Below are 55,115 nucleotides of genomic sequence, written 5' to 3' on the forward strand. Positions count from 1 at the left end.
GCATCGCCGCCCGCAACGGCACCCCGATCAGTTTCTGGCAGTTCACCAAGTACGGTCTGGTCGTCACCGTGGTGACCATCACGCTGACCGCGCCGTACCTGTGGCTGCGCTACCTCACCTGACGCCGGCGTACGGCCGTCCTCGGACCGTCCGTACCAGCGGGTTCATGACGAGGCCGCGATCCGGGACACGGCTGCGGCGACTCCGTCCTCCGCGCCGACGTGTCCGGCCAGCACGCGGGCGGCCGGCGCCAGGTGCGCCGCCTGCTCGATGGCGGCGGCCAGCCGGGCGGCGGTGAGACGGCCCCGCAACGGGGGCGGGGCGACGCCGAGGCGGTGCAGGCGGGAGGCCCAGAACGGCTGATCGCCGACGAACGGGCGTACCACCTGAGGCACCCCCGCACGCAGGGCCGCCGCGGCCGTGCCGACGCCGCCGTGGTGCACGGCGACGGCGACCCGCGGCAGCAACCAGTCGTGCGGGACCTCCTCCATCACCAGGACGTCGTCCGCGACCGCACCTGGCCGCAGCGCTCCCCACCCGGTGGCCAGCACGGCCCGGCGACCGGCCAGCCGGACGCCTTCCAGCACGGCGGCGGTCAACCCGTCGGGGTCACCGGTGGTCGAGCTGCCGAAGCCCACGTAGACGGGCGGCTCGCCCTCGTCGAGGAAACGAGCCAGCCGCTCGGGCGGGGTCCAGGTGTCGTCCGCCGGCATCGTCCAGAACCCGAGGGGACGGGCGGAGGCGGGCCAGTCGGCGGGCGCGGGCAGCAGGTGCGGGCTCCAGGCGTGCAGCACGTTGCCCGTCCTGATCAGCTCCGCCATCGGCACGAAGCCGTTCGGCAGGCCGAGCGCCTCCGCCCGCCACGTGCGGATCATGCTCCGGTACGGGGCCTCGACCGCGGCGGCGACCCGCCAGCTCGCCCGGTTGAGCGGGCCCGGCGGACGCACCGGGAAGAGGGGCGAAGGAAAGGCGGACGTCGGCACGTACAGAGGGATCAGCAGACCGGCGAACGCCGGAACGCCGAGCTTCTCCGCGACGTAGGGGCCGCCGAGCGACTTGGGGTGGTACACGACGACATCCGCCGGTCGCGCCGCGAGCGCCGCCTGATCGTCCAGGAGGCGGCGCATGATCGGCCGGGCCGACCGCGCGGCGGTGATGGCCGCGCGCACGCCCTGCCCCTTGACGGAGCCCTGCAGGGCCAGCATCTCGTCGTTGAGCGGTACGAACTCCACGCCGTGCCCGGCCGCGAGCGGCTGGAACCGGCGGGGCGCGGCCAGGACCGGCCGGTGCCCGGCGGCCAGCAGCCCGCATGCCAGCGCCAGGAACTGCTGGACGTCCCCGCGACTCCCGACGGTGATCAGCAACGGTCTCATCGTCGCTCCCGCAGTTCGTCCCACTCGTCCAGCAGCGCGGGGAAACGGTCCATCAGGAACGCGTACATGTCCCGCATCAGTTCCAGCCGCCGCCGGCGCGCGGGATCGTCGCCCACCGCCCTCAGCCCCTGCTCGGCCAGCACTCGGAAGCTCTCGAACTCGGCCATCTTGGCGCGGAAGGCGCGGGCGTAGACGTCCTCGGCCAGCCGGTAGCGGTCACGCCGCGCGCCCCGCATCCGGAAGCGCTCGACCAACCCGGCCTGCTCCAGTTGCCGCAGCGCGATGCTCATGCTGCTCTTGGCCACGGCCAGCCCTTCGGCCAGCTCGGGCGCGTCCGCACTGCCCGACTCCGCGGTCAGGAGCCGGCCCATGACCCGCCCGGCCGTCCGGCTCAGGCCCAGCCGCGCGTAGAAGAGCCCGGCGTCCTCCACGAACTGATCGACACTCATGAGAGGAGTGTATCGGATTGTTCGGATAGGTGCGAACAATCCGACCATCAAGGCGCCCCTCGGGCCGGTTCAGCTGCGGCCTAGGAGTTCCTCGTTGGGGATGGTGCCTTTGTGTCCTTTCTGCGGGTCGGTGGTGGTCAGCGTGCGTGCGGGTCGGACGCGTTGAGCGTGGCGACCACCTCGTCGTAGTCGCCGCGCTCCGCGCCGAAGCGGAGGAACTTCACGCGTTCCACCAGGATCTCGGTGGAGTCGGGCCGGGCCTCGAGAAGGGTCATGACCTCGTCGGCGAACTCGTCGAGCGGCATCGCGAGGTCCGAGGTCTCCTGGCCCGGCAGGAGCGCGGTCCGCACCGACGGGGGCACGAGCTCGATCACCTGCACGCCCGCGGGCGCGAGCTGGAGGCGCAACGTCTCGCTCAGCATGTGGATCGCGGCCTTGGTCGCGTTGTAGCTGGGAGTGATGCGCAACGGCGCGTGGGCCAGGCCGGACGAGACCGTGATGATCGCCGCTCCGGGCTGCTTCCGCAGGTGCTCGGTGAGGGCGGCGATCAGCCGGATCGGGCCGAGCAGGTTCGTGGTGACGACCGCCTCGGCGTCGGCGAGGAAGCCCGGCGTGGTCCAGTCCTCGGACCGCATGATGCCCGCCATCGCCACGAGGACGTTGAGGCCGGGGTGACGGGCGACGACGTGCGCCGTCGCTTCCTCGATCGACACGGGGTCCGCGACGTCGATGCGGACCGTGCCGAGGCCGTGCTCGGCGGCCAGCCGCTCCAGCACGTCGGTACGCCGCCCGCCGACGACGACGGTGTTCCCCTTCGCCTGCAGCCGCAGGGCGAGGGCGAGGCCGATCCCCGACGTCGCGCCGGGGATGAAGACGGTGTTGCCGGTGATGTTCATGCCTCCACCTTGCGGGCCGTCCGCCGGACCAGGGAGAGCACCGTGGATCGGGGGATCGGCGATCCCTGGATGAGCCCGCTCGCCCCGCCGCACAATGGTGGGTATGAACCGTCCCGCCCTCGCCGACTTCCTGCGCCGCCGCCGCGAGGCGTTGCGCCCGTCCGACGTCGGCCTGGTGCCCGGCCCCCGCCGGCGCGCACCGGGGCTCCGGCGCGAGGAGGTCGCGGCGCTGACCGGCATGTCCTGCGACTACTACGTACGGCTCGAACAGCAACGCAGCCCGCAGCCGTCGGAGCAGCTGCTCGCCGCGCTGGCCCGCGCGCTGCGCCTGACCGCCGACGAACGCGACCACCTCTACCGCCTCGCCGGCCACAACGTCCCGCGCCGCACACCCGCCGACACGCACGTCGCGCCCGCCCTGCTGCGCGTCCTGGACCGGCTGGAGGACTGCCCCGCGCTCATCCTGTCCTCGCTCGCTGAGGTGCTCGTGGCGAACCGGCTGGCGACGGCTATCTTCGGCGAACCGTCCGCGCGCACCGGCTGGGCGCGCAGCGACGTGTACCGCTGGTTCACCGACCCGGCCTCCCGCCGGGTCTACCCTCCCGAGGATCACGAGCACCAGGCCAGGAGCCTGGTCGCCTCCCTGCGCGTCGCCCATGGCGCTGAGGGCCCGCGCTCACGGGCCGGCGAGCTGGTCGAGCTGCTGCTCGCCGAGTCCGAGGAGTTCCGTGCCCTCTGGGAGCGGCACGAGGTCGCCCGCCGCTTCGCCGATCACAAGACCGTCGTGCACCCCCAGCTCGGCCGGATCGAGGTCGACTGCCAGGCGCTGTTCACCGAGGACCAGGCGCAGGCGCTGCTCGTCCTCACACCCCGGCCGGGCAGCGAGGCCGAGAGCAAGGTCCGGCTCCTCGCGGTGATGGGCCACGAGGACTTCGCGGCGAACGCAGCCCCGCAGGCGCATCCTTCCTGAGCGGGCCCGTCAGGACAGTGGCCGCCTCGTCGACGACGGGCTGTTGCGTCCGGACGGTTTCTTCCGCGCGGTCGACCGGCGGGCCACAACAGTGGCGGCACTGCCCACTCGGTGAGCTTCCGCATCTCCAGCAAGAAGTACGGCTTCTCCAAGGTTTTCGTCTGCTGAAGGTCACCAAGCTGGGGCGACGCTCCGCTTTCTCGGCTGACGGCACGCCGGCCGAACGACATGGGAGCGGGCGCTACGCGAGCGCCGATTCGGCCGCGGTGCCGGATGCCCGGCGCATGACGTCGGCGAGTTTGGTGTCCTTGCCTGCGAGGACGGAGTTCAGGTAGCCGGTGACGAAGGGCAGCCGGGTCAGGCTGAGCATGAGGCGCCGGATGCGCAGGTCGGTCGGTGAGGAGGGCAGGAACCAGCGGGCCATCGACCCGTCCGTCACGCAGCGCGTAGAAGCCCATCTGCCGGTCGACGGAGTCGGTGAGGCAGAACGCGTCCCCGGTGGCGGCGTGCACATCCGGCGCGTCGAAGGTGAACGCCGCCGTGTGCAGGCCCAGGTAGCGCAGGCAGCGGTCCTCCGGCCCGAACGCCAGCCGGCGGACGGTCGAATGGATCCCGTCGGCGCCCACGAGCAGATCGGCATCCAGGACGGTGCCGTCCTCCAGCGTCACCGTCACGCCGCCGGGGCGGTCGGCGAGGTCGATCAGCGCGGTGTCATAGCGCAACTCGACCTCGGGCGGAAGGTTCTCGGCCAGCACGGCCTCCATGTCGGGACGCAGCAGGTCCAGCAGAAGCATTCATACGGTAAGCGACAGGGTTATTACGGTATGCGCATGGGAAGTCGCGCGCAATACGCCGTTGCGCCGCCGTTCTGCATCTTCTGTGCGCTACAGGGAGAAGATCTTTTTGGGAACCCCTCGGGCTGAGCGCCGCACTGCGTGCCTCCGGCCCGCTGGACCCTCCGTAGCCCAGCTGACGGCGCGCCGCAGTCGCTCTCTTCCCCGCTCCGCCCTCAGCCAGGCGCGCTCGAACAACGAGGGCCGGCCTTCAGAGGACCGGCCTCCGTCGAAGGCCCTTCGACGGCGGGAGCATGCGTCATCGGTGGGTTCTGCGTGTCGTGCCTGGCCCGGCCCCGGATGTGCCGGTCTCGGCACCTGGCGGCAGCGCGGGTTTGCCATGCCATTGGCGGAAGATCAGATTGGTGTGCACCAACGCCACCTCCAGCCGTGACGTCAGCTCGTTGAGGACGAACCGCTGCAGGTCGGCCGCGTCGACAGCGGCCACGTGGATGATGTAGTCGTCGGGTCCCGTGAGGTGGTAGAGCGTACGGGTCTCCGGCTGGGCGAGCACGTGCTCGACGAAGGCGTCCACGTACGGCTGGCGGTGCGGCTGCAGCCGGACCGCGAGCAGGGCTTCCAGGGGCCTGCCGAGAGCCGCCGAGTTCACACGCAGGGTGTAACGCTCGATCACTCCGGCGGAGCGTAACCGGCTGACGCGCCCGAGACACGTGGATGGGGCGATGCCGACCGCTTCCGCCAGTTGCCTGTTGGTGATCCGTGCGTCGTTCTGCAGGATTCGCAGAATCTCAAGATCAATCGAATCCAGAATAGGGTTCTCTCCCATGCGGAGAATATAGTTCAGGATCTCTTGCCGATGGCCGGCGAAGGTTCAATCATGCACTCATGACTCGCCAGACCCTCGACACCCGCGCGGTGCACAGCGGGCGAGAAGATCTCGCAGCCCGCGGCCTGCATGCGGCGCCGCTGGACTTCTCGACCGTCTATCCCGCGTACGACACCGGCTCGGAGGCAGCACGCCTGGACGCTTTCGCCGCCGGCGAGCTGCCGGAGGGGCGTCCTGTCTACGGCCGGGTCGGCAACCCGACGGTGGCCCGCTTCGAGCGGGCTGTCGCCGACCTGGAAGGATGCGCCGCCGCGGTGGCCTTCAGCAGCGGAATGGCCGCCCTGACGGCGTGCCTGCTCGCGAGCGTGGCCCAGGGGCGCCGGCACATCGTGGCGATCCGGCCCCTCTACGGCACGAGCGATCACCTGCTCACCTCGGGACTGCTGGGCACGACCGTTACCTGGACCACTCCCGAGGCCCTGCCGGACGCCATCCGGCCCGACACCGGACTGGTGATCGCCGAGACCCCGGCCAACCCCACGCTGGCCGAACATGACATCGCCCGGCTCGCCGAAGCCGCTACGGGCGTGCCGCTGCTGGTGGACAACACGTTCGCCACCCCCGTCCTCCAGCGCCCGGTCGAGCACGGCGCCGCCGTCGTCCTCCACAGCGCCACCAAGTTCCTCGGCGGTCACGGCGACGTGATGGGCGGGGTCGTCGCCTGCGGTGAGGAATTCGCCCGGGCGCTCCGGCAGATCCGGATCGTCACCGGCGCGATCCTGCATCCTTTCGCGGGATACATGCTGCTGCGAGGGCTGGCGACGCTGCCCGTACGAGTGCGCAGGGCCGCGGAGAGCGCCGCGGACCTGGCACAGCGGCTCGCGGCCCATCCGGCCGTGACCCGGGTGTGCTACCCCTCCCTCAACCCCGATCGCCCTTCCGGGCAGATGGAGGGCGGTGGCTGCCTGGTGTCTTTCGAGGTCGCCGCGGACCCGCATGTCGTCGTCGGTAGTGTCGAACTGATCACACCTGCGGTCAGCCTCGGCGGGGTCGACACGCTCATCCAGCATCCCGCTTCGCTCACCCACCGCATCGTCGCCGACGAGGACCGTTGGAGCGGCGGAATCGGCGACCGGCTGCTGCGCCTGTCGGTCGGGCTAGAGGACGTCGACGATCTCTGGCGCGCTCTCGACCGCAGCCTTTCCCAAGCCTATGAGGAGGTACACCCTTGACGTACGACGCGGACCTCTCCGCCGAGCGGGGACTCATCGAAGCTCTGCATGTGCCAGGACCAGCCGGTGCTCATGCCGACAAGCTCATGCTTTTCGGCCAGTTCGTAGGATCCTGGGACATCGAATGGTCGGGCCCAGCGCTCGACGGGAGCCCCGCCCGAGCCAAGGGCGAGCTCCACTTCGGCTGGGTCCTCGGCGGCCGGGCCGTACAAGACACCTGGATCATGCCTGGCCGCAACGAGGCGGCGGCACCGAACCTCAGGGCCTTCCAGGGCACCACGGTGCGTTTCTACGATCCGGATCTGGACGCGTGGCGCTCCACCTGGATCGAGCCGATCAACGCCCGCGTTCGCCGCTTCATCGGGCGGCCGGTCGACGGAGACATCGTCCTGCTCAGCGACGAGGACGATCCGTGGCTGCGTTGGCGCTTCACCGAGATCTCCCCCTCGTCGGCCCGATGGCTGGGGGAGACGTCCCACGACAAGGGGGCGACCTGGGTCCTCGACGAGGAGATGATCCTCACCCGCCGCCCGAGCTGATCACCGCGTCTCGGGCATCGGCCGGCGTCACCAGGCCACTCCGGCCGGGACTTCGACACGGACACGGTCGAAGTCCCGGCCTTCGCCGTCGAGGGCGAACAGGTGATCGTGACGCGGGATACGGTTGCTGCCACGTTGAATTCGAGGAGGGCGATGATGAGCTTGACCCCGTTCCAGGAACGCTACGACCGAGTCCTCGAGCAACTGGTGGCAAGCCCGCTCGTCTCCGTCGAACATCAGGAGTCGCGCGAGGACGTGCACGGCGGCGCCGGGGCCGACGTCGTGTTCGCGAAGCTGGCCGACAACCACGGCCTTCACCTGGACGACGCCTTCCGAGGCCTGTACTTCACCTCCGGGCAGCTGCACGTCGTGTGGCGGCTCACTGCCGACAGCACGCGGGGCGGCGAGCTCTGCCTCCAGAACCTCACCGAATGGGCGGTGAAGGGATGGTTCCCCGACGACTGGACGCTGCCACCCGAGGAGTACGCCGCACTGGCGGATCTCTACACCATCGACTACGAGCCGCACGCCGGGTCGGGGTCGGTCGCCGCGATCTCCGTGCCCGAGGCGCGCCCGCTGTCCGTCGGGATGGACTCGGCGATCTGGTACTACGACGCCGGTGACCACTGGCTCGGACAGATGGACGTCGACTATGCCGGCTACCTGGAAGCGGCACTGCTCACCGTGGGCGCCCACGGGTGGCAGTACCTTTTCACCGACGTCAACCTGCGGGGCGAGGTGCCGTACAGCGGGGTCGCGGGTTTGGAGCACTGCCTCACCGTGCTTCCGGAGATCTTCCCCGGACACGACTACGAGCCGCTTCGCCGGCGCTTCGACGCCCGCTTGTGAGTGCGCGGTTAGGTGGTGCGGGCCCTACCACGGACTCGGGGGCGGCCAGCAATGATCTTGGACGCGGCGCGCACGAAACTGGTGTGCATGACCACGCTTACTTCTTCACCTGCGCCTGTTGTGCGCTTCGCGGCCATCGCCTGGCTGACGGCCGTCGCCGCGGGCGTTTTCGAGACCGTGCTGGCGGTCAGCGGCATGCTGGCCGACGGCACGGCGACCGCGGGAGCGCTGATCTCCGGCGTCGGACTCCGACTGGCGGTCTTCGCTTTCGCGATCTTCCTGACGCTGCGGTTGCGTGCCGGTGAGAACTGGGCCCGGCTGACCATCGCTGTCATGCTGGGCGTGTTCGGGCTGCTGTCCATGGTGATCGAGCCCATCCAGGACTTCCTGGCAGGCACACCTCTGGGGCCGCTCGACGGCCTGGATCTGCTGTTCGGCGGCAGCCGGGTGGTGCACGTCCTCGCCGTGCTCACCGCGATGGCGCTGATGTTCCTGCCGCAGGCCAACGCCTACTTCCACAAGGCTCCGCGCCGTCACGCGATCTCCTGACCTCAGGATCACGGCGAAGCGGACGTTCAATGCGCCGTCCCCGTCGGCGCCCGGCCGAACCGGGCGCTCCGCGGGCCGGCATACCAATGTGAATGCCTGCGATTGCCGGCGAGGTCACCCGCATGGCTCCCCGCCGCGAACAATCCTGCCCGACTTGAACGAGAGCGGTCGAGCCCTTACCAGCCGGCCATGAAGTCGCCGCCCTGCGCGCGTGCGTAGGCACGGACGAGGCGGCGGCCGACCATCGTCTCGTGGATCTCGCTGGTGCCGTCGAAGATCTGGGTCGCCTTGGCGTCACGGTGGAGGCGCTCGACGCGGCTGCCGATCACCATCCCGGAGGCGCCGAAGATCTGCATGGCCTGGTCGGTATGGTCGCGGGCGAGGTCGCCGGCCGTCATCTTGGCCACCGAGATCAGATCCTGGTCGCCGCCCGGCCTGGCCATGTAGCTCTCGCCCGCTCGGAGCGTGAGCTCGCGTGCGGCCTGGTAGGCGGCCCGCATCCGGCCCAGCTTGGTCTGGATGCTGGGGAGGTCGCCGATCTTGCCGCCGAACGCCTCGCGGTGCGCGGCCCGCGCGACGCTCTCCTGGAGGGCGGCGCGGAGCAGGCCGCAGGCGTAACCGGCCGCGTCGATCCGCGCCATGTTGAGGCCGTCCATCATCCCGGCGAAGCCCTCGACGTCGAGGGCGTGGCCGACCGGCACACGTACGCCGTCGAACGTGAGGATCCCGTTCGGCAGACCGCGGTAGCCCGACAACCGCGGGCCCCACTCCCCGGAGGCGCCCTCGGAAGCCATGTCCACGACCAGGGCCAGGGTCTCGGCGAGCCGGGCGCCGCTCTCGGCCTTGCACAGCACGATCGCGTAGTCCGCCACCGGAGCGAAGCCGACCCAGCACTTGCCCCCGTCGAGGACGTAGTGGTCGCCGTCGCGGCGGGCCACGGTCGTCATGCCGCGCAGGTCGGTGCCGGCCTCGGGCTCGGAGAGGGCGAAGGACCCGTACGCCCTGCCGGCCACGGTCGACGGCAGCCAGCGGTCGCGGACCGGAGCCGGTGCGAAGCGCGCCAGCAGGTAGGAGACCAGACGCAGCACGCCGACCTCCATCGCCAGCGGCGCGCACACCGCCGTGAGCCGCTCGTTCACCTCGTGGGCCAGCGGCATGCGGGAGAGGTCGAGACGGAGGTCGTCGTCGAAGATCAGCCGGACCAGTCCGAGGCCGGCCGCCTGGTCGAGCAGGTCCTTGTCGAACTCTCCCGTCGCGTCCATCCGGGCGCCACGCTCGCGGACCGTGGTCTCGACGAACTCCTCGACCGCCTCGAACGTCGCCGGGGCCGGCACGATGGTCTGGTCGGTCATGTCTTTCCCCCTGGGGTCTCATGAGTCAGGTGGCTGCCGGGCTTCGTCCGGTCGCGGCGGCGGAACCGGCGGTCCCAGAGCGGGGCGAGCTCCGGCGCCATCCGGTTCGCGAGCGAGGACCGCTGGATCTTGCCGACCGACGTCGTCGGCAGCTCCTCGCCGAAGATCACGACCTTCGGGCTGGCGTCGAAACCGACCCGCTCGACGCACCAGGCCCGGAGCTCGTCCTCGGTCACCGGCGCGTGGGCGATCACGAACGCCGCCACCTCCTCGCCGTACCAGCGGTTGGCGAAGCCGAACGTGGCCGCCCTGGTGACGGAGGGATGAGCGGCGAGCACGTCGTCGACGACCTGGGGGAGCACGGTCGAGCCGCCGCGGGAGATCGAGTCGCCGAGCCGCCCTTCGAGGAAGAACCAGGGTCGCCCGCCGGGCCCGGTGACGCGGTAACCGCGGTCACCGGTGTGGAACCAGCCTTGGGCGTACGCCGCGGCGGTGGCCTTCGGATTGCCGGCGTAGCCGAGCATGAGCATGGCGCCGCGCGCCACGATCTCGCCGCGCTCCTCGTCCGCGCACTCCCGGCCCTCGGGGTCGACGACGCGGACCTCGGCGTGCGGCACGGGTGTGCCGATCGAGCCGCGCATCCGGCCGGTCAGCGCACCGACGGGCTGCGGGGTCGTCATCGTCAGCACCGATGTGGTCTCGGACAGGCCGTAGAGCTGCCGTACGGGAATGCCGAAGCGCTGCTCGAACTGCTGTGCCGACTCCGGTCGCAGAGGGCCGCTGCCCGAGATCACGTGGCTCAGCCCGTGACCGGGCTCGGGCGTCGACGGATCGGCGAGCAGGTACTCCAGCACGGTCGGTACGAGGCTGCAGGCGTTGGCTCCCGATCTCGCGACGGCCGGCCAGAAGCGGTCGCTGCGGAAGCGGTCCATCAGCACCGTCGAGCCTCCCGCGAACCAGGGCAAAAAAGAGCAGATGACCAGCCCGTTGGCGTGGCTGATCGGCAGGACGTTGATCAGCCTGGTGCCCGGTGTCCAGCCGAGCGCGGTGCGCATCGCGTCGCAGTTGACGAACAGCCCGCGCATCGAGAGCAGGATCGGCTTCGGCGTACCGCTGGTGCCGCTGGTGTGAAGGCGGAGCGCCGGTGTGTCCAGTCCGGGCTCCGGACTCCCGTCATCGGGAACCTCGGCCGGCCGCAGCACCTCGGCGGCCGACAGCGGACGGCCCGGCGCGTCGGGTCCGTCGGCGTCGTCGGCGACCAGCCATGGATCCTCGCAGGCGGCGAGCAAGGCCGCGTGACGTTCCCGGCCGTCGCGCGGGTCGAGCGGGACGAAGCAGGCGCCGAGCCACCATGCGGCGAACGCGACCAGCAGCGTCTCGGGGCGGTTGGTCGCGACCATCGCGAGGTCGTCGCCGGGGCGCACCCCGGAGGCACGCAGACGGGCGGCGACGGACCGCACGTCCGCGGCCCAGGCGGCGCCGGTCCACGTACGCGACCCGGCACGCGAGGGGTCCTCGACCAGGTAGGTGGTGTGGTCGGCGCGGCGTTCGAGAAGGAGCCCGCGATACGACGTCCAGGGCACGACGTGGTCGTCGACCGGCGCACGAGCGGTCTCCACCTCGTTCTCCCCGGTCGGCCGGGCTGCCATGGCGGTCAACGCCCCTCCGGCGGCACGACCCGTCCGCCGGCGCGCCGCGGCGCGCCGGCGGCGTCGGCGCGCAGTTCGGCGGGCTCGTCGTAGGTTGCGGCGACGGGGGTGGTGCTCATGCGACCTCCTCGGGTCGGTCAGCGCCCGACGTGGACGTGCCCGCGGGAGCGGGCCAGGTGGTAGAGGACGACGCTGGCGAGCGCAACGATCGCTCCGTACGCCGCGAACTGCCAGAAGTTGCCGTTGGAGCGCAGCCAGACCAGCAAGTACGACGAGGTGCCGCCGAAGAGCGAGACTCCGAGCGCGTAACCGAGCGCCACGCCGGTGGTGCGGATCTCGCGCGGCATCAGCGTGACGGCGACGTAGTTGTACAGGCACATGTTGAAGCCCACCACCACACCGCCGATCACCATGACCAGGGCGAACATCGCGAGGTTCTGCTCGCGGTAGAGCAGCATGAAGAAGAACGCCGGGACCAGCGCCAGCCGCATCACGGTGAACACGCGGGCGGTGCCGGCCCGGTCGGCCAGGCCACCGATGATCGGCCCGGACACGATCCAGACGATCCCCATGATCGTGGTCAGCGCGAAGACCCACGTGCTGTTCTCGGCATAGGTGGAGTTGGCCAGGTTGGGGAGTCCGGTGATCCAGGCGTAGTTGGCGATCTGCACGGACCCGATGACGACCACGACCGCCGCCAGCGCGAGCCGGGCCTGCCACAGCGTCTTCCACAGCGAGGCCGCGCCCCGCCGCTCGGCCTTGTCGCTGCGGCTGACCGCACGGGTGACCAGCGTCTCGGGCAGCACCCTGCGCAGGTAGAGCACGGCGATGCCGGCCACCCCGCCGATCGCGAACGGCACCCGCCAGGCCCAGTCCGCCATCGCGTCGGGCGTGACGATCGCGCTCACGACGAACGCCATCGCGCTTGAGCTGACGATTCCGAGCTGGATGAACGTCCCGCTGATCAGTCCGAGATAGCGGCCCTCCTCACCGCGAGGGGAGAGCTCCGCGCCGATGGCGTTGGCCACGCCGGCCTCGGCACCGGTGACCAGGCCCTGGGCCAGGCGCAGCACCAGGAGCGCCACACCGGCACCGGCGCCCAGCGTTTCGTAGGTGGGCAGCACGGCCACGATCAGCGAGGCGGCCGACATCGCCGCGACCGAGATCAGCATCACCCGCTTGTGGCTGATCAGATCGGCGACCGGTCCGAGCAGCGCCGCGCCGATCGGCCGGGCGAAGAAGCCGGCTCCGAAGACGGCCAGCGAGGCCAGTACGGCGGTGGTCGGGTCCTCCGACGGGAAGAAATGGGGTGCGAGGAAGGCGGCCATCAGGCCGTAGATGTTCCAGTCGTACCACTCCAGCGCGACGCCGCCGCCGAGGCCCGCCGTCATCCGCCGGCTGGGCCGCGCCATGTTCGCGGAAGGCTCGACGGGCACCTGCTGCTCCGGGTGCATCGGTTCTCCGTTCGTCCGAGCCGTCCCGATCCATCTGGCATATTAGACGGCCTCCGATATTTGGAGCACGTTGACATACGACCTCGGGTTCGGTCAACCCCCCGACCTGGCGCGTTTCCCTGCCTTGACACCTCCTGTCCGGGTGGGATAGCTGTTTAGCCAGCCAGACATTGTCTGAGATTTCAAACAGGAGGGTTCATGGCCGACGGGACGGTCGCCGGCTCGCCCGCGGTCCGGACACTCATGGAGAACGGCCTTCTCGGCGCCCTGCCGCCCGAGCCGCCCGCGTCGTCTCTCGCGTTTCCCGGCGGCGGTTCGTGGCGGGTCGAGCTGCCCAGCGTGGAAGGGCCGGCCGCGACGGAGGTCGCCCTGAAGGAGGCGGAGTCGCTCGGCGTACCCGTCCATCGGATCTCGCAGGGCTCAGGCGTGACGATGCTCAGCGATCGCGAGATCGTCGACATGGTGCAGCTGTGCCGGGAACGCTCGGTGGAGCTGTGCCTGTTCGCCCGGCCCGGGGCGAACTGGGACGTCGGAGCATCGCGCCTCAGCCCGGCCGGCTCTCCCGGGACGCGCGCCCGCGGGACCAGCCAGCTCCGAGCCGCCGTCGAGGAGATCATGCGGGCCAGCGCCCTCGGCGTCGCCTCGTTCCTCGTCGCGGACGAGGGAGTGTTGTGGGCGGCCCACCGGCTGCGCGCGACCGGCAGGCTGCCGGCCAGGACGCAGCTCAAGGTGTCGGTGATGGCCGCGCCCGCCAACCCGGTCTCCTTCACCGTGCAGGCCGGCCTCGGAGCCGACACGATCAACGTTTCCTCGGATCTCTCGCTGGCCCAGCTGGCCGAGATGCGCGGGGCGAGCGACGCCACGATCGACTTCTACGTCGAAACGCCGGACAACCTCGGCGGCTTCGTCCGGTACGGCGAGATCGGCGACATCGTGCGGGTCGCGGCCCCGGTCTACCTGAAGTTCGGGCTGCGCAACGCGCCGGACATCTACCCGGCCGGAGCCCAGCTCGACCAGGTCACCCTCGCGTCCACCCGCGAACGAGTACGCCGGGCACGGCTCGGGCTCGACCAGCTCGCGCGCAGGCGCGGCATTCCCCCGATGGCGCCGCTCGGTGAACGCGACCAACCGGCACTGCCACGTTTCGCGGCACCGGACACCTCCACGGCCCAGACGACCGACCGCGCAGGGAGCGACCGATGAGAGCAGCCGTACTCCGCGAGGCGGGCTCACCGCTGACGGTCGAGGACGTCGACCTGGCCGTGCCGCAGCGCGGAGAGGTGCAGGTCCGTGTCGAGGCGGCGGGCGTGTGCCACAGTGACCTGCACTACATGACCGGTGATCTCCAGGGAAGGCTGCCCGCCGTCCTCGGCCACGAGGGTGTCGGCGTCGTCGAGGGCGTCGGTCCTGGAGTCACCCGCGTCGCCCCGGGTGACCGGGTGGTGATGACCTGGCGACCGCGCTGCGGCGACTGCGAGTTCTGCACCGGCGGCCGCCCCGCCCTGTGCGTGCTCGGCCGCGTCCAGGGCGCCACCGGAGGGCTGCCCGACGGCACCACCCGGCTGAGCGCCGGCGGCGAAACCGTCCACCACCTCATGGGCGTCTCGTGCTTCGCCGAGCGCTGCGTGGTCTCCGACCGGTCCGTCGTCGTCATCCCCAAGGACGTCTCCGCCGAGGTCGCGGCGATCGTCGGGTGCGCGGTCGTGACCGGCGTCGGCGCCGTACTCAACGTGATGCCCACGGCCACGGCCGACCCGGTCGTGGTGATCGGCGCCGGCGGGGTCGGGCTGAGCACGGTCATGGGGCTGACCCTGGTCGGCGCCGGTCCGATCGTCGTGGTCGACACCGTGGACGCCCGGCTTCGGCTCGCCCGCGAGCTCGGCGCGACACACACGGTCGACGCGACCACCGACGACCTCGCCGCCGTCCTCGACGAGGTCGCTCCGGGCGGTGCGCGCTGGGCCGTCGACGCCGTCGGTGCGCCCGCCACGATGGAGCAGGCCTTCGCCTGCCTCAGCACGGCGGGCACCCTGGTGGCCCTCGGCTTGGGCCGCGTCGGGGCGGGGTTCACGGTGCCGGTGAACGCGCTGGTGCAACAGGAGCGGCGCGTGGTGGGCAGCCTCTACGGCTCGTCGAACCCCGTCGTGCAGATCCCCCAGATCCTGGACCTCCACCAGCGCGGCTTGCTGCCGCTGGACAGGCTCGTCGGACGCCGGTTCGCCCTCGACGAGGTCAACGAGGCCTACGCGGCACTGACGGCAGGCGCGACCGGACGCTCCGTCATCGTGCCCGGCGCATGAGGACAGACGTGCTCCGTCATCGGGCCGGGCGCGTGCGTTCAGACGTGCTTGCCGCTCGCACCCAGCTCGCGCGAGAGTGCCCTGGCGCCCTCGCGGACCAGATCGAGGTTCCGCTCGCGCGTGGCTTCGTTCCAGCGGATGGTCGGCACGGTGATGCTCATGGCCGCGACACAGTTGCCGTGCGCGTCGAAGACCGGAGCCGCGACGCACGCCGCGTCGTCGTTGGACTCGCAGAACTCCTCGGACCAGCCGCGCCGGCGGACCTCGCCCAGCCCGGCGAGCAGCCGGGCCTTGGAGTCGATGCTCCGCTGCGTCATCGGCTCCACCGCGTCGTCGTCCGGGTAGAGGGCGTCGAGTTCGTCGTCGTCGAGCGCGGAGAGCAACATCTTGCCGCCCGCGGTGCAGTGCGCGGCCAGCCGGCTGCCCACGGACGAGACCAGGCGGACGGCATGCCGGCTGTCGACGCGGACGACGTACACCGCGAGGCGGCCGTCGCGCACGGCCACCTGGACGGTCTCCCCGCTCTCCGCGGCGACCGACCTGGCGACCTTACGGCCGAGCGCGGCCATGTCGAGGGCCTGCTCGTAGGCGCCGCCGAGCTGGAGCACCTTCACCCCGAGGCTGTAGGTGCTCGGCTGGTCGCTGTTGGCCTTCAGGTAGCCGCGGTCGACCAGTGCGCCGACCAGCTCGTGGACGCTCGCCCGCGGCAGCCCGAGACGGGCCGTGATCTCGGGCACCCGCAGACCTTCGGAGGAGTCGAGGAAAAGTTCGAGGATGTCGAGCCCTCGACGCAGCGCCGGCGCCGTCATCCGTCCGCCGTTCGCGGAGGCCGGTCGCGCCTTTGTCGGCTGGTCGTTTACCATGACAGACATCGTCTGATATTTCGGAGAAATTCGCAACTAGCGCAGGCGTCGGCTCCCTGCCACCCCCGCCCGGGAGGACTCTTCCATGAGCACATCACTAGCACTCGCGCGCGAACGGATGGTGGAGCGCGCCGTCCGGAGCCGTTCGGTGCTGTCGCGTGGCCTGCCCCACTGGGCTTCGGGCGAGACCGGCGACTGGACGGTCACCCCCGACGGCGACTGGACCGGCGGCGCCTACGTGGGTGAGCTCTGGCTCGCCCACGCGCTCGACCCCGACCGGGTCAGCGCCGCGCACGCCCGGGCGGCGCTGGATCTGATGGTGCCCCGGCTGGAACACCGCACCGCCTTCAAGGGCTTCGGGTTCTACTTCGGCGCCGCGGCCGCCACCCGGCTGGTCGACGACGCCGGCACCGAGACGCTCGCGCTGAGCGCCGCGAGGGTGCTCAGGGACATGTACGACGAGCGGCTCGGGCTGATCCCGCTCGGCGAGGACGCGGAAGAGGCGAGCTCCGTCGGCGCCGCCGAGAGCAGCATCGACTCCCTCCAGGCCACCGCCCTGCTCTTCTGGGCGGCCGACCACACCGGCGACGAGACGTTCGACCGGATCGCCACGCAGCACTTGGAACGGGTCCTGGAGATCCACGTACGGGAGGACGGCTCGGTCGTCCAGTCCTCCACCCTCGACCCGGAGGACGGCCGGGTGCTGCGCACCCATACCCACAAGGGCTACGACGACCGGAGCACGTGGGGGCGCGCGCAGGGCTGGGCGATGGTGTACGCCGCGCACGCGGCCGTCGTACGTCCCAAGGACCCTCGGTGGCGAGACGCCGCCCGCCGCACCATCGACTGGTGGATCGCGCACGTCCCGGAGGACCTGATCGCCTTCTGGGACTTCGACGACCCCGCGATCCCCGACACCGACCGGGACACCGCGGCGACCACGATGGCCGTCGCGGCCGCGCTGCGGCTCGCCCACGCGCTCGGCGACGACGGCGCGCCCTACCGCGACTTCGCCGAGCGCACGGCTCAGGCCGTGGTCGACCGCTACCTGACGCCGGTCGGCGACACGGACGGACGACCGGCCGGCATGCTCACCGGCGGATGCTTCACCCGTCGCGGCACCGTGCGCCGGCAGGACGCGGCGACGAACGTCGAGCTGATCTTCGGCAGCTACTTCCTGCTCGAATCGCTGATGGTCCTGACGGGCGTGGTCCCGGCCGGCCGGATCTGAGCGGGCCCGCACCCACCACCACAGGAGGAGTACCCCGTGAACGACTCACGATCCCTGCCCCTGGCCGGCGTCCGCGTCGTGGACCTCAGCCAGGTGCAGTTCGGTCCGCAGGCGACCCAGATCCTCGCCGACTTCGGCGCCGACGTGATCAAGATCGAGCGACCGCGCGCCGGCGACATCAGCCGGTCGATCGACACCGAGTCCGACGGCATAGAGGACAGCGCGTCGTTCATCGCGCTCAATCGCAACAAGCGCTCGATCGTGCTCGACCTGAAGCAGCCCGAGGCACTCGACGTGGTGATGCGGCTGCTGGCCGACGCCGACGTGCTGGTCTCCAACTACCGCGCCGGCGTGGCCGAGCGGATGGGACTCGGGTGGGAGGCCCTGCGCGAACGTTTCCCGCGCCTGATCTACGCCTACGGCACCGGATTCGGCGACACCGGCCCGCTGCGCGACCTCGGCGGCCAGGACATGGCGCTGCAGTCGTTCGGCGGAGCCGCCTGGCACAACCGCGGTGACGACGGCCGTCCGAGCATCTACCCTGTCCCGTTCGTCGACTTCGGCGCCGGCATGGCACTCGTACAGGGCATCCTGATGGCGCTGATCGAGCGGTCGACCTCGGGCCGGGGGCAGCGGGTCGACGTGTCGCTGATCGACACCGTGGTGTTCCAGCAGATGCAGGAGATGACCGCATGGATGATGCGCCGCCACGAGATCCACTGGGAACGCGACAACTTCGTCGGAGCCTTCAAGACCGCCGACGGCTGGGTGACGATCGTGGGCCTGTTCCGGCCCGAACCCCTGCGCGACGTGTGCACGGCGCTCGCGATCGAGGACCTGACCCGGCGCGGTGAGTTCGCGACGGCCGAGCTGCAGCAGCAGAACCGGGCGGCGCTGTGGAAGATCATGGACGCCGAACTCGAGCGGTTCGGCACCGACGACGTACTCGAGCGTCTGGGCGCGGCGGGCATCCTCTGCGGCCCCGTCCTCGACTACGACCAGGTGCTCGCGCATCCGCAGGTCGTGCACAACGACGTCGTACGCACGCTCGACCAGCCGCGGCTCGGACAGGTGAACGTGGTCGACAACCCGATCCGGATGTCCGCCGCGACCGGCCGCCGCTACGACCCGGCACCGCTGCTCGGCCAGCACACCGACGAGGTGCTGCGCGAGGCCGGCTTCACCGAGGACGAGGTCGAGGGCCTCGTCGCCCGTGGGATCGCCGGCCGGACGGAGGACGCGTCATGACCGCCCCCGACCCGGCCGCGGTGCGGATCCGCCGTGACGGCGCCGTACTCGTCGTGAGCTTCGACCGGCCGCGCAAGCGCAACGCCATCAACCTGCCCACCGTTCGCGGCGTCCGGGCGGCCCTGCGGGCGGCCCTGCGGCCGCAGTCGCGGGAGGCGGAGGTGCGGGCGGTCGTTCTGACTGGTTCGCCGGTGTTCAGCGCGGGGGCCGACATCGGCACGTACGCCGAGGGAGACCTCGCCGCGATCGCCACGTTGATGGACGAGGCGAACGCGATGTGCGACGAGATCGCCGATTCCCCCGTGCCGGTGATCGCGGCGGTCGAGGGTGTCGCGCTGGGCGGCGGCTTCGAGTGCGTGCTCGCCTGCGACCTGGTCGTCGCTGCCGAGGACGCTCGCTTCGGACTGCCGGAGGTCGGCCTCGGTCTGCTGCCGGGGTGGGGTGGTACCCAACGGCTCACCGCCCAGGTCGGTCCCCGCCGGGCGAAGGCGATCGTCCTGCTCGGTGAGCAACTGGACGCTGCTACTGCGGCGGACCTCGGCCTCGTCACCACCGTCTGCGCGCCCGGCCGCGCCCTGGAGGTCGCCACCACCCTCGCCGAACGGCTCGCCACGCGCCCGGTGCGCGCGGTCGCCGAGGCGCGCCGGGTCATCGACCTGGCGCCGCACGGGCGCCGGGAGGAGCGTGCGGCGCTGGACCGGCTCTTCGTCACCACGGAGGCGGCCGACGCGATCCGCGCGTTCGTGGACAAGCGCGGCAGCCGCTGACGCGCGGTGCTCAGGGTTTGACCGCGAGGCCACCGTAGGCCCAGGCGTGGCCGCTGGGGATCTCTTCCTGATATTCGGCCGGGTCCGGCCGCCACGTCACCACCTCGACGAGGCCCGGGTCCACCAGGTCCCAGCCCTCGAAGAAGCGCAGCGTCTCCTCATGGGTGCGCGGCACCATGGGAGCGGAGCTGTTGTCGTACGGCTTGGAGAACTCCTCCTGGCTCAGGTGGCCGGCGAAGTCGCGCGTGATGTGCGACAACAGCAGGTGGCTGCCGCTCGGCACCGCGGCCTTGAGCTGCTCGGCCACCCCGTACGGGTTCTCCTCGTCGGTGATGAAGTGCATCACCCCGGCCAGGACGACGGCGACGGGACGGGTGAAGTCGAGCACGCCCTGGACCGCGGGATCGGACAGGATCTTCTCCGGCTGCCGCAGGTCCGCCTCGATCATTTCGGTCGAACCCGCCGGGTCACCGGTCAGCAGGGCACGGCCGTGCACCGAAACGATCGGGTCGTTGTCCACGTAGGCCACACGGGCCTCGGGTACGGACCGTTGGGCGATCGTGTGGGTGGGGTCCTGGGTCGGGATCCCGGTGCCGATGTCCAGGAACTGGGTGATGCCCGCCTCGGCCGCCAGATACCGTACGGCCCGGCTCACGAAGGCACGATGGGCACGCACGCCCTCGCGCGTGCCCGGCGAGATCTCGATGAGCGTCTCGGCAACTTTTCGGTCGGAGGCGAAATTGTCCTTTCCGCCCAGTAAATAGTCATATATCCGGGCGGGATGAGGAATGTGGGGGTTAATCCTTTTAGCCGTTGCGTCGGCGTACGTCGGGTCCAGCGGGTCGGTCTCTTTGTCGTTATGCACCGTCTTCACTTCCTGAGGCTCGCCTGGTCAGAAATGTCTTTCTACGGCCAAACCCGTGTCATGTCCACACATTCGGGACTCTCGCGTCATGGCCGGCGCGTCGACCCGCGTGAGTCGAGGCTGGGGCAGGGCGTCAGAACTGCCAGGCGTCGTCGCGCAGGAGCAGCACCTTCCCGCCGGGGCCCAGGCCGGTGACCGTGACGTCCGGGCCGCTGACCATGAAGTCGACGTGCACGCGCGAGGTGTTCACGCCCGCCGCGTCCAGCCGCGCGGGATCGTCCGTACGCAGGTGGGCGGGCACGCCAGGAGGCAGCCCGGCGCCCCAGGCCAGGTGGCAGGTGGCGTTCTCGTCCAGAAGGGTCTCCAGGTAGGTGATGCCGCTTTCGCCCACCCGCGAGGAACGGTCGACCAGAGCGAGCTCGCCCAGCCGGGCCGCTCCCGCGTCGGTGGCCTGGTGCGCGCGGACGACCTCGGCTCCGGCGCTCGCCCTGACCTCGGTCACGACGCCATCGGCGAAGGTCAGCTCCAGGTCGCGGATGACGGTGCCGTCGAGGGACAGCGGCCGGGTGGCGCGGACCGTGCCGTCGACGCGCCGGTGGTCGGGGGTGGTGAACACCTCCTCGGTCGGCAGGTTGGCCTGGAACGGGCGGCCCTTGACGTCCTCCAGGCGGGCGGCGGTCCAGTGAGCCTCCGGGAGCAGGCCGACGGTCAGGTCGGTGCCGGGGCCCTCGAACCGTACGGCGTCCAGGCGCAGCTCGGTGAGCCGTCGAGCGCGATCGAGCAGTTCGGCGATGCGCCGCCGCCACGCCGCGCGCGGATCGGGCTCGTCGAGACGGAGGATGCGGCGCAGGTGCCGCCAGAGCCTGGCCTGGTCGGGTTCTCCGAAGACGGCACGGGCCCACTCGGGGGTGGCGTAGGGGACGATCGTCCAGCGGACCAGGTTGCCGAGCTGGAGCCGCTGCCGGGAGGTCAGCGACGGCATGCGGTCCAGCCCGACGCGTACCGGATCCAGCCCGGCCAGGAGGTCGGGGGCGGCGGCGCCGCGGATGTTGACAATGATGCCGCCCTGCCGTCCCAGCTCGTCGTTGCGGGCGTCGAGCCACGAGGGCACCTCGGCCAGGCTCGCGGCGTCGGCGTGCCGGACGCGGGATCGTTTGGCGTACGGGTCGAAGTACCAGATGTCGACATAGCGGGCGCCTCTGGCGTAGGCGGCCTCGGCCAGGGCGCGGGCGAGCGGGGCGTGCTCGATCTCGGCGTTGATCAGTACGCGGTCGTCCGCCGGCAGGGGCACGGCCACGTCGAACACGACGTCGGCGTAGCGGGACAGGTCAGTGGCGGGAACGGTCAAGGGGGGCTCCTTCGTGGTGGTCGTGGCGCAGGGGCAGGAACAGCAGCGCTCCGGCGGCGGACACGGCGCCCGCGAGGGCGAAGCCGCCGGCCAGGCCGAACCGTTCGGCGAGGACGCCGAGGGTCAGGGCTGCGCTGAGGAACCCGACGTCGAAGAAGGCCGTCGTGGTGGCGACGGCGGATCCGCGCTCGCCGGCGGGCAGGCCGTGCACCGCCATCCTGAGGAAGGCGGGCAGTCCGAGGCCCTGCCCGGCGCCGATCAGCGCGATCGCGCACCATGTCCCGGCCGGCGAGGGCCAGGCGGCGAGCAGGATCGATCCCGTCCCGGTCAGCAGGAGGGAGGCGGTGGCCAGGCGCGCCGGGGCGGCCGTGGCGAGCCGGCGATGTCCGGCCAGCCGGACGGCGACGAGGACGCCGCCGTAGACCAGGAAGTGGAGGCCGCCCGAGCCGCCGCCGAGCGCGGCGAGGTGCAGCGGCAGGAAGGCGCTGATGGCGGTGTAGCCCCACACGGAGGCCAGGTAGCCGAAGCCGGGGCGTAGAGCGGACGTGTGGAACAGCCGGGCCCGCCCGGTTCCCGGATCCGGGCCGGCGCTCCCCGCGTCCGGGCCCGCGCTCTTCGGCAGGGTGAGGCCGAGCGCCGCCGACCCCAGGGCCACGGCGGCGGCCGTGATCCAGACGGCGGCGAACCCGGACGCGGCGTACAGCGTCTCTGCGATGACCGGCCCCGTGAGCAGGCCGGCGTTGACGACGACGGAGAAGTGGTTGATCGCCGCGCCGGGCCGCCGGTGGTCGCTGGCCAGAGTGGCGAGGCCGACGTAGGCCAGCGCCTCACCGACTCCGGCGACGCCGCGCAGGACGAGGAAGAGCGGTAACTGCCCGACGGCGAGCAGCGCGAGGGACGTACCGGACAACAGCAGCGCGCCCGCACACAGGGCCGTGCGGCGTCCGGCCCTGTCGGCCACCCGTCCGGCCAGCGGCCGGGCGAGCACCCCGGCCGCCGCGGTGACGGCCAGTGAGACGCCCACCATGCCCGCCTGCTCGCCCAGCGGGCCGGTGAGGTATCGCGGAACCGCCGGGATGAGCAGTCCGATCGTCAGGAACGCACCGGCCGCGCAGACGAGCAGGCGGCCGATCATCGTTTGTCACGCAGTTCCGGCAGACGGCCGATCACGGTTCGTCACGCAGTTCGAGCAGGAGCGCGGTCATGCTGACCTTGACGCCGTCGTGCGGCGGTCCGGCCTTGTCGTGCAGGAGCGCCACGGCCTGGTCGATCAGGCCGACGATCTCCTCCCAGACGGGCCTGGCCAGCCATACCTCGGCGTCCATGGACGTGCGCCGGCGATCGGTCTCGGCCAGACGCCTGGCCAGGTCGGTGCTCATCGCCTGGTGGAGGAGTTGCCGTCCCTCGGACCGGTCGAGTCGTTCGCCGCTGGACGGGTCGTAGCGGTAGCGCAGTTGCGGGCGGCCCTTGCCCGCCCGCGGCCGCTCGCCCGTCTGCTGGAGGAAACCCGCTCTGGCCAGCTGGCGCAGGTGGTAGCTGGCCGAGGCGTGCGCGATGCCGAGTTCGTCGGCGACCTCGGTGGCCGACATCGCCGCGCCGGTGAGCAGCGACACGATGCGGATGCGCAGCGGGTTGGCCAGGGCGCGAAGGGGAACAAGGTCGTCCCTGTTTTCCGAAGACACCTTGGGATTATATTTACCCAACAGCTATTGGGAAAGACCTGACGAGGAGGCCGGATGCTGCTGACGATCCTTGGCGGATGCGGTGCGTGGCCGGCGGCGGGGGAGGCCTGCAGTGGTCACCTCGTGGAGCACGACGGGTTCAGGCTGCTCGTCGACCTTGGCCACGCGACGGTGCCGCGGCTGCTGGAACGGGTCGGCGCCGATCAGATCGATGCGGTGTTCGTCAGCCACGGACATCCCGACCACTGCGCCGACCTGAACGCGCTGTTGCGGGCGCGCACCATGCGTGATGACCCGCCCCCGCCCCTGCCGGTGTACTCGCTGCCCGGCGCCCTCGACGCGGTGCTCGCGCTGGACCGCCCGGGGGTGCTGACCGACGCGTACGTCCTGCACGAGTTCACCGCCGGCCACGGCTTCGACCTCGGCCCGTTTCACGCACAGACCCGTGCGCTGCCGCACTCGGTCCCCAACGCCGGCCTACGCCTGACAGCGGGCGGACGGGTGCTCGCGTACACAAGCGACAGCGGCCCGAGCCCCGACAGGGTGGAACTGGCGCGTGGCGCCGACCTGCTCCTGGCCGAGGCCACCTACGTGAACCGGGTCCCGGAGGGTACCCGGCCCTACCTGACGAGCGCCCGTCAGGCGGGCCGGCAAGCCCGGGAGGCCGAGGCCCGGCGCCTGGTGCTGACGCACCTGCAGCCAGGCACGGACACCGCAGCCGCGCGGGCCGCCGCCGGGGCCGGATACGACGGTGAGATCGGCGTCGCCGCATCCGGTCTCGTCCTCGACCTTTCGTGAGGATTCAGGGGACGACCTCGGCACCAGCTTCAGAGCATGGTGAGGATGATCTTTCCGTGGACTTCCCGCCGTTCGAGCAGCCGATGGCGTCGGCGGCGCGGGCGAGCGGAAGGCACACGCCGATCCGCGGCCGGATGAGCTGCGTGAGCGCCAGCTCGAACAGGCCGGTCAGCAGCGCCTGGTGACGCGGCGGATCCGTGGCGATCTCCCGGGGCGGCGAACAGATGGCGGTACGTCTGCCCGGCACGAGGTTCAGCACGCGGTTGTGCAGCGCACCCCGGACGGTGTCGGCCAGCACGTGTCCGGGCCGGCCCATGAAGGCGTAGCTGACCAGTACGCCGCCAGGGGCCAGAAGGCGGTGGCTGGCGCGCAGGGCGGCGCCGCCGAGGTGGTCGTAGACGATCCGGACGCCTTCGGGATGCCGGGCGCGTACGACCTCGGCGGCGTCCTGGTGGCGGTAGTCGATGGGGACGATGTCGTAGTCGCGCAGCAGGTGCAGGCTGCGTTCGGAGGCATCACGGTGGTTCAGGCCGAGGCGACCCTCATCCTCGCCGACGACGAGCCCCTCACCCTCGGAGAGCTCGGCGCCCGCCTCATCGCCGAGACCGGAAACCCCAGCCGGCTCGTGGACCGCCTCCACAGTGCCGGACTCGTCCACCGCCATCCGTCCGCGCACGACCGCCGCCACGTCGAGCTCACCCTGACCTCCCACGGGCGCGAGATGGCCACCCGCATCCAGGAGGCGCGGCGGCCCTTGCTCGAGTGGGGCGGCACGCTCCTCGACGACACCGCATTCGCCGCCGCGACCACCGCACTGCGCCGCGTCCTCCATCAGCCGTGACCGCCAGGTGCGGCGGCGATCAGCGCGGTGCCGGTGAAGCCGAGCGTGCTGGACAGCGCGCCGAACGCGAACGGCGCGACGGTGGCGCCGCTGTAGATCCCCACCTGGACGGTGTGACCGGCGTTCTCGGTCCGATCGGGCACCAGGCGCAGGGTGGTCGCCAGCAGCAGGCCGGTCCAGCCCCAGCCCGCCGAGAAGCTCAGTACGGCACCGGCCACGAACAGCACCAGGGAGCCGGTCGAGATCAGGACCAGGCCGAGGGTGCCCGCCATCATGGCCGTGATGACCGTGGGATTGTGGCGGGGGGCCAGGTCGGTGAGTGCTCCGGCCGCCAGCCGTACCGCGATGGCCAGGGCCGTGCTCAGTGACAGCAGGTTGCCGGTGAGGGCGGCGGGCAGTCCGGCGTGCTCGCCGAGCTGGACGAAGTAGGTGGCCACGGCGTTGTTGCCGGTCGCCGAGAGCGCGGCGGTCAGCGCCCACAACACCAGGACGCGGCGGATCGTCGCAGGGGACGACGATCGGTCGTCGCGCGCGACCGTGCGTGAGTCGGGCGTACGGGCATCGGGCGTACGTGATCCGGGTATCAGGTCAGCGCGGGGCGTGGTGGGCTGCTTCCTGGCGGAAGTCCTTGGGTGACAGTCCGTACGCTCGCCGGAAGGCGTGGCTGAAGGCGGACGACGCGGAGAAGCACCATTTGGCGGCGATGCTGTGGATGGGCACCGCTCGCAGTGCGGGGTCGGCCAGGTCACGGCGTGCTCGTTCGAGCCGCAACGACCTGATGTACGAGCTGACCGTGGCGTTCTGCTCCTGAAAGATCCGGTGCAGGTAACTGGTCGAGATGTGATGTTCGATCGCCAGCATGCGCGGGCTCAAGTGGGGGTCGCGCAGATGTTCCTGGATGAAGGCCTTGATGCGTAGAACGAGCGCGTCTCGGTTGGAGGGCACGATGACCGGGTCGGTCTCGGCGGTGTGGAGGAGCGTCGCGGCGATGAGATCCGTCAACACCATGCCCAGCCGCGGCCCATCGGACGGGTGGTAGGAGTCGTGACCTGAGGCCAGGTCGAGGACGAATTTCGAGAGCAGGGCGGCGATTCCCTGATCGGCCGGAATGGTGGTGCCCAGTACGGAGTCGAGGTGCTCAACGGGTAGGGAGATCAGGGGGCGCGGGAACGCGACCATGACCGTGTCGACCACGTCACTGCCTTCTGGCGGATGAAAGCACGCGGCCACGACCCGGGCCATGTTGTGCAGCAGCACGTCACCGACCCTCGGTATCGCACGATTGTCAGCCGAAATGAGCTGCGCCGAACCCACCAGCGGCACAATGAGCTGGTAGTGGTCGGCGTAGTCGTCCGCGTCAGGATGCTGCGCAGGTCGCAACAGGCGCAGCGGCGCGAAACTCTTGCGCTTCACCGTCACGGCACCGAATGTCAGGTCGCTCTGGCAGGTGTACACCATGGCCTCTTTCGCCGTTCAGTCCCCGCTCGGCAGAGTCTGACATATCGCCAAAGCCGCCTTTCTATACCGTACGGGCGACGGCGAGGCCGTGGTCTCTGTGTCAAGCAATCGTGGAGTCTGTTGCATCGACTTTCGCCGTACGGATGCCTGAGGATCGCTTGTCAGGTTCACAACCCACGACCGCTGACCACATCGGGGGCCCCATGGACTACCTGAACCTCGGCCGCTCCGGCCTGCGCATCTCCCGCGCCTGTCTGGGCACCATGAACTTCGGCACCGAGCACGGCCTGGCCGCCACCGACGAGGCCGAGGCCGCACGGGTCATCGACGCGTTTCTCGAAGCGGGCGGCAACGTCATCGACACGGCCGACCTGTACCACCAGGGCGAGACCGAAGAGATCGTCGGCCGGGCCGTGCGGGGCAGGCGCGAGCAGGTCGTCGTGGCTACCAAGGGAGCCATGCCGGTGGGCGCCGAAGGGCGGGGCCTGTCACGGCGCCACCTCACCAGGGCCCTCGACGCCAGCCTGCGCCGGCTCGGCACCGACTACATCGACCTCTACCAGTGCCACCAGTGGGATCCCGCGACGCCGATCGAGGAAACCATGGTCACGCTCGACGGATTCGTCCGGGCCGGAAAGGTCCGTTACCTCGGCTGTTCCAACTTCACCGCCGCCCAGATCGTCGAGGCTCAGTGGGCTGCCGCCCGTGTCGGCGGAACCCCGTTCGTGAGTCTGCAGCCACCGTACTCACTGATCCAGCGCATGATCGAAGCGGAGACCCTGCCGGTCTGCGAGCGGCACGGGATGGGCACGATCGCGTACGGGACGCTCGGCGGCGGCGTACTGACCGGCCGCTACCGGCACGGCGAGACGCCCGACCCGGACAGCCGGATGGGCAGGCTGCTCGGCCACTCGATGCCCGGCGCCGGCCGCTGGGCCCAGTCACTGCTCAACGACCGCAACCTGGACATCGCCGAAGAACTCGTCAAGGTGGCGGCCGAACTCGGCGTCGCGCCCTCGAAGGTGGCGCTGGCGTGGGTGGCGCGGCAGCCGGGGGTGACCTCGATCCTGCTCGGGCCTCGTACGGTGGAACAGCTCCGGGAGAACCTGGCGGCGTTCGAGCTCGACCTCCCGGAGGAGGCGATGGCCAGGCTGGACGAGGTTTCCCGCGCCGTGGACGGCCCCACTCGCCGTCCTCAACGATCCGGGGACGCTTGAACTTGACGCGGGCCCGGCTGGGGGTTCCCGCGACGGCAGCTGTGCCGCCGCGGTGTGGTGTTCATGAGGGTGAGTCATACGGCGGCGACGTCGAGTTGCTTGTTCTTCATGTCGGTGCCGTTCAGGATCTTGCCTATCGTCGGGCCGATGACGGGAGTGTGCGTCAGGCGCAGCATCGCCGCGCGGAGGATCTGTTCCTTGCGATCGTGGGGCGTGAAGAGCCTGCGCATGGTCAGCGCACTGTCCTGCTCTTCTTGGATGAACGGCCGCATCCTGGCCTCCCACGCCCGCAGCGCGCCGGCCAGGTCGTCGGGGTGCCGCCGCAGCATGGTGCCCAGCAGTTCGCCCCCGGCCATGGCGCTGGAGGCGCCCATGCCCGCGTACAAGGTCACACACCAGGCGGCGTCGCCGACCAGGGCGACGCGGCCGCGGTGCCAGCGGGGCATCCTGACCTGGTGTACGGAGTCGAACAGGAAGTCCGGAGCCTGCTCGAACCGGGTGAACAAGGTCTCCAGGAGACGTCCGGTGGCCTCGGGACCGAAGGCGGCGCGGAGCGACTCGATCGGCGGGCGGGCGAACTCGGCGTCGATGTCGCGGGTGCGGTAGGAGAACAGCAGGCTCGGCGGGTGGTCGTCGTAGGGGAAGGTCCATGCCGAGCGTCCGGGCTCAGCCAGGATCAGGCCCTCGTGCATCGTGAAGCCCTCGATCGGCCTGTCGAGCAGGGTGACGGCGATCATGTAGTTGAGCGGGTGCAGGTACTCCTGCGGGCCGAAGGCCAGGCTCCGTACGGTGGAGCGCAGGCCGTCGGCGCCGACCACCAGGTCGAAGCGCTCGGTGACGACGGCGCCTGAGGCGGTGTCGTGCAACGTGACCTCGGCGGCCGTGTCGTCCTGGGTGATGCGGGTGGGCACGGTGGAATAACGGATCTCCACGTCGCCCGGCAACGCGGAGAACAGCCCCTGCTCGACGTCGCCGCGCAGCAGTTGCAGGGGTCTGCCCGGCAGCGTCGACGGGTTCATGCCCGGCGTTCGGCGTCCCGCCCGATTCACCTCGTACGCCTTGAGCAAAGGGCTGCTGCGGTCCCCGATGGCCTCCAGCACACCCAGACGGCGGGCGGAGGCCACGCCGGTGCCGAACAACATGACGAAGTACCCTTCCGAGCGGCGCGCAGGCGCCCGCTCGATCAGCACCGGCTCCCAGCCGACCTGCCGTAGCCGGAGCGCGGTCGCGATTCCCGCGATCCCGAGCCCGACCACCAGGGCGCGGCGGCCACCCTCTCGCATGACGACTCCCTTCCACAGAAGTGCTTGTCCAGGTCCCGGCGCGCAGCCGCGGACCGCTCGGCGTTCATCAGGGCGTGGGCCTCCGCCAGCCCGCCCGCTGACAGATCAGGCGGACGGGGCCGCGTGGGCCTGCGCCGAGAGGTCGAGCCAGTCGGCCCAGTTCTTGAGCCGGTCGGCGTAGACCTGCTGGATCATCGGGAGGTTCTGCTTGCCGAAGAACACCCGCAGGGGCGGGTCGGGGTGGTCGGCGACCTTGAGCATGGCCTGGCCGGCGGCGGCCGGGTCGCCGAAGTCGAGCGCCTTGCCGTACGCGGCCTGGGCCTGGCGGGCAGCCTGATAGTGCGGGTTGGGTGAGGACTTGACCGCGATGGTGGGCGCGCCGGTGGCGTAACTGCCGGGCTCCACGATGGTCACCTTGATGTCGAAGCCGGCGACTTCCTGGGCGAGGCTCTCGCTCAGGCCTTCCAGAGCCCACTTGGACGCGCAGTATCCGCCGCCGAGGGGGAAGGCGGCCACGCCGGCGGTGGAGGAGATCTGAATGATGTGCCCGGAGCCCTGCTCGCGCAGGTGAGGCAGCACGGCCTGGACGACCCGCAGTGGGCCGAACAGGTTGGTCTCCAGCAGGCCGCGCACGTCTTGCTCGGTCAGCTCCTCGACCGCGCCGAACAGGGCGTAGCCGGCGTTGTTGACGATCACATCCAGGCGGCCGAAATGCTCCTTGGCCCGCGTCACGCTCTCGCGGACGGCTGCCGTGTCCTTCACGTCCATCTCCAGCGTGAGCACCAGGTCGCCGTAGGCGGTGACCAGGTCATCGAGGCTTCGAAGGTTGCGGGCGGTGGCTGCCACCCGGTCGCCGCGGCTCAGGGCGGCCTCGACGAAGCTGCGGCCGAAACCGCGCGACGATCCGGTGACGAACCAAACCTTGCTCATGATCTTCTTCTTTCTGCCATGGGATGCGACTCCCGCCAGGCGCGCACCGGGCTCTCCCCGGCCTGCGCGAGGTCTTCGACGTGCGTGTCGCCGCAGAAGCCGCAGCCCGCGCTCCAAGGGCCGGGCACGCCTTTCCCGGGACGAGACAGCGGGCCGTTCTGTGACATGGCGAGAATCAGGAGTGGCTCCTTGGCTTTCGCCCGGCATGTGACAGGACGGGCTGTGGCGCCGTCGGACGGGGGATGTCACAGAACGGGCGAGCTGTCTCGTCTCCAGGCGGAGAACAGGTTTCGGAGCTGGGAAGGGAGGGGTCGTTGTGCGGGTGTTCGTGGCCGGTGGAGCCGGGGTGCTGGGGCGGCGGCTGGTGCCGCAGCTGGTGGCCAGGGGGCATGAGGTGACGGCGACGACGACGAGGACCGCCAGGCTGGGCCTGCTGGAGCGGCTGGGCGCCGAGGCGGTCGTGATGGACGGGCTGGATGCGGCCTCGATCGGCCAGGTGGTGGCCCTGGCGCGGCCAGAGGTCGTCGTGCACCAGATGACCGCGATTGCCGGCAAGCCGGATATCAAGCATTTCGACCGCTGGTTCGCCACGACCAACCGGCTGCGTACCGAAGGGACCGATCATCTGCTCGCCGCCGCTGAGGCGAGCGGTGGGTGCCACGTCGTCGCGCAGAGCTACGCCGCCTGGAACGGCATCCGTCAGGGTGGGTGGGTCAAGACCGAAGAGGACCCACTTGACCCGACCAGTACCGGTGAGGGCGCGCAGGCGATCCGTCATCTGGAAGAAGCGGTGATCAAGGCCGGTGGCGCGGTGTTGCGGTACGGCGCGCTCTACGGGCCTGGCGCCACCGATGACCAGGTCGAGCTGGTGCGCAAGCGGCAGTACCCGGTCGTCGGCGACGGCGCGGGCCACAGCTCGTGGGTGCATCTCGACGACGCGGCCGCCGCCACCGTCCTGGCCGTGGAGCAGCGGGCGAAGGGCGTGTTCAACATCGTCGACGACGAACCGGCCCCGGCTCGTGAGTGGCTGGCCCACCTGGCCGCGTGCGCCGGTGCCAAGCCTCCGATGCGGATCCCCGTGTGGCTGGCCCGGCCGCTGGCAGGGAAGACGGCGGTGACGATGATGACCCAGGGACGCGGCTTCTCCAACGCCAAAGCCAAACGCGAACTCGGCTGGCGACTGCGCTATCCCTCCTGGCGGCAGGGCTTCAAGGAGGAGCTGGGATGACCCGGACCGAGGAGTTCGAACAGCTGCGGCCGCTGCTGTTCTCCATCGCCTACCGGATCCTGGGCAGCGTGAGCGAGGCCGAGGACGCGGTCCAGGAGACCTGGCTACGCTACGAAGCCTGCCCGACCCGGCCCGTGTCGGCCAAGTCGTTCCTGTCGGCCATGGTGTCTCGCATCGCGATCGACGTGCTGCGCTCGGCACGCATGCGGCGGGAGGAATATGCCGGGCAGTGGTTCCCCGAGCCGCTGCTGGCCGACCCGTACGAGGATCCGGAACGGTCGGCGGAGCTCGCCGACACGGTCTCGATGGCCGCCCTGCTGCTGCTGGAGCGGCTCAGCCCGCTCGAACGGGCGGTCTTCGTGCTGCGGGAGGTGTTCGGGTTCCGCTTCGGTGAGGTCGCCGCTGCGGTCGGGCGCTCTGAGGCGGCCTGCCGCCAGCTCGCCGTACGAGCGCGACGCCACATGGACGCCGGGCATGCCCGCTTCGAGGCTGATCGGCGGGAGCGGGAGGAACTCGCCGGTCGCTTCTTCGACGCCTTCCGCGAAGGTGACGTCGACGGGCTGCGCGAGCTGCTGGCCGCCGACGTGCAGATGGTGGGCGACAGCGGCGGCAAGGCCCCGCTGTGGGGCGACGGAATCTTCGGCGCCGACCACGTGGCCCGCATGCTGGCCGGGTTCGTCGCACCGTTCCACCGGATCGGCGGCGTCGTGGAGCCCCATGAGATGAACGGCCAGCCAGGCGCGATCTTCCGCGACCGGGACCGTAAGATCGTCAACACCCTGACGCTCGACATCCTGGACGGGCAGATCCAGACCATTCGCGCCGTGATCAACCCCGACAAGCTGGGGCATCTGGGGCCGGTGGCCGACGCCTGGGCGATCGTCCGCGAGACGAACCGGATCCGCCGGCTCAAAGACTGACGCCCACGGAAGGGACCCTGGTCATGCGTATCGCGGTCTTCGGCGCCAACGGCCCCACCGGCCGTCTCCTCACCGGGCAGGCACTCGCCGCCGGACACCATGTCACCGCGATCACCCGGCAGCCGGACTCGTTTCCCCTGCACCACGAACGGCTCGACGTCATCGGCGCCGACGTGCACATTCCCATGGCCGTCGACGCCGCCGTAGCGGAGCAGGATGCGGTGCTGTCGGCGCTCGGGGTGCCCGCGACGAAGGGACCGATCACTACCTATTCGCGCGGTATGGCCAATATTGTCGCCGCGATGCAACGGCATGAGGTGCGCCGGCTCGCCGTGGTGAGCTCAAGTGGGGTCGACCCGCGGCCGTACTCGGAGGGCGGGTTCCTGCTCAACCGAATCGTGCTGCCCTACTTGACGCGGGTGATGGCCAAGACGCTGTACGACGACATGCGCCGGATGGAGGCGCTCGTCCGCGCCAGCGATCTCGACTGGACGATACTGCGTCCGAGCGGGCTCTACCAGCTGCCGTCGGTGACCGACTACACCCTCATCGAGGGCCACGCCGACGCCAGGTTCACCTCCCGGACGGATCTGGCCGCGAGCATGCTGGCCCTGCTGGACGACGACCGCTACGTCCGCACCACGCTCAGTGTCGTCACCACGGTCGACAACCCCACGTTCCTCCAGTACGTCCGCCGCGAGGTACTCGCCAGAAGCTGACCCGCCGCCCGCCCCCACCTGGCCTCCGGTTTCGGGACCTGTTCCATGGCTCGGTACTCTGCATGTCGATGTCCACCGACACGCCGGATCTCGGTCCCGTGCCCCAGCGCCTCACCATCACCGTGGAGCAGGTGCGCCGTCTCGTCGAACAACAATTCCCTCAATGGTCCCGTCTCCCGGTCGCACCTGTCGCCAACGGCGGCTGGGACAACCGAACCTTCCACCTCGGCGCCGGGATGCTGGTGCGCCTGCCCAGCGCGGCCGAGTACGCGCTGGCGGTCGACAAGGAACACCGGTGGCTCCCGGCATTCGCCTCCCGGCTCCCGCTGCCGATCCCCGTGCCCCTGGCCAAGGGCGAACCCGGAGCGGGCTACCCATACGCGTGGTCGATCTACCGATGGCTCGGCGGCGAGCCGGCCGGCGCGGACCGTATCGCCGATCCCGTGCGCTTCGCGGTCGACCTGGCCGGGTTCCTGACGGCCTTGCAGAGCATCGACCCCGCTGACGGTCCCCGTCCAGGCAAGCACAACTGGTTTCGCGGCGGCACGCTGCGCACGTTCGACGGGATGGTCCAGAACGCGCTCGCGGAGCTGCACGGCCACGTCGATGCCGGCCTGGCGCGCGAGATCTGGAAGAGCGCCCTCGACGCACGCTGGGACGGTGTGGAGAGCTGGTTCCATGGTGACGTCGCCGAAGGAAATCTGCTGCTCGACGACGGGCAACTGGCGGCGGTCATCGACTTCGGCACCTGCGGCGTCGGCGATCCTGCCTGTGACCTGGCCATCGCATGGACCTTGCTGACCGCAGAGGGCCGGCAGGCGTTCCGGGAGCGGCTGCGGGTCGGTGAGGCGACATGGGCGCGCGGGCGTGGCTGGGCCCTGTGGAAGACGCTCGCCACCCTGGCCTACGCGGTGGGCGACGACGACGAGGAGGAGGCCGCGGGCGCGCGACGCGTACTCGGTGAGATCTTCTCCGAGTACGCGGCCGGCAGTGGGTCCGCCGCCCCGAGGGGCACGGGCTAGCCTCGGGTCCCGTGGCCCCCTTCTAGACGAAGAAGCTGTCGAGGAACGGACGAAGAACTCCGCCCGTTCCTCGTCGCTGAGGCCGGCGAGCTCGGTGACGCCCTCGAAGCAGTCCTCGCGAGGGGCGCCGGGCGCGAACAGCAGAAGTGCGCGCTCGGGCCGCCGTGACTCTCCGATCAGGCGGGGTCGTGGATGAAGTCGGCGGTCAGCTTGATCAGGCCGCTGGGGTCGGCGAACCAGTCCATGTGGCCCTGCCCCTCGACCTCCACCAGCCGGCTGTCCGTGATCGCGGCGCTCAGCTGCCTGGAGCCGTCGATCGGGACCATGGCGTCTTCGGCGAACCCGACGACCAGGGTGGGCGCGGTGATCAGGGGCAGCAGCGGCCGGATGTCCACGCGGCCGCCGAGGTCGAGCTGCCGGCCGATGCCGGGCGGGGGCCAGGCGTCGGCCAGGGAGTAGGCGAGCCCGTCGTGGCCGAAGCGGTCGAGCGCGGCGGCGCTGAAGCCGGTCAGCGCGGAGAAACGCTTGAACAGCTCGCGGTCGGCCGCGAGGAGCTTGGCCGCGGTCCGGAAGTAGTACTGGTCGCGCGGGCCGGTGGAGTGTGCCCAGCCGCCGACCAGGACGAGGCGGCGCACCAGATCCGGCCGGGTCGCGGCGACCGCGGCGGCGGCGACGGCGCCGAGTGAGAAGCCGAGCAGGTCGACGGGGCCGTCCACGGCGGCCTGGGCGGCCGTGCTGACCTGGTCGGCGATCAGGTCGACAGTCAGTTCGGCGTCGTCGTCGGAGGTCTGGCCGCTGCCGCTGAAGTTGGGCCGCACCACCGTCCTTGACGAGGTGAAGCGACCGAACACGTTGCCGAAGACCTTCTCGGCATCGCCGCCGACGCCGTGGACCAGCACCAGGCCGGGGCCTTGGCCGTCGACCTCGTAGTGGACGCGGGTGTCGCGGGCAGAGGTGAAAGGCATATGAGCCACCGTTCATTGAGTCATCTCTGATAAGATGAGCGCTAACATAATCAGCGGTTATGTGAGTGTCAACCTAATGAGCGCTCATCTAATTCCGGGAGGAACCCATGGCAGACTCCGTGTCCGCGGTGCTGGAGCAGTGGCGGCGCGAGCGGCCCGACATCGACCCCTGGCCGATCGGCGTGGTCGGGCGGATCATGCGGATCTCCCGCATGTGGGACAAGGAGATCAAGGACTTCCTGGCCGGGGAGGGCCTGGATCCGGGCGAGTTCGACGTGTTGTCCACGCTGCGCAGGTCCGGCGCGCCCTACGAGCTGACCGCGGGCACGTTTCTCAAGACCTCGCTGGTCACCACCGGCGCCATCACCCTGCGCGTGGACAAGATGCACGACAAGGGCCTGGTCGTCCGCACCCGCGACGAGAACGACCGCCGCTCGGTCCGCATCCGTCTCACCGACCACGGCCTGGAGGTCATCGACCGCGTACTGCCCCTGCACATCGCCAACGAGGCCCGGCTGCTCCAGGCCCTGGACCCCGACGAACGCGAGCAGGTCGGCGCGGCGTTGAGCACCCTGCTGGAGTCCTACGGCGACGTCCCGGCCGGCCAGGCGCGATGAAGATCAGCCGTTCGGCCAGGGAGGAATCAGCGGCCGCCGGGGGACGCTTGCCGGAGCCGGTATCGGTAGCGCAGGGGCGCCTCGCCCACCTCTCGTTTGAAGGCGGTGCTGAAGGCGCTCTCGGAGGTGTAACCCAGCTGCGCGGCTAGTTCCCCGATCCGGACGTCGTCGTCGCGCAGCGCCCGCCGGGCCAGCAACATCCGCCAGGAGTTGAGGTAGGTCAGAGGGGGGACACCGGCGACAGAGCGGAACCGCACGGCGAACGACGTCCGCGACATCGCCGCCGCACGGGCCAGTTCCACCAACCCCCAGGGCCGGCCCGGTTCGCGGTGCATGAGGGTCAGCGCGGGACGCAGCCGGTCGTCGGTCAGCGCCCGCAGCCACCCCGGCGGCAGTTCGGCCTGGCCCAGGTACGCCCGAAGCACCTCCAGGATCAGCAGCTGGGCGTGCTGGCGTACGGCAAAGGCGGCGCCCATCCGCTCGGCCGTCACCTCCTCGACCAGGCGGTCGACGCACGCCCGCAGGGCGGGCGCGGCGGCGTCGCGGGAGCGAACGAGCGCGACGGGTGGCAGCGTCTGCGCCAGCAGCGCCGCGCCGGCCTGGTTCAGCTCGACGTGGCCGCCGAGGATGACGTCGTCGACGGCGAAGTCCGCGCCGCCGACGCGCAGGGCATAGTCACCCGGCTCCGGCGCGAACTCCTCGGGCGGGCCGTCGCCGGTCCCGCCCTCGGCACGCAGCCACGAGCGGCCGGTCAGGACCGCGACGTCACCGGCCTCCATCTCGATCGGGGCGTCCAGCCCGTCGGCCGACAGCCGGCACCGGCCACGCACCATCACGGTCAGCTTCAGCGGGCTCGCGATCACCGACCGCGTGACCCAGCGTCCCCGTACCGCGAACGCGCCGGAGACCTGGCCGCGTACCTCAAGGAGATCGAACACCTCCGACAACTGATCGACCCTCACGTCCTGAACTATCGCGAAGGAAATCCGCACCGTCAAGCATTCAGAGTTCGTCCGATCTGGGTCACGCTGGAGGCATGACCCACTCCGCGAAAGACCCGTCGACATACGCTGCCGGATTCCCGGTGACGGATCCTGAGCCCGTGCACTCGTACCACCCCGTCCTGATCGATGTTCCAGGGCGCCCGGTTCCGCTGGCGGTCCGCGTGACGGCTCCGGCCGCCGGCAGTGATCTGCCGGTCATCGTTCTCTCGCACGGGCACGGCCCGTCGACCTTCGTCTCCTCGTTCTACGGGTACGGTCCGCTGGTCACCTTCTGGGCCGCGCACGGCTTCTGCGTGATCCAGCCCACGCACCTCGACGCCACGTTCATGGGCCTGCGAGAGGCCGGCGACCCGGACGCGCCGCTGTACCTCAAGTCACGCGCCGACGACCTCCGCCAGGTCGTGGACCACCTCGGCGAGATCGAGCGCGCCGTTCCGGGACTCGCGGGGCGCCTGGACGCCGGCCGCATCGCCGCTGTCGGCCACTCGGCCGGCGGACACACCGTCGGCCTGATCTCGGGCCAGACCATCACCGACGCCGGCGACGGGTCAACGGCCGGAGCCGTCGACGACCGCTTCAGCGCCCGCGTCATGATCGCCGCCCCAGGCCGCGGCGAAGACCTGAACGGCCCGGCAGCGCAGCCCTACGTCGCACTCACGAGCACCGACTTCGGCGGCATGACGCCCAAGGTGCTCATCGTCGTCGGAGAGAAGGACTGGCACCCCTTCTTCTCGGACCGGAAGGACTGGCGCAGCGACCCCTACACCGCGGCGCCCGGGCCGAAGACCCGGCTGGAGATCTTCGACGCCGAGCACGGGCTCGGCGGCATCTCCGCCTTCGACGCGGCCGAGACCACCGACGAGAACCCCGACCGGGTCGCCGCCGTACGTGCGCTCATCTGGGCGTACCTGCGCAGCGAGCTCTACCCCGAGGACCCGGCCTGGACGCAGGCCACCGCGGCGCTCGCCGGCAGCACCACACCCATCGGACGCGTCGAGTCGAAGTAGGCGGCGCTGTCGGCGTCCGTCGGGTAGTACGACTCGATCGCGACCTCGTCCAGGGTGATGTCCATCGGCGTGCCGAACGTGGTCGTCGTCGAGAACAGCCGCACTTCGCGCCCGTCGAAGCGGAAGATCATCGGGACGGCGACCTCGGACTCGACCGGCTGACCCGCGTCCGCCGCATGAGGGGCCAGGAATTCCTCGTAGAGCGCGGTCAGCTCGGGGGCGGGAGCTGTGGCGAGCTGCCGTGCGATCCGGACACGCAGCAGCGCACGCACCTGTGCCAGGTTGACGATGTACGGAGCGAGCCCGCGCGGGTCCAGCCCCAGCCGTACCATGTTGATCGGCGGTACCAGCAGGTCGGGGGCGACGCCGGCGAGGAACGGGCCGATGGCGCGATTGCGCATCACGATGTCCCATCGGCGATCGATGGCCAGCGCTGGATACGGCTCATGCGCACGCAGCACGCGTTCGATCGCGTCCCAGGCCGCCGGCAGCGCCTCCTGATCGAGCGGCCGCTCGGTATAGCGGGGGGCGAAGCCGGCGGCCAGCAGCAGCCGGTTGCGCTCTCGTAACGGCACGTCGAGCTGCTCGGCCAGCCGCAGGATCATCTTGGCGCTCGGGTGGGACTTGCCGGTCTCCACCAGGCTGACATGACGAGCCGACACGTCGGCGGCGATGGCGAGATCCAACTGGCTGAGCCGCCGGCGGTGCCGCCACTGCCGCAGCAGTTCCCCCACCGTGTACATGGACGACGATGCTACTCATCGAGCACCCGAACGCCATGACATGCCATTTCATCGACACCTGTCCCGGACGCTGGAAACACTGCTGCCCGTGACCACACAGAACATGACCCACGACAACAAGAGCATCGTCCAGCAAGCGCTGACCGCACTGGTCGCGACCGGCGACGTCGACGCGCTCGCGCCCTTGCTGAGCGACGACTTCCTCCACCACCGTCCGGACGCGACCTCCAGGACGAAGTCGGAATGGCTGGCCACCGTGGGCGCCGCGCTCGTCCCGCTCGCCGGCATGCAGGTCGAGATCCAGCACGTGCTGGCCGACGGCGATCACGTCGTGATGCATTCGCGGCGCCGGCTGCCCGGTCCAGGGCCGGAGATCACGGTCGTCGACATCTGGCGGCTCGACGCCGGACTGATCACCGAGGCATGGGAGATCATCGAGCCGGCGTCCCAGGCGGCCGCCAACCTGACCTGGTGGGAAATCCACTGATCGCCGACGCGGCCGCACGGCAGAACCCCAGCTCACCGTACGAGACCGGGTTTCCGCGCGGGACACGGTGAAGGGCCTGTCGGGCTGGCCCGATCTGTGACGTGGCGCACATCATGCGGCCGCGGTGTCACAAACGATCGGTTCGCCATCGTCCCGTGTTCGTACGTGCTGAACACACCACTGCGCATCAACCTGATCAACGCGGATGAAGGTCATAGTGCGCAACCCGGGGGGTTCCTCCGAGCCCGGCATGTACGCCGCGCTCATTCAAAACTGATCGGAGATCCTGAGCGATCTCGATTCCGCCCTGTGCATTTCGACGTACGTCCACTGGACGTCACATGGAGGCTAAGCAATGGATCTGCATCTGACTGACAAGGTCGCCGTCGTCACCGGCGCCGGCCGGGGGATCGGCCTCGCGATCGTCCGCGCGTTGGCCGCAGAAGGCGTCACGGTGATCGGGGCCGCCCGAACGATCACGGCCGAACTGACCCGCGACAGCGCCGACGCCATCGCCGTCGACCTGTCGACCCCGACCGGACCCGGGGAGCTCGTCCAGTCCGTCCTCGACCGGCACGGCGACATCGACATCCTGGTCAACAACGTCGGCGGCGGCGATCCGGCCGACCTGCGCGGCTTTAACGACTACGACGACACCATCTGGCAGCGGACGTTCGACCTCAACCTCTTCGCCGCCGTCCGCGCCTGCCGCGCGGCCTTGCCGAGCCTGCTGCGGCGCCGAGGAGTGATCATCAACATCTCCTCGGCCGGTGCACGCCTGCCACACCTCGGCCCAGTGCCCTACAACGCCGCCAAGGCGGCACTCAACGCGTACGGCAAGGCCCTCGCCGAGGAGTACGCCGACCGCGGCGTCCGGGCCGTCACCGTCTCCCCGGCCGGCACCCGGACCGAGCTCTGGACCGAACCCGGCGGCTTCGGCGCAACCCTCGCCGCCGCCCAGGGCGTAAGCCACGAAGAACTGCTCACGAACGTCGCGACGGCGGCAGGCATCAGCTCCGGGGAACTCATCGAGCCCGCACATGTGGCATCCATGGTGACGTACCTGGCATCGCCGTTGGCCATCAGTGCTACCGGGAACAACTACCTCGTCGACGGGGGCGCGGTGAAAGCAGTCTGACCGGCGATCACCTCTTCCACGCGCCCCAGAAGACAGGAGCTTGACCGTGTACCGAACAAGGGCTGCGCTCACGATGACGCAGGTAAGGCCGAGATCGTGAATGTGCGTCCGGACGCGCCCGGCAGTAGCGGCGTCAGAGCGACGAACTGGCTCGTGGTGGTGCTGTGCCTCCTCCCGATCGTCATGGACGGGTTCGACGCGACGGCGCTGGCGCTGGCGGTCCCCGCCCTCGCCGAGAGCTGGGGGCTGGCGTCGGCGGCCTTCACGGTTCCCCTGGTGGCGACGAGCGTCGGCGTGTTCGCCGGCTACCTGGGGTCCGGATGGCTGGCGCAGCGGTTCGGCCGTCGCCGGTTGCTGATCGGAAGCGTCGCCCTGTTCTCCCTCGGCACGATGGTCACCGCGGTCGTCCTCCCCGCGCACTCGATCGAGGCGCTGGGGGCCGTTCGCCTGGTGACCGGGCTGGGGTTCGGCGGGGCGCTCCCGTCCGCGGTGGCGGTCGCGACGGACTTCAGCTCGAACCGGCGACGTGACGTCGTGTCCCTGCTGATGGCGCTCGGGGTCGCGTCGGGTGCCACCGCGGCGGGCTTCGTCTACCTGCCGCTGATCGCCTCGGTCGGCGTCACCGGGCTGTTCTGGCTGGCCGGAGTGGCCTCCGCGGTGCTGGTGCTTCCCATGGCGATGCTCCTGCCGCCCGAACCGGCCGCCCAGGAGGTCGTCGGCGGCGCCCCGCGCGGCGAGCGCGTCGGGCAGCTGTTCGCCCGCCGCGTGCGGATCAACACGCTCCTGCTCTGGCTGTACGCATTCCTCGTGTTCACGGTGTCCACCGCGCTGTCGGGGTGGGCGCCCGTCCTGCTCACGGATCTCGGGGTATCGGCGGCCGAGGCGCCGCTGGGGCTGGCGTTCATCTACCTCGGGGCGATCGTCGGCGGGGTGGCCATGATCCCGCTCGTGGCCTGGGTCGGTATCGGCCGGATGCTGATCGTGATGCCGGTGCTCACCGCGGTGCTGGTGGTGGCGTCGATCAGCCTGGGGTTCGGCGGGCTGGGGTTGCTGATCGTGCTGTGCGGCGTCGGTGCCGCGGTCAGCGCCAGCCAGAACGGCCAGCTGGCGATGGCCGTCGAGCTGTACCCGCGCGAGCAGCGGACGACCGGGGTCGGGTGGTCCTCGGCCATGGGCCGGGTCGGTTCGGTCGCGGGACCGGGCGTGACCGGGGCCCTGCTGGCGCTGGGAATCTCGGCCGGCACGATCTTCTACCTCGCCGCGGGCGCCATGGTCGTCGCGGTATTCTGCGCCGCGCTGCTGCGGGCGAGCATGCGCAGCGGGGCCCGCGCATCCTGACCCGCACCGCGCGGCCTCCTCAGCCCGCCGACGGCCGCTCGGCTCTACTGCTGTGCGTGTCCCGATACGGCCCATCACGGCGCTTCTCGTGGCGCTCACCGGGGCGGGCCGACGATGATCTGGCCGTGGGCGTCGGCCGCGGCGGCCAGCACCTCCTCGGAGATCTTGAAGTCGTCCGGCCTGGGGGTGGACAGGTCACGACCGCCCTGGCGGAACATGTTCTCGATGCCGGCCGGTGTGGCGACCAGCAGCAGGTCGGCCCGGTCGGAGGTGATGCGGTAGCCGTGCGGGATGTTGCGGGGCAGGTAGACGATGCCGCCCTCGGACAGCTCCAGTTCCTCCTCGCCGACCCAGAGCTGGGCGGTGCCTTTGATCAGCATGAAGACTTCGTCTTCCCGGGTGTGCAGGTGGAACGGCGGAGCCTCCCCCTTGGGGGCGTCGAACCGTCCGACGGTGAGCTGCCCGCCGGTGGCGGCGGCGTCCAGCAGGACGGTGAAGGTGCTCCCGTTCAGCCATTCCAGCTGCTGTTGCTGTTCGGGCCGGGCCAGATACGGAATGCTCATGAGTCTTCTCCCTCGATGGCGTGACCTCCTCCGGTCCGCCGGGGCCGGCCGTGCGATCCTGCGGATGGCGGCGGGCGAAGGGGGCCATGCCGCCGACCCGGCGCGAGACCGGGTCGGCGGCGGATTCGTGTGGGGTGTTCATGACGTGGGAATGAGGGCGCCGACGATGGGGAGGAGCTTCTGGCCGGCCGGCGAGGACCAGTTGCGCGCCAGCTGCGTGAGGATCATGTTCGTCGAGGCGATGTCGGCGCCGGCCTTCTCCATGCGTCGCAACGCGATGTCGTCGGCCGGCTTGGTCATGGATCCGCCGGCGTCGGCGATGACCTGGACGCGGTGTCCCTGCCGGAGGGCGGTCAGGGTGGGGTAGACGGTGCAGACGTCGTTGGTGACGCCGGCGATGATCAGGTTGGGGCGGCCGGTGGCCTTGACCGCGGCGGCGAAGGCAGGGTCGTCCATGGCGTCGACCACGCCCGTGCGCTGGATGCGTTCCTCGAACTGTTCGGGGGCGATCTCGGCGAGTTCCGGCAGCAGCGGTCCCTGCGCGTGGTCTTCCAGCGAGGTGGTCAGGATCAGCGGCATGTCCAGCGCCACCGCGGCCTTGGCCAGTGCGAGCGCGTTGGCCTTGACCTCGTCATGGTCGGCCGACCCTATCCAGCTCATGGTGCCGAGCTGGTGGTCGATGAGCAGGATTGCCGTGTCATCGGGTGTGAACAGGGCCATCGTGGTTCCTCTCAGTGCGGCGGTGTGGCCGCGGGTCGGGGCGATGAGGCCGGCCGGCGTCATTACGTGGCTGGCCACATAAATGTACGCACAGATTTACGTGGCTGGCAACATAAGTTAGGGTTCGAGTGGCCGCCGCAGCTCCGAGGAGGTCAACGCCGTGACGAACACGCCGCCACCACACGCCGCCCGCGCCGGACATCTGAGCTTCGCCATCTTCGCGCTGGCGCGGGCCCACCGGGCGGCCGCGGCGGCCATGCTCCGCGCCCTCGGCCTGCATCCCGGCCAGGAACTGCTGCTGATGCAGCTGTTCGAAAGGGACGGTCAGACACAGTCCGAGTTGCTGGACAGCGTCGGCCTGGACCACTCCACCGTGTCGAAATCACTGCGCCGTATGCAGGAAGCCGGCCTCGTCACCCGCCGGCCCAACGAGGACGACCGGCGGGCGCTCAACGTCTGGCTCACCGACCGCGGTCAGGCGATGCGCGAACCCATCGAGGCCATGTGGGCTCGGCTGGAGGAGATCTCCACTCGAGACCTGGACGACCAGGCGATCAGCTCATTCATCGTCACCGCTCGCACGATCGAACAGTCGGTCAACGACCGCGGCCGGAAGGAACCACACCGAACCTCCCGGGAAACGCAGGGCACTACGTGAACAGAGCCCTGGCGACGCGCCTCAAGGACCCGGGTCGCTCACTTCCTCAACGTCCACGGCTCGTAGGACTCGTCGCCTGGGAGCACCCACATCGCCACGTCGGGTCGCTTGATCTTCCTCAGCAGCCGCACCGCGCCCGTCTTCCGCGATACCTGGTAGACCGCCACTCCCGTCGCGACCTTCGATCGCACGACCAGCCGCTTGGACCGATCGAAATCAATGTCGTCGATGTACTGCCCGCGCGGCAGCTTCGCCTTCACCACGGCACCCGCGCGCCCGGTGCGCAGGTTCAGCAGGCGCACCTTGCGGTACCGGGGCTTGAGCACGGGCTGCGGACCTGTCGCCGCATTTAGGGACCTCGTTACCGGCCGAGGAAGCACGACAGGAGTTGCCTGAAGTCGTGCGGGTGTTCGAGCGCCGGCACGTGCCCGCATCGGCCGAACACGTGCAGACGGACATCGGCCAGGTGCTCGAGCAGGGGCAGGGCTGCCGTCCCGAGCGGGGTGACTCGGTCCTCGGCGCCGTGGACGAGCAGCACGGACGCGCGGACCTCTGCCAGCGTTCGCGCCGAGAGGGTGAGGTCGTCGGCCCAACGTGCCCTGGGCGGAGGGAACAACGACTTGAATGCGGCCGCCCCCGCTCGCATCGCGGCTGCTCGGGCAGCGACGGCCGACTCGGTCACGAGGGCTTGGTCGAGGACGAGGCGGCTCAACATGTCCCGTGCCCCGAGCGGGCCGGCGGGGGCGGCCCAGATCGCGTCGAGTTCGGCGGACAGCGGCGCCCCCGGGGCGCCCATCGTCGAGACCGCCACGACACGGGTGACCTGCTGGGGACGCACGGCCGCCAACGCCAGCGCCACGGCACCGCCCATGGAGTGGCCCACCACGGCGTAGTGCTCGACACCGAGAGCATCCATCAGGCCCGCGGCCTGCTCCGTCCACAGCCGGAGCCCGCCCCTTGAGCCCGCCGGGATCGGCGTACGGCCGAACCCCGCCTGGTCAGGAGCCACCAGGTGCCAGGACGGGCCCAGCGCCTGTGCCGTCGTCGCCCAGGCGCCGGATCCGGTCGTACCGGGTCCGGAGCCGTGCAGCATCAGCACCGCGGGGCCGGTGCCGCTCTCCAGGACGTGGACGGGGGAGCCGTCGACTGTGACGGTCCGCAGTGCCGTCACCGGGACAGGCCAGGCGTGCTCATGTCGATGCGGAGTTGACGGACTTCGAGAAGACTTCCATCATCGCCCTGCCGAATTGCGGCATGTCGGGCCATCCCCGGCAGGAGACGAGGTTGCCGTCCACGACGTCGGGAGCGTCGATGACCGTCGCGCCCGCGTTCTCCATGTCACCGGTGATGGGGGGGAAGCACGCCGTCTTTCGACCCTTCAGCAGCCCGTACACAGCCGGCACCTGCGCGCCGTGGCACACCAGCGCGATCGGGAGGTTGCGCGCGAAGAAGTGCTCGGTGATGCGCCTGACGTCGGCGTCGACCCGGATCCACTCGGGAGCACGTCCCCCAGGGATGATGAGGGCGTCATAGCGCTCGACGTCGACCTCGGCCCAGGGCACGTCCACCGGCAGCTTTCGGCCGTTCTTCTCCACGTAGGCGTCGGAGTTGGGGTCGAACTCGTGGATGACCAGCTGTACGTCACGCATCGTCCGTGACGAGACGTCGACGTCCCAGCCGCCCTCCTGCACGCGATAGTAGGGATACATGGTGTCGAGCTCCTCGGCGGCGTCGCCGGTCAGGAGCAGCGCTCTGGGCACCTGCTTCTCCTCGCATCTGGGGCGGGTGAGGTGGATCCAATCCGATCCGATCGGATTGAGCTAGCATTCCTCGGCCCAGCCCGCCCGTCAAGCCTCTGCGGCCATTCCGTCCCTGCCCTCGGCCTCGTCGAACAATCGCCGGAACCGCTCGCCGGACAGCAGGATGTGCCGGCGCATGGCGTAGGCCGCGGCGTCGGGGTCACGCGCGGCGATCGCGGCCAGAACTTCCTCGTGCTCGGCCATGGCCAGGTGAGTGACCTGGGCGTCGCGGTGAAGCCGGAAAAGGTGCACGTGCGTGTGCAGGCGAGCGAGTGCTTCGCGGATGACCTGGTTCTCCGCGCTCAGGGCGACGAGATCATGGAAAGCGGCGTCGCGCAGCCCGAAGGCGCCATAGGCCATGGGGCCCTTGCCTCCCTCCAGCTCCGCCATGTCCTCCAGCATGCGTCGCATGTCGGCCACCTGGTCCGAGGATGCGCGTTCGGCGGATCTGCGCGCCGCTGCCGGTTCGAGGAGCAGGCGGACCTCAAGCATGTCCTCGAATCGGTGACGGGTGATCTGGGAGGGAATGCGATAGCCGGCATGGGGCACACGCACGACCAGGCCCTCGGCCTCCATGCGGTTCAGAGCGTCTCGGATCGGCGTCTGTGAGACCCCCAGCTCTCGCGCCAGGACGTCGATCGTGACGCGGGAGCCAGGCTCTATCCGTAGCGACATCATCTGTCCGAGCAGCGTGTCGTACACCTCGTCGGCAAGCCGGCCGCGAGATCTTCGCGGCGGCGTTCCGCCCGTCATGGCCTCACGGCGCCGCGCGATCACCGCTTCGTCGTCCATCGTGACGTGAGGTCCTTTCTTGCGTCTTCGGGAGCCTGTTGTCATCGCTCGCCATACTGCGGGATGTTGACGCTCCCCATCGGATCGTATAGGAAAGGTGGCGGATGCCAGCCATCCCTCACCTATCGGGGAACCGTCCGCCATCGCTCCGCTTCGATCAGTTGGAGCTTCCATGAGCATGCTCGACGTCCTGCTCGGTTCGCCACCGGGCGGCACAAGGACCGAATTCTCGACTGCTTGAAGCCCCATCACGTCGCGGCCCATTCGTGACTCCGGTCTGCGGGTCAGCCCCTGCGACAGCCGGCGACACGCCTGAACAACCCAGCAACCGCTCGGCGAAGCACGCAGCAAGGCTCCAGAACTCCCCGCCCAGAAAGCAGGCAAGAAGATGCGGTATCCCAAGCGAAGAGGACGACTGTCCGTTCCCAGTCGAAAGGTGCGGCTGGCGACGGCGGCCATGTTGGTGGCCACGACCGTGGCGGCTTGCGGCGGCGGCCAGAACGACAGCGCCCCCAAGGCACCGGCGACCATCCCGGAGCTCACCAAAGACCCGCTGACCCTCAGCTTCATCTGGTTCGACTGGCCCCCCGCCCACGCGCTGGAAACCTTCGCGAACGCGGAGTACGCCAAGGAGCGGCCGAACGTGACCATCAAGGTCAAGACCGTGCCGAACGCGAACTGGCACGACGCGATGTTCACCCAGTTCGCCGCGCACAAGACCGACTTCGACATCCCGATCCTGGACTCGCAACACATCGGCGAGGCCGTGACGAACGGCAACATCCTGGACATCACCGACTTCGTCAAGAAGAACATCGACGTCAAGGCCTACGACCCGTACCTCCTGGCGGCCTACGGCCAGTTCCCCCAGGCGGAGACCGGGAAGCGCGACGAGAACGCCAGCCTGTACGGACTGCCGCTGCTCGGCGACACCTGGACGATGATCTACCGTAAGGACCTGATCGGCGACAAGCCCCCGCAGACCTGGGACGAGATGATCTCAGTCGCCGAGAAGTGCCAGGCGGACAACCCCGGCGTCAGCGGGCTGGCTTTCCACCAGGCCAACGGCTCCGACGCCGCGGCCGTCACCTACAACACGGTCAACGGCGTCTACGGCGGCAACCTCTGGAACCCCAAGACACGCAAGATCGACGGCGTTCTCAACGACGCCGCGGGCCAGGAGGCGATGGACGTCCTGGTCAACAAGATGAAGCCGCTGACCGCCAAGGGCTCAGGCAACTGGTTCATCGACGAGGTGAACGCGGCGGTCGCCCAGGGCAAGGCATGCATCGCGTTCAACTGGATCGCCGCGAGCGGCGGCCTGCTCGACCCGAAGCAGTCGACGCTCGGCACCACGCGGGAGCAGATCCTCGACAAGCTGGGTTTCGCCACCCTGCCGAGTCAGAAGACGAACCTGGTGCCTCTCGGCGGCATGGGGATGCACGTGTCGGCCTATTCCCCCGAGGCGAACCAGGCCGAGGCCCTGAACTTCATGAAGTGGTTCGAGCAGGCTGACATCCAGAAGCAGTGGGCCGCGGCTGGTGGCGTGCCATCGCGTACGGACGCCCTGGAGTCGCCCGAGTTCCTCGATGCCGCGCCGTTCAACCAGGTGTACACCGACTCGGTGCCGCGGATGCGGGACATGTGGAACATGCCCGAGTACGCGCGCCTCGTCGACATCGAGAACACCAACGTGAACGCGGCTCTCAACGGCGCGAAGACGCCGAAGGAGGCGCTCGACGACATCGCCAAGGAGCAGCAGAGCGTGCTCGACTCCAGCGGCGGCAAGGGCGGCGGCGGACTGTGAGTGACTCCGCCCCCCTGACGACCGGCCACCCCGGGCAGGTGGCGTCCGCGACGCCGCCTGCCCGGGGTCGGTCCCGCCGCCTGAGCGATCGCGGGCTCGCGGTCGCCTTCACCTCGCCCGCGCTGCTGCTGTTGCTCGCGATGTCGGTGTTCCCGTTGCTGTGGGCGTTGTACCTGTCCTTCACCGACTACTCGGCCACCCGCGGGGGACCGGCCGATTTCATCGGGTTCGGGAACTACACCGCCATCCTGGCTTCGGAACAGGTCCACCAGAGGGCCTTGACGACGTTGATCTACGTGGCCGGCGCGGTCACCCTGCAGACCGTGCTCGGTTTCGCCATCGCCTACCTGATCTCACGGCGCACGCACGGGCGAGGACTGCTGACCACGCTGTTCCTGGTGCCGATGATGTTGTCGCCGGTCGTGGTAGGGCTGTTCTGGCGATTCATGCTCGACGCGCAGTTCGGCGTGATCAACAGCATGCTCGGCTCGCTCGGCCTGGGGCAGGTGGAGTGGCTCACCGGGCAGCGAACGGCACTGATCTCCCTGATCCTGGTCGACACCTGGCAGTGGACGCCGTTCATCATGCTCATCGCGCTCGCGGGCCTCACCGCGGTTCCCACGTACTTGTACGAGGCCGCCTCGATCGATCGGGCGTCCGAGTGGTTCCGGTTCCGCACCATCACCCTTCCACTGGTGTGGCCACTGCTCCTCATCGCCGTGCTGTTCAGGGCCATCGAGGCCTTCCGGCTGTTCGACCTCGTCTACATCCTCACCAGCGGAGGTCCGGGGGTCTCCACCGAGACGTTGTCGTTCCACGTCTACAAGGTCGCGTTCCTGGGCTTCAACACCGGAACCGCATCGGCGTACGGGATCCTGATGATCCTCGTCGTCATCGTCCTCACGCAGCTCTACCTGCGCTACTTGAACAAGCTCAAGGAGGACTGATGGCAGTCTCCGTCGACGAGGCCGTGTCCGCACGTCCTGCCCGGGGTCGCACGTCCCCCGCGCGCCGCTTCGGCGGCCGGGGCCGCTCCGCGCTGGAGGTCGCGCTGCTGACCGTGCTGGCCGTCGTGATGCTCTTCCCGGTGCTGTGGATGATCGAGACGTCCCTCAAGGAGAACCGGGACGTCTACGCCATCCCGGCCAAGTTCTTCGACTTCAAGGTCACCATGGACCATCTCAAGGACGTGTTCGTCGCCTCCGGCGGCGGTCCTTCGACCCTGTCCGTCTCGTTCCTCAACTCCGTCGTGGTCGCCGGGGCCTCCACGGCACTGGCCACCGTGCTGGGGGTGCCGGCGGCCTGGGCCTACTCACGCTTCGCCATGAAGGCCAAGAAGGACCAGCTGTTCTTCATCCTGTCCACCCGCTTCATGCCGCCCGTGGTGGTCGTGATCCCGATCTTCCTCATGTACCGCCAGGTCGGACTCATCGACACCAAGCTCGGCCTGATCCTCATCTACGCCGCGTTCAACGTCCCGTTCACGATCTGGATGATGAAGGGGTTCGTCGACGAGGTGCCCGCGGAGTACGAGGATGCCGCCATGCTCGACGGCTACACCCGTTTGCAGGCGTTCTGGCGATTCACCCTTCCCCTGCTCCTGCCCGGCATCGCCGCGACGGCGGTCTTCGCGCTCATCTTCTCGTGGAACGAGTTCGTGTTCGCCATCTTCCTGACCTCCAGCGACAGCGTGCGGACGGCCCCACCTGCCATCGCCGGCCTCATCGGCGGAACCACCGTGGACTGGGGTCTCGTGGCCGCCGCCTCCGTGGTGTTCGCCCTGCCGGTGCTCGTCTTCGCCTACCTGGTGCGCAAGCACCTCGTCGCCGGTGTGACGCTCGGGGCGGTGCGACGCTGATGGCGGGCATCGAGGTGACCGCCCTGCACAAGCGCTACCCGGACGGGACGGTCGCAGTTGATCACGTGGACCTGTCCATCCGCGACGGCGAGCTGTTCGTGATGCTCGGCCCTTCGGGCTGCGGCAAGACGACCACACTGCGGGCCGTAGCCGGCCTGGAGAGGCAGACGACGGGCGACATCCGCATCGGCGACACGCTGGTCAACGACCTGCCGCCCGCCGAGCGCGACATCGCCATGGTGTTCCAGTTCTACGCTCTCTACCCGCATCTGAGAACCCGCGACAACCTGGCGTTCCCCCTGCGGGCCGAGGGACTGCCCAAGGCGGAGGTGCGCGAGCGGGTCGACGAGGCCGCCCGGCTGATGCGGCTCGGTCCGCTCCTGGACCGGCGGCCGCGCCGGCTGTCCGGCGGGGAGCAGCAGCGCGTCGCGCTTGCTCGCGCCCTGGTACGACGACCGCGCGCATTCCTCATGGACGAACCTCTCACCAATCTGGACGCGGAGCTGAGGGCGGACATGCGTACGGAGATCAAGCACCTGCAGGGGGAGCTGGGGACGACGATGGTCTACGTCACCCACGACCAGGTCGAGGCGATGTCGCTCGGTCACAGGATCGCCATCCTCAACAAGGGCCGCGTCGAGCAGATCGGCACGCCGCTGGAGGTCTACGACCGCCCGGCGAGTCTCTTCTGCGCCGCATTCATCGGCTCCCCGCCGATGAACCTGATCGAGGTGGAGGTGGCCGACGGGAAGCTGCGCAGTCAGGGCGGACTGGCTCTCACGCCACCGCCGGGCCTGCCGCGCGACCGTCGCCTGGTCGCAGGCGTCCGGCCGGAGGCGCTGGAAGTCGCAGAACCAGGGGCGGAACGTTCGGTCCCGGCCCGCGTGGTCTCGGCGGAGTGGCTGGGCGACGAAATCATCTACGTGGTCGACCACGGAGGCCGGCGCGACGTACGGGTTCGGATGCCACCGACTGTCCGTTTCGCCGCCGACGCACCGGTCGGGCTGCGGCACACCGGCGGGACCCCGGCGGTCTACGACGTGAGCACGGAAGAGCTGGTGGCCTGATGGGAACCGTGGCAGTGCACGGGCTGCGCAAGTCCTTCGGTCAAGTCCAGGCCCTGGACGGGGTGACCTTGGACGTGCCGGACGGATCGTTCTTCGTCGTGCTCGGACCCTCCGGGGCAGGCAAGACGACGACCCTGCGAGCGATCGCCGGCCTTGAGAAGCTTGACGCCGGGTCGGTGCATCTGGACGGGAGGGCCGCGACCGGTGACGCCCCGGCCGCACGCGACCTGGCCATGGTCTTCCAGAACTACGCCCTCTACCCGCGGCACACGGCGTACGAGAACATCGCTTCGCCGCTGCGGGCACGCCGCTGTTCCGCGAGCGAGATCGCCGCTGCCGTCGAGCAGATCTCGAGCCTGCTGCACATCGAACGTCTGCTGCAGCGTCGTCCGGCGCAGTTGTCGGGCGGTGAGATGCAGCGTGTCGCCCTGGCCAGGGCGCTGGTCCGTCGCCCACGCGCGTTTCTCATGGACGAGCCGCTGACGAACCTCGACCTCAAGCTCCGCGTCGAGATGCGCACCGAGCTCACCCGCATCCACCGGAGCCTCGGAGCGACCTTCGTCTACGTGACCAACGACCAGGTCGAGGCCCTGTCCATGGCCGACCAGGTCGCGGTGCTCAAGGAGGGGAAGGTGCAACAGGTCGGAACGCCGGCCGAGGTGTACGAGCGTCCGGCCAACCAGTGGGTCGCCGGATTCGTCGGGAGCCCGCCGATCAGCCTGCTCGCCTGCCACGCCGAGGGGGATCGTCTGGTCGGGGCGGAAGGCTGGACCCTGCCGCGGCCCCGCTGGACCACGGCCGAGGACGGTCGTCCGCTGCTGCTGGGCCTGCGCGCGGAGGACCTGTCCGTCGAGCGGCGTGGGGACGCGTCGTTGACGGGTGAGCTCTACGGCCTTGAGCCGCTCGGTGACCGCACGGTGGTCGACGTCCGAGTGGGGAAGGAGCTCCTCAAGGTCAAGGCGCGAACCACCGTCACCGGTACGCCGGGCGAGCGGCTGCTTGTCACGGTCGACCTCAACCGTGCGCACCTGTTCGATGCGGGCACCGGGCTGGCGCTGTCCGAGGCCGGGAGGTAACCGCGCAGGGCGGCGACGTCGACATGCGCCGGCACGTGGCAAGCGAGCCTCGGCGGACCGTCACCGGTGAGCACGGCCTGACCGTCGACGCGCGAGGCGCGATCGCTGAGGTCACGCCCGACATCACCAAGAACATCACAGGAGGCGACGCGATGAGTGACCCGATGAACGTCCTGGCCCCCGAGCACCGGCGGCTCCGGATCGGCGACGCCTGGCGCGACGCCGCCGGCGCAGCCACCTTTGCCGTCGAGGACCCGGCCACCGGCAAGACCATCGCCGAGGTGGCGGACGCCGACGTCGTTGACGGGCTCGCCGCTCTGGACGTGGCGAGCAAGGCAATGGCGGAGTGGGCGGCGACCCCGCCGCGAGAACGGTCAGAGTTGTTGACCGCGACGTACCGGGCACTGACCGAGCGATCCGAGGAGGTCGCCCGGCTGATAACGCTCGAGATGGGCAAGCCGCTCGCCGAGGCTCGGGGAGAGGTGGCCTACGGCGCCGAGTTCTTCCGTTGGTTCGCCGAGGAGGCGGTGCGCGTCGAGGGACGCTACAACACCGCTCCCGCTGGTGGATATCGCATCCTCACCGTGCCGAAGCCGGTCGGACCGTGCGTCTTCGTGACGCCCTGGAACTTTCCGTTGGCCATGGGTGCCCGCAAGATCGCTCCTGCGCTGGCGGCGGGCTGCACGACGATCACCAAGCCGGCAGCCCAGACGCCACTCACCATGCTGTTCCTGGCCCGCATCATGGAGGAGGCCGGCGTTCCCCCGGGTGTCGTCAACGTCGTGACAACCAGGCGTGCCGGCGAGGTGGTCTCAGCACTGCTGGCCGACCGCCGGACCCGCAAGCTTTCGTTCACCGGGTCGACCGAGGTCGGGCGTGTGCTGCTACGGCAGGCGGCGGACAACGTGCTGCGCACCTCCATGGAACTGGGCGGCAACGCGGCCTTGATCGTGTGTGCCGACGCGGACCTGGACGTCGCGCTCGACGGTGCCATGGTGGCCAAGATGCGCAACATCGGGGAATCCTGCATCGCGGCCAATCGCGTCTACGTCGAGGAGCCGGTGCGCGAGGAGTTCACGGCGCGCTTCGCCCAGCGGATGGGCGCGCTCTCGGTGGGCCATGGTCTCGACGACGGCGTGGACGTCGGGGCGTTGATCGACGAGGCCTCGGTCACCAAGATCGACGAGCTCGTCGCCGACGCGGTCGATCGCGGCGCCCGTGTCGTGGTGGGCGGCGAGCGTCCGGATGGGCCGGGCTACTTCTACCCGCCCACGGTCCTCGTCGACGTGCCCGAGGACGCGCGGATGCTGGAGGCGGAGATCTTCGGCCCGGTGGCGCCGATCATCTCGTTCACGTCCGACGACGAGGTGATGGCGAAGGCCAACGACACCGAGCACGGCCTGGCCGGATACGTCTTCACCCGTGACCTCCAGCGGGCGCTCCGGTTCACCGAGGGGCTGGAGACGGGGATGGTCGGCATCAACCGTGGTCTGATCTCGGACCCGTCAGCTCCCTTCGGAGGCGTGAAGCAGTCCGGGATCGGCAAGGAGGGATCGCACGAGGGCATCCTCGAGTACCTCGACGTCACCTACGCGGCGATCGACCTACCGTGACCAGACGATGTCCGCGGGACCCTCGACCCGACTGGCCCGCCCAGCCAACTCACCGCCGACGTTCCAGAGAGGCACTGACATGCTTGAGACCGTCCGCGGACCACGCCAGCTGATCGTGGGCGAAGGGGTCGCGCAGAACATCCCACGAGTGGTGGCCGAGTGTGGCTCGCGAGTCCTCATCGTGACCGACCGGGTTCTTCTGGGGCAGCCGGGCGTGGCCGAGATCGTGGCCGCCGTGCGGGAGAAGGTCGAAGTCGTCGGGGTGTTCGCCGACGCGACTCCGGACGTGCCGCTCGCCGATGTCGCCCTGGCCGTCTCGGTCGCCGCAGAGGTGGGCGCCGACGTCATCCTCGCCATCGGGGGTGGCACGGTGATCGACCTCGCCAAGATCGTCGGCGTCATCCGGCGCCACGGTGGCACACCGCGCGACTTCTACGGCGAGTCGAAGGTGCCGGGGCCGACGATTCCTCTCGTCGCGGTCCCGACGACGTCAGGCACCGGCTCCGAGCTCACGCCCGTCTCGGTGTTGACCGACCCGGACCGCGAGCTGAAGGTGGGGGTCTCCAGCGTCCACATCGTGCCCGACTTCGCCATCGTCGACCCCGAGCTCACCTACACCTGCCCTGCGACCGTCACTGCCCACTCCGGCATCGACGCGTTCTGTCACGCGGTGGAGAGCTACACCGCGCGACCCCGGGCCTACGGACCGCGCGACCCGGTGGAGCAGGTCTTCCTCGGCCGCAACCCGATCACCGATCACTACGCGCTCCTGGCCGCGGAGCGGATCGCCCGCAGCTTGCCCCATGTCGTCAGGAACGGAGGCGACAAGGACGCGCGCGCGGACATGTCCTACGGGTCCATGCTGGCCGGGCTCGCGTTCTCCCACGCGGGCAACGCGGCTCCGCACGCCCTCCAATACCCCATCGGCGCAGCCACCCACACACCGCACGGCCTGGGCGTCGGGCTGCTGCTGCCCTACGCGCTGGACGCGGCCAGGGACGCCATCGGCGACCGGTTGACCATCCTCGCCGGGGCGTGCGGGCTCGACGTGACCGACGCCTCGGACGCCGAGGCCGCGGATACGTTCTTCACCTGGCTCGACGGGCTCCTTGCCGACATCGGCATCCCTACCACTTTGGCGGACATCGGCGTGGCACGCGCCGACCTCCCGCGCTTCGCGGAGATGGCCGGTGGCGTCACCCGCTTGATCCAGAACCATCCAGGCCCGACCGACACCGCCAGCCTGACCGGGATCCTCGAAGCGGCCTGGCTCGGGGACCGGACCCGACGCGTCCTGACCCCGGAGCAGAGATAGTGAGGCCCACATCAGCTTCCTCGGGCCGGATCACCGATGCGGACATGCAGGTTCGTCAGCACGCGGAATTTCCAGCCGTGCAGGTTATGCGGCTGTCCCGGGTCCAGGGAGAGCCATGGGTGTTGCTCGAGGAGCACGTCCAGCAGGGCCGTGATGATGCCACCGACGACTGGGGCGGCGAGGCATGCGTGGCGGGAGTATCCGAGGCCCAGGTTGGGGAAGGGGGCCCGGTTGATGTCGAAGGTGTCCGGGTCGGTGAAGATGCTCTCGTCCCGGCCTGCCGAGGCGATGACCGCCATGACGGTCGCTCCGGCGGGGATGATCTGTCCGGCGAGGAGCACGTCTTTGGCCGCGCGGCGGGTGAGTGCGCCGTTCGGTGACTGCCAGCGCAGCGTTTCGTGGACGGCCTTGCGGATCAGGCGCGGGTCATCGCGGACGGCCTGCATCTGCGTGGGGTGCTGGAGCAGCGCAAGCAGCGTGAGCCCGGCGCCGGCCGCCGGTTCCAGGAACGCCGAGAGGATCTCGATGAAGGTGGGCATGATCTTCTCGACGGTTCGGACGGTATCGGACGGGCAGCCGCTGTGGAGCAGCTGTGACAGGACCGAGCCGTCGGGCCGGTCCGCGGCCTTCCTGGCGCAGGGCTCGATCGTCTGGCGGATCTCGGTGGCGGCGGCCAACGCCCGTTCGTGTACGCCCGGATCCGCCATGAAGTTGCTCATCCCGGCGCTGAGGTCGCGGGCCCAGCGGATGAGCGTGCCGGTGTCCACGTCCGGCAGGCCGATGAAACGGGCGAGCGCAGTGCTCGCGGCGGGTTCGAAGTAGCTGGACATCAGCTCGACCCGGCTCCTGAGCTCGCCGGCGTACGGCCGTGCGGCCTCGCGGGTGAGTGTGGCGGC

General features: G+C 70.1%; 58 protein-coding genes and 2 pseudogenes (1 of these 60 running past the window's edge). 31 read left to right on the plus strand and 29 right to left on the minus strand.

What is annotated here, in order from left to right:
* Positions 1 to 164 precede the first annotated feature (164 nt).
* The 3 genes from E1295_RS16855 to E1295_RS16865 form a co-directional block, all read right to left on the minus strand.
* On the minus strand, positions 165 to 1,373 hold the full coding sequence (locus E1295_RS16855) for a glycosyltransferase (protein WP_132631231.1): 1,209 nt from the start codon (positions 1,371 to 1,373) through the stop codon (positions 165 to 167).
* Positions 1,370 to 1,822 (minus strand): GbsR/MarR family transcriptional regulator, encoded by a 453-nt coding sequence (locus E1295_RS16860; RefSeq protein ID WP_166427263.1) that lies wholly within the window; start codon positions 1,820 to 1,822, stop codon positions 1,370 to 1,372. The genes E1295_RS16855 and E1295_RS16860 overlap by 4 nt, the downstream gene beginning before the upstream one ends.
* Before the next feature lie 137 nt (positions 1,823 to 1,959).
* Positions 1,960 to 2,718, minus strand: coding sequence for an SDR family oxidoreductase (locus E1295_RS16865; RefSeq protein ID WP_132631233.1), 759 nt, complete (start codon positions 2,716 to 2,718; stop codon positions 1,960 to 1,962).
* 103 nt (positions 2,719 to 2,821) lie between these two features.
* Between E1295_RS16865 and E1295_RS16870 the strand changes: the two genes are divergently transcribed.
* Positions 2,822 to 3,688 carry an MmyB family transcriptional regulator gene (locus tag E1295_RS16870; protein ID WP_132631234.1) on the plus strand — a complete coding sequence of 289 codons (867 nt, stop codon included), beginning with the start codon at positions 2,822 to 2,824 and terminating at the stop codon, positions 3,686 to 3,688.
* Positions 3,689 to 3,929: 241 nt separating this feature from the next.
* On the opposite strand, the gene E1295_RS48730 is transcribed toward E1295_RS16870, so the two are convergent.
* Positions 3,930 to 4,112, minus strand: coding sequence for a hypothetical protein (locus tag E1295_RS48730; RefSeq protein WP_166427264.1), 183 nt, complete (start codon positions 4,110 to 4,112; stop codon positions 3,930 to 3,932).
* Positions 4,113 to 4,194: 82 nt separating this feature from the next.
* On the opposite strand from E1295_RS48730, the gene E1295_RS48735 reads away from it, so the two are divergent.
* Entirely contained in the window at positions 4,195 to 4,611 is a 417-nt protein-coding gene (locus E1295_RS48735; RefSeq protein ID WP_166427265.1) for a hypothetical protein, read from the plus strand.
* 169 nt (positions 4,612 to 4,780) lie between these two features.
* Here E1295_RS48735 and E1295_RS16880 read toward each other — a convergent pair whose 3' ends face one another.
* Both E1295_RS16880 and E1295_RS50970 read right to left on the minus strand, forming a co-directional pair.
* The gene (locus E1295_RS16880; RefSeq protein ID WP_246080096.1) at positions 4,781 to 5,155 is read right to left on the minus strand and encodes an Lrp/AsnC family transcriptional regulator; all 375 of its coding nucleotides are present in this window, start codon (positions 5,153 to 5,155) and stop codon (positions 4,781 to 4,783) included.
* A gap of 3 nt (positions 5,156 to 5,158) precedes the next feature.
* Positions 5,159 to 5,308, minus strand: a pseudogene (locus E1295_RS50970) (Lrp/AsnC family transcriptional regulator); the annotation flags it as partial.
* Between the two features lie 59 nt (positions 5,309 to 5,367).
* Here E1295_RS50970 and E1295_RS16885 point away from each other — a divergent pair.
* The 4 genes from E1295_RS16885 to E1295_RS16900 all read left to right on the plus strand — a co-directional run bounded on the left by E1295_RS16885 (position 5,368) and on the right by E1295_RS16900 (position 8,477).
* A complete protein-coding gene (locus E1295_RS16885; RefSeq protein ID WP_132631236.1) occupies positions 5,368 to 6,540 on the plus strand; it encodes a trans-sulfuration enzyme family protein in 1,173 nt (390 codons plus the stop codon).
* Complete coding sequence (locus E1295_RS16890; RefSeq protein ID WP_220448752.1) at positions 6,537 to 7,079, plus strand: hypothetical protein; 543 nt, start codon at positions 6,537 to 6,539, stop codon at positions 7,077 to 7,079. Before E1295_RS16885 ends, E1295_RS16890 begins: the two co-directional genes overlap by 4 nt.
* Positions 7,080 to 7,232: 153 nt before the next feature.
* Entirely contained in the window at positions 7,233 to 7,928 is a 696-nt protein-coding gene (locus E1295_RS16895; protein WP_132631237.1) for a hypothetical protein, read from the plus strand.
* A gap of 87 nt (positions 7,929 to 8,015) precedes the next feature.
* Positions 8,016 to 8,477, plus strand: coding sequence for a hypothetical protein (locus E1295_RS16900; RefSeq protein ID WP_132631238.1), 462 nt, complete (start codon positions 8,016 to 8,018; stop codon positions 8,475 to 8,477).
* 176 nt (positions 8,478 to 8,653) lie between these two features.
* Here E1295_RS16900 and E1295_RS16905 read toward each other — a convergent pair whose 3' ends face one another.
* From E1295_RS16905 to E1295_RS16915, 3 genes are all read right to left on the minus strand, one after another.
* Positions 8,654 to 9,829 carry an acyl-CoA dehydrogenase family protein gene (locus tag E1295_RS16905; RefSeq protein WP_132631239.1) on the minus strand — a complete coding sequence of 392 codons (1,176 nt, stop codon included), beginning with the start codon at positions 9,827 to 9,829 and terminating at the stop codon, positions 8,654 to 8,656.
* Positions 9,826 to 11,478 carry a class I adenylate-forming enzyme family protein gene (locus E1295_RS16910; protein WP_246080097.1) on the minus strand — a complete coding sequence of 551 codons (1,653 nt, stop codon included), beginning with the start codon at positions 11,476 to 11,478 and terminating at the stop codon, positions 9,826 to 9,828. The genes E1295_RS16905 and E1295_RS16910 overlap by 4 nt, the downstream gene beginning before the upstream one ends.
* Positions 11,479 to 11,615: 137 nt before the next feature.
* Positions 11,616 to 12,932 carry an MFS transporter gene (locus E1295_RS16915; RefSeq protein WP_220448753.1) on the minus strand — a complete coding sequence of 439 codons (1,317 nt, stop codon included), beginning with the start codon at positions 12,930 to 12,932 and terminating at the stop codon, positions 11,616 to 11,618.
* Between the two features lie 198 nt (positions 12,933 to 13,130).
* On the opposite strand from E1295_RS16915, the gene E1295_RS16920 reads away from it, so the two are divergent.
* Together E1295_RS16920 and E1295_RS16925 are read left to right on the plus strand one after the other, a co-directional pair.
* On the plus strand, positions 13,131 to 14,135 hold the full coding sequence (locus E1295_RS16920; protein ID WP_181958003.1) for a hypothetical protein: 1,005 nt from the start codon (positions 13,131 to 13,133) through the stop codon (positions 14,133 to 14,135).
* Positions 14,132 to 15,232, plus strand: a complete 1,101-nt coding sequence (locus E1295_RS16925) for a zinc-binding dehydrogenase (RefSeq protein ID WP_132631241.1) — start codon at positions 14,132 to 14,134, stop codon at positions 15,230 to 15,232. Before E1295_RS16920 ends, E1295_RS16925 begins: the two co-directional genes overlap by 4 nt.
* A 38-nt stretch (positions 15,233 to 15,270) precedes the next feature.
* Here E1295_RS16925 and E1295_RS16930 read toward each other — a convergent pair whose 3' ends face one another.
* A complete protein-coding gene (locus E1295_RS16930; RefSeq protein ID WP_220448754.1) occupies positions 15,271 to 16,104 on the minus strand; it encodes an IclR family transcriptional regulator in 834 nt (277 codons plus the stop codon).
* Positions 16,105 to 16,180: 76 nt separating this feature from the next.
* Between E1295_RS16930 and E1295_RS16935 the strand changes: the two genes are divergently transcribed.
* From E1295_RS16935 to E1295_RS16945, 3 genes are read left to right on the plus strand one after another with little or no spacing between them, the layout of a single operon-like run.
* Positions 16,181 to 17,326, plus strand: a complete 1,146-nt coding sequence (locus tag E1295_RS16935; RefSeq protein ID WP_132631242.1) for a glycoside hydrolase family 88 protein — start codon at positions 16,181 to 16,183, stop codon at positions 17,324 to 17,326.
* Positions 17,327 to 17,362: 36 nt separating this feature from the next.
* Positions 17,363 to 18,574 carry a CaiB/BaiF CoA transferase family protein gene (locus tag E1295_RS16940; protein WP_132631243.1) on the plus strand — a complete coding sequence of 404 codons (1,212 nt, stop codon included), beginning with the start codon at positions 17,363 to 17,365 and terminating at the stop codon, positions 18,572 to 18,574.
* The gene (locus tag E1295_RS16945) at positions 18,571 to 19,341 is read left to right on the plus strand and encodes an enoyl-CoA hydratase/isomerase family protein (protein ID WP_132631244.1); all 771 of its coding nucleotides are present in this window, start codon (positions 18,571 to 18,573) and stop codon (positions 19,339 to 19,341) included. Before E1295_RS16940 ends, E1295_RS16945 begins: the two co-directional genes overlap by 4 nt.
* 10 nt (positions 19,342 to 19,351) lie before the next feature.
* Here the strand turns inward: E1295_RS16945 and E1295_RS16950 are convergent, their stop codons facing one another.
* The 4 genes from E1295_RS16950 to E1295_RS16965 all read right to left on the minus strand — a co-directional run bounded on the left by E1295_RS16950 (position 19,352) and on the right by E1295_RS16965 (position 23,236).
* Positions 19,352 to 20,215, minus strand: a complete 864-nt coding sequence (locus tag E1295_RS16950) for an SAM-dependent methyltransferase (RefSeq protein WP_220448755.1) — start codon at positions 20,213 to 20,215, stop codon at positions 19,352 to 19,354.
* 124 nt (positions 20,216 to 20,339) lie between these two features.
* A complete protein-coding gene (locus E1295_RS16955) occupies positions 20,340 to 21,554 on the minus strand; it encodes an aminopeptidase (protein WP_132631245.1) in 1,215 nt (404 codons plus the stop codon).
* Positions 21,535 to 22,689 carry an MFS transporter gene (locus E1295_RS16960; protein WP_132631247.1) on the minus strand — a complete coding sequence of 385 codons (1,155 nt, stop codon included), beginning with the start codon at positions 22,687 to 22,689 and terminating at the stop codon, positions 21,535 to 21,537. The genes E1295_RS16955 and E1295_RS16960 overlap by 20 nt, the downstream gene beginning before the upstream one ends.
* A gap of 31 nt (positions 22,690 to 22,720) precedes the next feature.
* Complete coding sequence (locus E1295_RS16965) at positions 22,721 to 23,236, minus strand: ArsR/SmtB family transcription factor (RefSeq protein ID WP_132631249.1); 516 nt, start codon at positions 23,234 to 23,236, stop codon at positions 22,721 to 22,723.
* 54 nt (positions 23,237 to 23,290) lie between these two features.
* Between E1295_RS16965 and E1295_RS16970 the strand changes: the two genes are divergently transcribed.
* Positions 23,291 to 24,034: an MBL fold metallo-hydrolase gene (locus E1295_RS16970; RefSeq protein ID WP_132631250.1), complete on the plus strand. Its 744-nt coding sequence runs from the start codon at positions 23,291 to 23,293 to the stop codon at positions 24,032 to 24,034.
* A gap of 4 nt (positions 24,035 to 24,038) precedes the next feature.
* Here E1295_RS16970 and E1295_RS50180 read toward each other — a convergent pair whose 3' ends face one another.
* The gene (locus E1295_RS50180) at positions 24,039 to 24,563 is read right to left on the minus strand and encodes a zinc-binding dehydrogenase (protein WP_425465348.1); all 525 of its coding nucleotides are present in this window, start codon (positions 24,561 to 24,563) and stop codon (positions 24,039 to 24,041) included.
* Between E1295_RS50180 and E1295_RS52455 the strand changes: the two are divergent.
* A pseudogene (locus E1295_RS52455) lies at positions 24,453 to 24,689 on the plus strand (hypothetical protein); the annotation flags it as partial. The gene E1295_RS50180 and the pseudogene E1295_RS52455 overlap by 111 nt on opposite strands.
* A 176-nt stretch (positions 24,690 to 24,865) precedes the next feature.
* Here E1295_RS52455 and E1295_RS16985 read toward each other — a convergent pair.
* Entirely contained in the window at positions 24,866 to 25,360 is a 495-nt protein-coding gene (locus E1295_RS16985; RefSeq protein ID WP_132631253.1) for an MFS transporter, read from the minus strand.
* Between the two features lie 103 nt (positions 25,361 to 25,463).
* Positions 25,464 to 26,294 carry a helix-turn-helix domain-containing protein gene (locus E1295_RS16990; protein WP_166427266.1) on the minus strand — a complete coding sequence of 277 codons (831 nt, stop codon included), beginning with the start codon at positions 26,292 to 26,294 and terminating at the stop codon, positions 25,464 to 25,466.
* 242 nt (positions 26,295 to 26,536) lie between these two features.
* Here E1295_RS16990 and E1295_RS16995 point away from each other — a divergent pair, with 242 nt between their 5' ends.
* Positions 26,537 to 27,550 (plus strand): aldo/keto reductase, encoded by a 1,014-nt coding sequence (locus E1295_RS16995; protein WP_132631256.1) that lies wholly within the window; start codon positions 26,537 to 26,539, stop codon positions 27,548 to 27,550.
* A 74-nt stretch (positions 27,551 to 27,624) separates the two neighbouring features.
* Here the strand turns inward: E1295_RS16995 and E1295_RS17000 are convergent, their stop codons facing one another.
* Both E1295_RS17000 and E1295_RS17005 read right to left on the minus strand, forming a co-directional pair.
* Entirely contained in the window at positions 27,625 to 28,833 is a 1,209-nt protein-coding gene (locus tag E1295_RS17000; protein ID WP_132631258.1) for an FAD-dependent monooxygenase, read from the minus strand.
* Between the two features lie 105 nt (positions 28,834 to 28,938).
* Positions 28,939 to 29,763 carry an SDR family NAD(P)-dependent oxidoreductase gene (locus tag E1295_RS17005; RefSeq protein WP_132631260.1) on the minus strand — a complete coding sequence of 275 codons (825 nt, stop codon included), beginning with the start codon at positions 29,761 to 29,763 and terminating at the stop codon, positions 28,939 to 28,941.
* A 328-nt stretch (positions 29,764 to 30,091) separates the two neighbouring features.
* On the opposite strand from E1295_RS17005, the gene E1295_RS17015 reads away from it, so the two are divergent.
* From E1295_RS17015 to E1295_RS17030, 4 genes are all read left to right on the plus strand, one after another.
* Complete coding sequence (locus E1295_RS17015; protein WP_281284754.1) at positions 30,092 to 30,991, plus strand: NAD-dependent epimerase/dehydratase family protein; 900 nt, start codon at positions 30,092 to 30,094, stop codon at positions 30,989 to 30,991.
* Entirely contained in the window at positions 30,988 to 31,911 is a 924-nt protein-coding gene (locus E1295_RS17020) for an RNA polymerase sigma-70 factor (RefSeq protein WP_132631263.1), read from the plus strand. Before E1295_RS17015 ends, E1295_RS17020 begins: the two co-directional genes overlap by 4 nt.
* A 23-nt stretch (positions 31,912 to 31,934) precedes the next feature.
* Positions 31,935 to 32,630: an NAD(P)-dependent oxidoreductase gene (locus E1295_RS17025; RefSeq protein WP_132631264.1), complete on the plus strand. Its 696-nt coding sequence runs from the start codon at positions 31,935 to 31,937 to the stop codon at positions 32,628 to 32,630.
* Positions 32,631 to 32,698: 68 nt separating this feature from the next.
* On the plus strand, positions 32,699 to 33,652 hold the full coding sequence (locus tag E1295_RS17030) for an aminoglycoside phosphotransferase family protein (RefSeq protein WP_132631265.1): 954 nt from the start codon (positions 32,699 to 32,701) through the stop codon (positions 33,650 to 33,652).
* A gap of 176 nt (positions 33,653 to 33,828) precedes the next feature.
* On the opposite strand, the gene E1295_RS17035 is transcribed toward E1295_RS17030, so the two are convergent.
* Positions 33,829 to 34,617 (minus strand): alpha/beta fold hydrolase, encoded by a 789-nt coding sequence (locus E1295_RS17035; RefSeq protein WP_132631267.1) that lies wholly within the window; start codon positions 34,615 to 34,617, stop codon positions 33,829 to 33,831.
* A 107-nt stretch (positions 34,618 to 34,724) separates the two neighbouring features.
* On the opposite strand from E1295_RS17035, the gene E1295_RS17040 reads away from it, so the two are divergent.
* Positions 34,725 to 35,234 (plus strand): MarR family winged helix-turn-helix transcriptional regulator, encoded by a 510-nt coding sequence (locus E1295_RS17040; RefSeq protein WP_132631268.1) that lies wholly within the window; start codon positions 34,725 to 34,727, stop codon positions 35,232 to 35,234.
* Between the two features lie 26 nt (positions 35,235 to 35,260).
* Here the strand turns inward: E1295_RS17040 and E1295_RS17045 are convergent, their stop codons facing one another.
* Complete coding sequence (locus E1295_RS17045) at positions 35,261 to 36,196, minus strand: AraC family transcriptional regulator (RefSeq protein WP_132631270.1); 936 nt, start codon at positions 36,194 to 36,196, stop codon at positions 35,261 to 35,263.
* Positions 36,197 to 36,336: 140 nt separating this feature from the next.
* On the opposite strand from E1295_RS17045, the gene E1295_RS17050 reads away from it, so the two are divergent.
* Complete coding sequence (locus tag E1295_RS17050) at positions 36,337 to 37,245, plus strand: alpha/beta hydrolase family protein (protein ID WP_246080094.1); 909 nt, start codon at positions 36,337 to 36,339, stop codon at positions 37,243 to 37,245.
* Here E1295_RS17050 and E1295_RS17055 read toward each other — a convergent pair.
* Positions 37,161 to 37,988: a helix-turn-helix domain-containing protein gene (locus E1295_RS17055; protein WP_132631273.1), complete on the minus strand. Its 828-nt coding sequence runs from the start codon at positions 37,986 to 37,988 to the stop codon at positions 37,161 to 37,163. The genes E1295_RS17050 and E1295_RS17055 overlap by 85 nt on opposite strands.
* An 88-nt stretch (positions 37,989 to 38,076) precedes the next feature.
* On the opposite strand from E1295_RS17055, the gene E1295_RS17060 reads away from it, so the two are divergent.
* From E1295_RS17060 to E1295_RS17070, 3 genes are all read left to right on the plus strand, one after another.
* Positions 38,077 to 38,475, plus strand: coding sequence for a nuclear transport factor 2 family protein (locus tag E1295_RS17060; protein WP_246080095.1), 399 nt, complete (start codon positions 38,077 to 38,079; stop codon positions 38,473 to 38,475).
* Between the two features lie 355 nt (positions 38,476 to 38,830).
* Positions 38,831 to 39,613 (plus strand): SDR family NAD(P)-dependent oxidoreductase, encoded by a 783-nt coding sequence (locus E1295_RS17065; protein ID WP_132631275.1) that lies wholly within the window; start codon positions 38,831 to 38,833, stop codon positions 39,611 to 39,613.
* 96 nt (positions 39,614 to 39,709) lie between these two features.
* A complete protein-coding gene (locus E1295_RS17070) occupies positions 39,710 to 40,951 on the plus strand; it encodes an MFS transporter (protein WP_132631276.1) in 1,242 nt (413 codons plus the stop codon).
* Between the two features lie 95 nt (positions 40,952 to 41,046).
* Here the strand turns inward: E1295_RS17070 and E1295_RS17075 are convergent, their stop codons facing one another.
* Positions 41,047 to 41,514 (minus strand): cupin domain-containing protein, encoded by a 468-nt coding sequence (locus tag E1295_RS17075; protein WP_132631277.1) that lies wholly within the window; start codon positions 41,512 to 41,514, stop codon positions 41,047 to 41,049.
* Between the two features lie 138 nt (positions 41,515 to 41,652).
* Positions 41,653 to 42,234, minus strand: coding sequence for an isochorismatase family protein (locus tag E1295_RS17080; protein WP_132631279.1), 582 nt, complete (start codon positions 42,232 to 42,234; stop codon positions 41,653 to 41,655).
* Positions 42,235 to 42,394: 160 nt separating this feature from the next.
* On the opposite strand from E1295_RS17080, the gene E1295_RS17085 reads away from it, so the two are divergent.
* Positions 42,395 to 42,892 carry a MarR family winged helix-turn-helix transcriptional regulator gene (locus E1295_RS17085; RefSeq protein WP_132631281.1) on the plus strand — a complete coding sequence of 166 codons (498 nt, stop codon included), beginning with the start codon at positions 42,395 to 42,397 and terminating at the stop codon, positions 42,890 to 42,892.
* 38 nt (positions 42,893 to 42,930) lie between these two features.
* Here the strand turns inward: E1295_RS17085 and E1295_RS17090 are convergent, their stop codons facing one another.
* The 4 genes from E1295_RS17090 to E1295_RS17105 all read right to left on the minus strand — a co-directional run bounded on the left by E1295_RS17090 (position 42,931) and on the right by E1295_RS17105 (position 45,483).
* Positions 42,931 to 43,218, minus strand: coding sequence for a hypothetical protein (locus E1295_RS17090; RefSeq protein ID WP_132631283.1), 288 nt, complete (start codon positions 43,216 to 43,218; stop codon positions 42,931 to 42,933).
* 35 nt (positions 43,219 to 43,253) lie between these two features.
* On the minus strand, positions 43,254 to 44,063 hold the full coding sequence (locus E1295_RS17095) for an alpha/beta fold hydrolase (protein ID WP_132631284.1): 810 nt from the start codon (positions 44,061 to 44,063) through the stop codon (positions 43,254 to 43,256).
* A gap of 19 nt (positions 44,064 to 44,082) precedes the next feature.
* The gene (locus E1295_RS17100) at positions 44,083 to 44,652 is read right to left on the minus strand and encodes a DJ-1/PfpI family protein (protein WP_132631286.1); all 570 of its coding nucleotides are present in this window, start codon (positions 44,650 to 44,652) and stop codon (positions 44,083 to 44,085) included.
* 87 nt (positions 44,653 to 44,739) lie between these two features.
* Positions 44,740 to 45,483, minus strand: coding sequence for a GntR family transcriptional regulator (locus tag E1295_RS17105; RefSeq protein WP_132631287.1), 744 nt, complete (start codon positions 45,481 to 45,483; stop codon positions 44,740 to 44,742).
* Between the two features lie 436 nt (positions 45,484 to 45,919).
* Between E1295_RS17105 and E1295_RS17110 the strand changes: the two genes are divergently transcribed.
* The 7 genes from E1295_RS17110 to E1295_RS17140 all read left to right on the plus strand — a co-directional run bounded on the left by E1295_RS17110 (position 45,920) and on the right by E1295_RS17140 (position 54,219).
* Positions 45,920 to 47,290 carry an extracellular solute-binding protein gene (locus E1295_RS17110; RefSeq protein ID WP_220448760.1) on the plus strand — a complete coding sequence of 457 codons (1,371 nt, stop codon included), beginning with the start codon at positions 45,920 to 45,922 and terminating at the stop codon, positions 47,288 to 47,290.
* Positions 47,287 to 48,237 carry a carbohydrate ABC transporter permease gene (locus E1295_RS17115; RefSeq protein ID WP_132631291.1) on the plus strand — a complete coding sequence of 317 codons (951 nt, stop codon included), beginning with the start codon at positions 47,287 to 47,289 and terminating at the stop codon, positions 48,235 to 48,237. The genes E1295_RS17110 and E1295_RS17115 overlap by 4 nt, the downstream gene beginning before the upstream one ends.
* Entirely contained in the window at positions 48,237 to 49,148 is a 912-nt protein-coding gene (locus tag E1295_RS17120; RefSeq protein ID WP_132631293.1) for a carbohydrate ABC transporter permease, read from the plus strand. The genes E1295_RS17115 and E1295_RS17120 overlap by 1 nt, the downstream gene beginning before the upstream one ends.
* Positions 49,148 to 50,215 (plus strand): ABC transporter ATP-binding protein, encoded by a 1,068-nt coding sequence (locus E1295_RS17125; protein ID WP_132631294.1) that lies wholly within the window; start codon positions 49,148 to 49,150, stop codon positions 50,213 to 50,215. Before E1295_RS17120 ends, E1295_RS17125 begins: the two co-directional genes overlap by 1 nt.
* Complete coding sequence (locus E1295_RS17130; RefSeq protein WP_132631296.1) at positions 50,215 to 51,291, plus strand: ABC transporter ATP-binding protein; 1,077 nt, start codon at positions 50,215 to 50,217, stop codon at positions 51,289 to 51,291. Before E1295_RS17125 ends, E1295_RS17130 begins: the two co-directional genes overlap by 1 nt.
* 152 nt (positions 51,292 to 51,443) lie before the next feature.
* The gene (locus tag E1295_RS17135) at positions 51,444 to 52,904 is read left to right on the plus strand and encodes an NAD-dependent succinate-semialdehyde dehydrogenase (RefSeq protein ID WP_132631319.1); all 1,461 of its coding nucleotides are present in this window, start codon (positions 51,444 to 51,446) and stop codon (positions 52,902 to 52,904) included.
* A 79-nt stretch (positions 52,905 to 52,983) separates the two neighbouring features.
* Positions 52,984 to 54,219, plus strand: coding sequence for an iron-containing alcohol dehydrogenase (locus tag E1295_RS17140; RefSeq protein ID WP_132631298.1), 1,236 nt, complete (start codon positions 52,984 to 52,986; stop codon positions 54,217 to 54,219).
* 11 nt (positions 54,220 to 54,230) lie between these two features.
* Here E1295_RS17140 and E1295_RS17145 read toward each other — a convergent pair whose 3' ends face one another.
* Positions 54,231 to 55,115 carry the 3' portion of a cytochrome P450 gene (locus E1295_RS17145; RefSeq protein WP_132631300.1) on the minus strand. The gene runs 300 nt beyond the window's last position, so 885 of the gene's 1,185 nt are visible here — the last part of the coding sequence; its start codon lies beyond the right edge, outside the window; the stop codon is at positions 54,231 to 54,233.

The sequence above is a fragment of the Nonomuraea mesophila genome, assembly GCF_004352805.1.
Lineage (GTDB): Bacteria > Actinomycetota > Actinomycetes > Streptosporangiales > Streptosporangiaceae > Nonomuraea > Nonomuraea longispora.

Bases quoted from the DNA above. Each gene is read 5' to 3' on its own strand.
- E1295_RS17035 (WP_132631267.1), bottom strand. From the start codon at position 34,617: ATGCCTTTCACCTCTGCCCGCGACACCCGCGTCCACTACGAGGTCGAC.
- E1295_RS16855 (WP_132631231.1), bottom strand. From the start codon at position 1,373: ATGAGACCGTTGCTGATCACCGTCGGGAGTCGCGGGGACGTCCAGCAG.
- E1295_RS16930 (WP_220448754.1), bottom strand. From the start codon at position 16,104: ATGTCTGTCATGGTAAACGACCAGCCGACAAAGGCGCGACCGGCCTCC.
- E1295_RS17075 (WP_132631277.1), bottom strand. From the start codon at position 41,514: ATGAGCATTCCGTATCTGGCCCGGCCCGAACAGCAACAGCAGCTGGAA.
- E1295_RS17135 (WP_132631319.1), top strand. From the start codon at position 51,444: ATGAGTGACCCGATGAACGTCCTGGCCCCCGAGCACCGGCGGCTCCGG.
- E1295_RS16870 (WP_132631234.1), top strand. From the start codon at position 2,822: ATGAACCGTCCCGCCCTCGCCGACTTCCTGCGCCGCCGCCGCGAGGCG.
- E1295_RS17020 (WP_132631263.1), top strand. From the start codon at position 30,988: ATGACCCGGACCGAGGAGTTCGAACAGCTGCGGCCGCTGCTGTTCTCC.
- E1295_RS17140 (WP_132631298.1), top strand. From the start codon at position 52,984: ATGCTTGAGACCGTCCGCGGACCACGCCAGCTGATCGTGGGCGAAGGG.
- E1295_RS17080 (WP_132631279.1), bottom strand. From the start codon at position 42,234: ATGGCCCTGTTCACACCCGATGACACGGCAATCCTGCTCATCGACCAC.
- E1295_RS16905 (WP_132631239.1), bottom strand. From the start codon at position 9,829: ATGACCGACCAGACCATCGTGCCGGCCCCGGCGACGTTCGAGGCGGTC.
- E1295_RS16895 (WP_132631237.1), top strand. From the start codon at position 7,233: ATGATGAGCTTGACCCCGTTCCAGGAACGCTACGACCGAGTCCTCGAG.
- E1295_RS48730 (WP_166427264.1), bottom strand. From the start codon at position 4,112: ATGGCCCGCTGGTTCCTGCCCTCCTCACCGACCGACCTGCGCATCCGG.
- E1295_RS17005 (WP_132631260.1), bottom strand. From the start codon at position 29,763: ATGAGCAAGGTTTGGTTCGTCACCGGATCGTCGCGCGGTTTCGGCCGC.
- E1295_RS17055 (WP_132631273.1), bottom strand. From the start codon at position 37,988: ATGTACACGGTGGGGGAACTGCTGCGGCAGTGGCGGCACCGCCGGCGG.
- E1295_RS16960 (WP_132631247.1), bottom strand. From the start codon at position 22,689: ATGATCGGCCGCCTGCTCGTCTGCGCGGCCGGTGCGTTCCTGACGATC.
- E1295_RS17125 (WP_132631294.1), top strand. From the start codon at position 49,148: ATGGCGGGCATCGAGGTGACCGCCCTGCACAAGCGCTACCCGGACGGG.
- E1295_RS17065 (WP_132631275.1), top strand. From the start codon at position 38,831: ATGGATCTGCATCTGACTGACAAGGTCGCCGTCGTCACCGGCGCCGGC.
- E1295_RS17040 (WP_132631268.1), top strand. From the start codon at position 34,725: ATGGCAGACTCCGTGTCCGCGGTGCTGGAGCAGTGGCGGCGCGAGCGG.
- E1295_RS16865 (WP_132631233.1), bottom strand. From the start codon at position 2,718: ATGAACATCACCGGCAACACCGTCTTCATCCCCGGCGCGACGTCGGGG.
- E1295_RS16900 (WP_132631238.1), top strand. From the start codon at position 8,016: ATGACCACGCTTACTTCTTCACCTGCGCCTGTTGTGCGCTTCGCGGCC.
- E1295_RS16945 (WP_132631244.1), top strand. From the start codon at position 18,571: ATGACCGCCCCCGACCCGGCCGCGGTGCGGATCCGCCGTGACGGCGCC.
- E1295_RS17000 (WP_132631258.1), bottom strand. From the start codon at position 28,833: ATGCGAGAGGGTGGCCGCCGCGCCCTGGTGGTCGGGCTCGGGATCGCG.
- E1295_RS16860 (WP_166427263.1), bottom strand. From the start codon at position 1,822: ATGAGTGTCGATCAGTTCGTGGAGGACGCCGGGCTCTTCTACGCGCGG.
- E1295_RS16885 (WP_132631236.1), top strand. From the start codon at position 5,368: ATGACTCGCCAGACCCTCGACACCCGCGCGGTGCACAGCGGGCGAGAA.
- E1295_RS17030 (WP_132631265.1), top strand. From the start codon at position 32,699: ATGTCCACCGACACGCCGGATCTCGGTCCCGTGCCCCAGCGCCTCACC.
- E1295_RS16970 (WP_132631250.1), top strand. From the start codon at position 23,291: ATGCTGCTGACGATCCTTGGCGGATGCGGTGCGTGGCCGGCGGCGGGG.
- E1295_RS17025 (WP_132631264.1), top strand. From the start codon at position 31,935: ATGCGTATCGCGGTCTTCGGCGCCAACGGCCCCACCGGCCGTCTCCTC.
- E1295_RS17130 (WP_132631296.1), top strand. From the start codon at position 50,215: ATGGGAACCGTGGCAGTGCACGGGCTGCGCAAGTCCTTCGGTCAAGTC.
- E1295_RS16910 (WP_246080097.1), bottom strand. From the start codon at position 11,478: ATGGCAGCCCGGCCGACCGGGGAGAACGAGGTGGAGACCGCTCGTGCG.
- E1295_RS16915 (WP_220448753.1), bottom strand. From the start codon at position 12,932: ATGCACCCGGAGCAGCAGGTGCCCGTCGAGCCTTCCGCGAACATGGCG.
- E1295_RS17105 (WP_132631287.1), bottom strand. From the start codon at position 45,483: ATGGACGACGAAGCGGTGATCGCGCGGCGCCGTGAGGCCATGACGGGC.
- E1295_RS16935 (WP_132631242.1), top strand. From the start codon at position 16,181: ATGAGCACATCACTAGCACTCGCGCGCGAACGGATGGTGGAGCGCGCC.
- E1295_RS17120 (WP_132631293.1), top strand. From the start codon at position 48,237: ATGGCAGTCTCCGTCGACGAGGCCGTGTCCGCACGTCCTGCCCGGGGT.
- E1295_RS16995 (WP_132631256.1), top strand. From the start codon at position 26,537: ATGGACTACCTGAACCTCGGCCGCTCCGGCCTGCGCATCTCCCGCGCC.
- E1295_RS16920 (WP_181958003.1), top strand. From the start codon at position 13,131: ATGGCCGACGGGACGGTCGCCGGCTCGCCCGCGGTCCGGACACTCATG.
- E1295_RS16925 (WP_132631241.1), top strand. From the start codon at position 14,132: ATGAGAGCAGCCGTACTCCGCGAGGCGGGCTCACCGCTGACGGTCGAG.